General features: G+C 58.4%; 51 protein-coding genes and 1 pseudogene (1 of these 52 running past the window's edge). 20 read left to right on the forward strand and 32 right to left on the reverse strand.

Annotated elements, in window-relative coordinates:
- The 7 genes from FPT12_RS14950 to FPT12_RS14980 all read right to left on the reverse strand — a co-directional run.
- A protein-coding gene (locus FPT12_RS14950) for a transporter substrate-binding domain-containing protein (RefSeq protein WP_145017051.1) crosses the window boundary here: on the reverse strand, nt 1–1,172 show its beginning. It extends 2,458 nt beyond the left edge of the window; only the first 1,172 of its 3,630 coding nucleotides appear in the window; its start codon is at nt 1,170–1,172; its stop codon lies beyond the left edge, outside the window.
- An 8-nt stretch (nt 1,173–1,180) separates the two neighbouring features.
- Complete coding sequence (locus FPT12_RS14955) at nt 1,181–1,807, reverse strand: response regulator transcription factor (RefSeq protein ID WP_145017053.1); 627 nt, start codon at nt 1,805–1,807, stop codon at nt 1,181–1,183.
- 306 nt (nt 1,808–2,113) lie between these two features.
- Nucleotides 2,114–2,506, reverse strand: coding sequence for a response regulator (locus tag FPT12_RS14960; protein ID WP_145017055.1), 393 nt, complete (start codon nt 2,504–2,506; stop codon nt 2,114–2,116).
- A 270-nt stretch (nt 2,507–2,776) separates the two neighbouring features.
- On the reverse strand, nt 2,777–4,108 hold the full coding sequence (locus FPT12_RS14965) for a deoxyguanosinetriphosphate triphosphohydrolase (RefSeq protein WP_145017057.1): 1,332 nt from the start codon (nt 4,106–4,108) through the stop codon (nt 2,777–2,779).
- A 40-nt stretch (nt 4,109–4,148) separates the two neighbouring features.
- Nucleotides 4,149–4,493, reverse strand: coding sequence for a hypothetical protein (locus tag FPT12_RS14970; RefSeq protein WP_145017059.1), 345 nt, complete (start codon nt 4,491–4,493; stop codon nt 4,149–4,151).
- Nucleotides 4,490–4,879 carry a phage holin family protein gene (locus tag FPT12_RS14975; protein WP_145017061.1) on the reverse strand — a complete coding sequence of 130 codons (390 nt, stop codon included), beginning with the start codon at nt 4,877–4,879 and terminating at the stop codon, nt 4,490–4,492. The genes FPT12_RS14970 and FPT12_RS14975 overlap by 4 nt, the downstream gene beginning before the upstream one ends.
- Before the next feature lies 1 nt (nt 4,880).
- Nucleotides 4,881–5,195 carry a YqjD family protein gene (locus FPT12_RS14980; RefSeq protein ID WP_145017063.1) on the reverse strand — a complete coding sequence of 105 codons (315 nt, stop codon included), beginning with the start codon at nt 5,193–5,195 and terminating at the stop codon, nt 4,881–4,883.
- A gap of 386 nt (nt 5,196–5,581) precedes the next feature.
- Here FPT12_RS14980 and FPT12_RS14985 point away from each other — a divergent pair, with 386 nt between their 5' ends.
- Nucleotides 5,582–6,790 carry an ammonium transporter gene (locus FPT12_RS14985; protein WP_145017065.1) on the forward strand — a complete coding sequence of 403 codons (1,209 nt, stop codon included), beginning with the start codon at nt 5,582–5,584 and terminating at the stop codon, nt 6,788–6,790.
- A gap of 73 nt (nt 6,791–6,863) precedes the next feature.
- Here the strand turns inward: FPT12_RS14985 and FPT12_RS14990 are convergent, their stop codons facing one another.
- Nucleotides 6,864–8,819 carry a monovalent cation:proton antiporter family protein gene (locus FPT12_RS14990; RefSeq protein ID WP_145017067.1) on the reverse strand — a complete coding sequence of 652 codons (1,956 nt, stop codon included), beginning with the start codon at nt 8,817–8,819 and terminating at the stop codon, nt 6,864–6,866.
- A 204-nt stretch (nt 8,820–9,023) separates the two neighbouring features.
- Here FPT12_RS14990 and FPT12_RS14995 point away from each other — a divergent pair, with 204 nt between their 5' ends.
- The 3 genes from FPT12_RS14995 to FPT12_RS15005 all read left to right on the forward strand — a co-directional run bounded on the left by FPT12_RS14995 (nt 9,024) and on the right by FPT12_RS15005 (nt 10,664).
- Nucleotides 9,024–9,260: a glutaredoxin family protein gene (locus FPT12_RS14995; protein ID WP_145017069.1), complete on the forward strand. Its 237-nt coding sequence runs from the start codon at nt 9,024–9,026 to the stop codon at nt 9,258–9,260.
- A 122-nt stretch (nt 9,261–9,382) separates the two neighbouring features.
- A complete protein-coding gene (locus tag FPT12_RS15000; protein WP_145017071.1) occupies nt 9,383–9,703 on the forward strand; it encodes a transcriptional regulator in 321 nt (106 codons plus the stop codon).
- Between the two features lie 70 nt (nt 9,704–9,773).
- Nucleotides 9,774–10,664 carry a pseudouridine synthase gene (locus tag FPT12_RS15005; RefSeq protein WP_145017073.1) on the forward strand — a complete coding sequence of 297 codons (891 nt, stop codon included), beginning with the start codon at nt 9,774–9,776 and terminating at the stop codon, nt 10,662–10,664.
- A 138-nt stretch (nt 10,665–10,802) separates the two neighbouring features.
- Here the strand turns inward: FPT12_RS15005 and FPT12_RS15010 are convergent, their stop codons facing one another.
- Together FPT12_RS15010 and mobA are read right to left on the reverse strand one after the other, a co-directional pair.
- A complete protein-coding gene (locus FPT12_RS15010; RefSeq protein WP_145017075.1) occupies nt 10,803–11,024 on the reverse strand; it encodes a YgdI/YgdR family lipoprotein in 222 nt (73 codons plus the stop codon).
- 77 nt (nt 11,025–11,101) lie between these two features.
- Nucleotides 11,102–11,704 carry a molybdenum cofactor guanylyltransferase MobA gene (gene mobA / locus FPT12_RS15015; RefSeq protein ID WP_145017077.1) on the reverse strand — a complete coding sequence of 201 codons (603 nt, stop codon included), beginning with the start codon at nt 11,702–11,704 and terminating at the stop codon, nt 11,102–11,104.
- 81 nt (nt 11,705–11,785) lie between these two features.
- Between mobA and moaB the strand changes: the two genes are divergently transcribed.
- On the forward strand, nt 11,786–12,325 hold the full coding sequence (moaB, locus tag FPT12_RS15020) for a molybdenum cofactor biosynthesis protein B (RefSeq protein ID WP_054596381.1): 540 nt from the start codon (nt 11,786–11,788) through the stop codon (nt 12,323–12,325).
- Nucleotides 12,326–12,347: 22 nt separating this feature from the next.
- The gene (glp, locus tag FPT12_RS15025) at nt 12,348–13,535 is read left to right on the forward strand and encodes a gephyrin-like molybdotransferase Glp (protein WP_178098777.1); all 1,188 of its coding nucleotides are present in this window, start codon (nt 12,348–12,350) and stop codon (nt 13,533–13,535) included.
- A gap of 75 nt (nt 13,536–13,610) precedes the next feature.
- Here glp and FPT12_RS28000 read toward each other — a convergent pair whose 3' ends face one another.
- The 4 genes from FPT12_RS28000 to FPT12_RS15045 form a co-directional block, all read right to left on the reverse strand.
- Nucleotides 13,611–13,919, reverse strand: a complete 309-nt coding sequence (locus FPT12_RS28000; protein ID WP_256676770.1) for a hypothetical protein — start codon at nt 13,917–13,919, stop codon at nt 13,611–13,613.
- A gap of 214 nt (nt 13,920–14,133) precedes the next feature.
- Nucleotides 14,134–14,793, reverse strand: a complete 660-nt coding sequence (locus tag FPT12_RS15035; protein WP_145017083.1) for a response regulator transcription factor — start codon at nt 14,791–14,793, stop codon at nt 14,134–14,136.
- Nucleotides 14,790–15,683: a sensor histidine kinase gene (locus FPT12_RS15040; protein ID WP_145017160.1), complete on the reverse strand. Its 894-nt coding sequence runs from the start codon at nt 15,681–15,683 to the stop codon at nt 14,790–14,792. The genes FPT12_RS15035 and FPT12_RS15040 overlap by 4 nt, the downstream gene beginning before the upstream one ends.
- Before the next feature lie 520 nt (nt 15,684–16,203).
- Nucleotides 16,204–16,674, reverse strand: coding sequence for a hypothetical protein (locus FPT12_RS15045; protein WP_145017085.1), 471 nt, complete (start codon nt 16,672–16,674; stop codon nt 16,204–16,206).
- A 566-nt stretch (nt 16,675–17,240) separates the two neighbouring features.
- Between FPT12_RS15045 and FPT12_RS15050 the strand changes: the two genes are divergently transcribed.
- Nucleotides 17,241–18,176 (forward strand): chemotaxis protein CheV, encoded by a 936-nt coding sequence (locus tag FPT12_RS15050; RefSeq protein WP_071554432.1) that lies wholly within the window; start codon nt 17,241–17,243, stop codon nt 18,174–18,176.
- 101 nt (nt 18,177–18,277) lie between these two features.
- Nucleotides 18,278–19,084: an MOSC domain-containing protein gene (locus tag FPT12_RS15055; RefSeq protein WP_145017087.1), complete on the forward strand. Its 807-nt coding sequence runs from the start codon at nt 18,278–18,280 to the stop codon at nt 19,082–19,084.
- Between the two features lie 69 nt (nt 19,085–19,153).
- On the opposite strand, the gene FPT12_RS15060 is transcribed toward FPT12_RS15055, so the two are convergent.
- The 8 genes and pseudogenes from FPT12_RS15060 to FPT12_RS15090 form a co-directional block, all read right to left on the reverse strand.
- A complete protein-coding gene (locus FPT12_RS15060; protein WP_007940055.1) occupies nt 19,154–19,438 on the reverse strand; it encodes a pyrimidine/purine nucleoside phosphorylase in 285 nt (94 codons plus the stop codon).
- An 80-nt stretch (nt 19,439–19,518) separates the two neighbouring features.
- Nucleotides 19,519–20,061, reverse strand: a complete 543-nt coding sequence (locus FPT12_RS15065) for an exonuclease domain-containing protein (protein ID WP_145017089.1) — start codon at nt 20,059–20,061, stop codon at nt 19,519–19,521.
- Nucleotides 20,062–20,131: 70 nt separating this feature from the next.
- A complete protein-coding gene (locus FPT12_RS15070) occupies nt 20,132–22,093 on the reverse strand; it encodes an acetyl/propionyl/methylcrotonyl-CoA carboxylase subunit alpha (protein WP_145017091.1) in 1,962 nt (653 codons plus the stop codon).
- A gap of 138 nt (nt 22,094–22,231) precedes the next feature.
- A complete protein-coding gene (locus tag FPT12_RS15075; protein WP_145017093.1) occupies nt 22,232–23,029 on the reverse strand; it encodes an enoyl-CoA hydratase/isomerase family protein in 798 nt (265 codons plus the stop codon).
- Nucleotides 23,026–24,183, reverse strand: a complete 1,158-nt coding sequence (gene atuD / locus FPT12_RS15080) for a citronellyl-CoA dehydrogenase (RefSeq protein WP_145017095.1) — start codon at nt 24,181–24,183, stop codon at nt 23,026–23,028. Before atuD ends, FPT12_RS15075 begins: the two co-directional genes overlap by 4 nt.
- Before the next feature lie 130 nt (nt 24,184–24,313).
- A complete protein-coding gene (atuC, locus tag FPT12_RS15085) occupies nt 24,314–25,930 on the reverse strand; it encodes a geranyl-CoA carboxylase subunit beta (RefSeq protein ID WP_145017097.1) in 1,617 nt (538 codons plus the stop codon).
- Between the two features lie 3 nt (nt 25,931–25,933).
- Nucleotides 25,934–26,029 (reverse strand): annotated as a pseudogene (locus FPT12_RS28365) (2,4-dienoyl-CoA reductase); the annotation flags it as partial.
- An 81-nt stretch (nt 26,030–26,110) separates the two neighbouring features.
- On the reverse strand, nt 26,111–27,901 hold the full coding sequence (locus tag FPT12_RS15090; protein ID WP_145017099.1) for an acyclic terpene utilization AtuA family protein: 1,791 nt from the start codon (nt 27,899–27,901) through the stop codon (nt 26,111–26,113).
- Nucleotides 27,902–28,081: 180 nt separating this feature from the next.
- On the opposite strand from FPT12_RS15090, the gene FPT12_RS15095 reads away from it, so the two are divergent.
- Both FPT12_RS15095 and FPT12_RS15100 read left to right on the forward strand, forming a co-directional pair.
- On the forward strand, nt 28,082–28,705 hold the full coding sequence (locus FPT12_RS15095) for a TetR/AcrR family transcriptional regulator (RefSeq protein WP_145017101.1): 624 nt from the start codon (nt 28,082–28,084) through the stop codon (nt 28,703–28,705).
- A 105-nt stretch (nt 28,706–28,810) separates the two neighbouring features.
- Nucleotides 28,811–29,605, forward strand: coding sequence for an ABC transporter substrate-binding protein (locus tag FPT12_RS15100; protein ID WP_178098759.1), 795 nt, complete (start codon nt 28,811–28,813; stop codon nt 29,603–29,605).
- Nucleotides 29,606–29,714: 109 nt separating this feature from the next.
- Here the strand turns inward: FPT12_RS15100 and FPT12_RS15105 are convergent, their stop codons facing one another.
- Complete coding sequence (locus FPT12_RS15105; protein WP_145017105.1) at nt 29,715–30,263, reverse strand: RNA polymerase factor sigma-70; 549 nt, start codon at nt 30,261–30,263, stop codon at nt 29,715–29,717.
- 286 nt (nt 30,264–30,549) lie between these two features.
- Here FPT12_RS15105 and FPT12_RS15110 point away from each other — a divergent pair, with 286 nt between their 5' ends.
- Entirely contained in the window at nt 30,550–31,374 is an 825-nt protein-coding gene (locus tag FPT12_RS15110; protein WP_145017107.1) for an alpha/beta fold hydrolase, read from the forward strand.
- 43 nt (nt 31,375–31,417) lie between these two features.
- Here FPT12_RS15110 and dsbG read toward each other — a convergent pair whose 3' ends face one another.
- From dsbG to dsbD, 3 genes are read right to left on the reverse strand one after another with little or no spacing between them, the layout of a single operon-like run.
- Entirely contained in the window at nt 31,418–32,185 is a 768-nt protein-coding gene (gene dsbG / locus FPT12_RS15115) for a thiol:disulfide interchange protein DsbG (RefSeq protein WP_145017109.1), read from the reverse strand.
- On the reverse strand, nt 32,161–33,027 hold the full coding sequence (locus FPT12_RS15120; RefSeq protein ID WP_145017111.1) for a TlpA disulfide reductase family protein: 867 nt from the start codon (nt 33,025–33,027) through the stop codon (nt 32,161–32,163). The genes dsbG and FPT12_RS15120 overlap by 25 nt, the downstream gene beginning before the upstream one ends.
- Nucleotides 33,027–34,763 (reverse strand): protein-disulfide reductase DsbD, encoded by a 1,737-nt coding sequence (dsbD, locus tag FPT12_RS15125; RefSeq protein WP_145017113.1) that lies wholly within the window; start codon nt 34,761–34,763, stop codon nt 33,027–33,029. The genes FPT12_RS15120 and dsbD overlap by 1 nt, the downstream gene beginning before the upstream one ends.
- A gap of 153 nt (nt 34,764–34,916) precedes the next feature.
- On the opposite strand from dsbD, the gene FPT12_RS15130 reads away from it, so the two are divergent.
- The 3 genes from FPT12_RS15130 (at nt 34,917) to FPT12_RS15140 (ending at nt 37,571) form a co-directional block, all read left to right on the forward strand.
- Nucleotides 34,917–35,597, forward strand: a complete 681-nt coding sequence (locus tag FPT12_RS15130; protein ID WP_145017115.1) for a response regulator — start codon at nt 34,917–34,919, stop codon at nt 35,595–35,597.
- Nucleotides 35,594–36,919, forward strand: coding sequence for an ATP-binding protein (locus FPT12_RS15135; RefSeq protein WP_178098761.1), 1,326 nt, complete (start codon nt 35,594–35,596; stop codon nt 36,917–36,919). Before FPT12_RS15130 ends, FPT12_RS15135 begins: the two co-directional genes overlap by 4 nt.
- Before the next feature lie 166 nt (nt 36,920–37,085).
- Nucleotides 37,086–37,571: a GNAT family N-acetyltransferase gene (locus tag FPT12_RS15140; RefSeq protein WP_145017118.1), complete on the forward strand. Its 486-nt coding sequence runs from the start codon at nt 37,086–37,088 to the stop codon at nt 37,569–37,571.
- Nucleotides 37,572–37,731: 160 nt separating this feature from the next.
- On the opposite strand, the gene FPT12_RS15145 is transcribed toward FPT12_RS15140, so the two are convergent.
- Nucleotides 37,732–38,190 (reverse strand): VOC family protein, encoded by a 459-nt coding sequence (locus FPT12_RS15145; RefSeq protein ID WP_145017121.1) that lies wholly within the window; start codon nt 38,188–38,190, stop codon nt 37,732–37,734.
- 286 nt (nt 38,191–38,476) lie between these two features.
- On the opposite strand from FPT12_RS15145, the gene FPT12_RS15150 reads away from it, so the two are divergent.
- The 4 genes from FPT12_RS15150 (at nt 38,477) to FPT12_RS15165 (ending at nt 42,691) form a co-directional block, all read left to right on the forward strand.
- Nucleotides 38,477–38,746: a hypothetical protein gene (locus FPT12_RS15150; RefSeq protein ID WP_145017123.1), complete on the forward strand. Its 270-nt coding sequence runs from the start codon at nt 38,477–38,479 to the stop codon at nt 38,744–38,746.
- Nucleotides 38,747–38,844: 98 nt separating this feature from the next.
- Nucleotides 38,845–39,459 carry a LysE family translocator gene (locus FPT12_RS15155; protein ID WP_145017125.1) on the forward strand — a complete coding sequence of 205 codons (615 nt, stop codon included), beginning with the start codon at nt 38,845–38,847 and terminating at the stop codon, nt 39,457–39,459.
- 195 nt (nt 39,460–39,654) lie between these two features.
- Nucleotides 39,655–40,824, forward strand: a complete 1,170-nt coding sequence (locus FPT12_RS15160; RefSeq protein ID WP_145017127.1) for a cysteine desulfurase family protein — start codon at nt 39,655–39,657, stop codon at nt 40,822–40,824.
- A 58-nt stretch (nt 40,825–40,882) separates the two neighbouring features.
- Nucleotides 40,883–42,691: an aminopeptidase P family protein gene (locus FPT12_RS15165; RefSeq protein ID WP_145017128.1), complete on the forward strand. Its 1,809-nt coding sequence runs from the start codon at nt 40,883–40,885 to the stop codon at nt 42,689–42,691.
- A gap of 15 nt (nt 42,692–42,706) precedes the next feature.
- Here FPT12_RS15165 and FPT12_RS15170 read toward each other — a convergent pair whose 3' ends face one another.
- Nucleotides 42,707–43,621 carry a LysR family transcriptional regulator gene (locus FPT12_RS15170; protein WP_145017131.1) on the reverse strand — a complete coding sequence of 305 codons (915 nt, stop codon included), beginning with the start codon at nt 43,619–43,621 and terminating at the stop codon, nt 42,707–42,709.
- A gap of 114 nt (nt 43,622–43,735) precedes the next feature.
- Between FPT12_RS15170 and FPT12_RS15175 the strand changes: the two genes are divergently transcribed.
- Nucleotides 43,736–44,734, forward strand: a complete 999-nt coding sequence (locus tag FPT12_RS15175; RefSeq protein ID WP_145017133.1) for a zinc-dependent alcohol dehydrogenase family protein — start codon at nt 43,736–43,738, stop codon at nt 44,732–44,734.
- On the opposite strand, the gene FPT12_RS15180 is transcribed toward FPT12_RS15175, so the two are convergent.
- A complete protein-coding gene (locus FPT12_RS15180; protein WP_145017135.1) occupies nt 44,731–45,321 on the reverse strand; it encodes a 2-hydroxychromene-2-carboxylate isomerase in 591 nt (196 codons plus the stop codon). The two genes, FPT12_RS15175 and FPT12_RS15180, sit on opposite strands and share 4 nt — an antisense overlap.
- A gap of 36 nt (nt 45,322–45,357) precedes the next feature.
- Nucleotides 45,358–46,098, reverse strand: coding sequence for an SDR family oxidoreductase (locus FPT12_RS15185; protein WP_145017137.1), 741 nt, complete (start codon nt 46,096–46,098; stop codon nt 45,358–45,360).
- Nucleotides 46,099–46,189: 91 nt separating this feature from the next.
- Between FPT12_RS15185 and FPT12_RS15190 the strand changes: the two genes are divergently transcribed.
- Nucleotides 46,190–46,759: a TetR/AcrR family transcriptional regulator gene (locus tag FPT12_RS15190; RefSeq protein ID WP_145017139.1), complete on the forward strand. Its 570-nt coding sequence runs from the start codon at nt 46,190–46,192 to the stop codon at nt 46,757–46,759.
- A gap of 12 nt (nt 46,760–46,771) precedes the next feature.
- Here FPT12_RS15190 and FPT12_RS15195 read toward each other — a convergent pair whose 3' ends face one another.
- Together FPT12_RS15195 and rhtA are read right to left on the reverse strand one after the other, a co-directional pair.
- Nucleotides 46,772–47,053, reverse strand: a complete 282-nt coding sequence (locus tag FPT12_RS15195; RefSeq protein ID WP_123584120.1) for a hypothetical protein — start codon at nt 47,051–47,053, stop codon at nt 46,772–46,774.
- Between the two features lie 167 nt (nt 47,054–47,220).
- Complete coding sequence (rhtA, locus tag FPT12_RS15200; protein ID WP_145017141.1) at nt 47,221–48,108, reverse strand: threonine/homoserine exporter RhtA; 888 nt, start codon at nt 48,106–48,108, stop codon at nt 47,221–47,223.
- Nucleotides 48,109–48,306 lie beyond the last annotated feature (198 nt).

Raw genomic sequence — 48,306 nt, forward strand, 5'->3', positions numbered from 1 at the left:
GAATTTTCCAGGTAGGGACGAGTGAAGCTCAGTTGCGCCTCGCGTTCGGCGCTGGGAATCATCGCGGCAATCAGGTCGGCCTGGTTCCCCCTGACCTGGCTGATCATCTCGCTGTCACTTTGGCTGCGGTGAATCTCGAAGCGTAAACCGGTTCGAAGCCTGATCAGTTCGAGCAAGTCGGCGGTGATCCCCCGAAAGCTCTCGTCGGCGTCAAAGAACGTCAGCGGGGCAAAGGCATCGTTGACGACCACGCGAACAACGGGGTGCTGCGCAAGCCAGCGTTCCTCACGATTGGTCAATTGCAGTTTGTGGTCAGTCAGAAGGATGTCGCTGCCCGCGCTCCAGCGTTTGGCAATGTTTTCCCGCTCGCCCGCGGGCACTTCCTTGAGTACCGCGTTGATGATTGCCAGCAGGTTCGGATTGTCTTTGCTGACCGCGAAGCTGAAGCCATAGGCCTCATGTTTGCCGAAGTTGGCCATCCGTACATTTTTCAGATAGCCCTTGTTGATCATGAAGTGGGTGGAAATGGTATCGCCAAGGAATACGTCTGCCTGGTCGAAGGCGACGGCATTGATTGCATTCTGATAGGACGGGTAAGCGGTGATGATGGCCTTGGGGTATTGCGCCTTTACCTCTTCCAGCGGCAGATAGTGATAGACCATGCTCAATCGCATGTCGGCAAGACCTTCGGTCAATGATCGGTTTTCGGCGTTTCGGGTGACCAGAACCGGTTGATCTATGGCATAGGGGGCGGACAGTACGATGCTGGAACGTCTTCCTTCAAAGCTGTTGGCCGTTCCGAGCAGGTCGACGTCGCCGTTTTCGAGTGCTTCGATGGCGGCCTCTCGGGAGAGGTAGCGACGGACCTTGATCGGCAGGCCCAGTGACTGTGCAAGAACTCCTGCGTAATCAGCCGTGAAACCCTCATAGTCGTGGCCGCTGATCGTTAAATCGAAAGGAGGGTAGTCAGGCGCGGAGGTCCCCAGGATCAATTCGCGTTTGTTCTGCATCCACAACCGTTGTGATTTATCCAGTTGAACGTCAATGTAACCTGCCGTTGAGCGACTGAGCAGCGTGTAATTTCCGACTCCGCTGTCTGCTCCCGACACAGAGGTGCTCAGACATAAACCTGCACTCAAATACAATAGATAGTCCTTTAAACACCTGGGCATCCTGTCTCTCACACTAGCGCGTTACGTTTTGCCATCTCGATAAGTTCTACCAGGGATTTGGCCTTGAGTTTTTGCATGAGTCTTTTTTTGTAGGTGCTGACGGTCTTGTTGCTGAGGAACATGCCTTTGGCGATTTCCTTGTTGGTACGGCCCTGGGCGAACAGTTGCAGGACCATCAGTTCGCGATCGTTGACGGACTTGAACAAGTCCAGTTCAGCGCAGAGCCCGTCATCCCCGCGAACCGGGTTCAAGGCCTGGCTGGGGAAGTAGTTGTAACCGGACAGCACGGCTTTGATGGCACTGAGCAATTCGCTGAGATCTTCCTGCTTGCAGACATAACCGGAGGCCCCGGACTGCATGCAGCGGATGGCGAACAGCGTTGGGCTCTGGGCTGTCAACACCAGTGTTTTCAGCGGGGTACTCATGGCATTGAAACGGGAGAGAACTTCCAGTCCATCGAGTTTAGGGATGCTGATGTCAAGAATGATCAGGTCGGGCATGCATTCGCGAACCATCTGCATCGCATCGACGCCGTTGTCGGCCTCACCGACTACTTTGTAACCTTCATGTTCCAGCAACATACGAACCGCAAGGCGAATGACGGGGTGATCGTCAACAATAAAAACCGAGTTCATATTCATGTCCCATACGTGCGCAAATAAAGCGAGCACCTTAGCTCAGATAAGTGCGTTGACGCATGAACTGACAGGGCTGTAGGTGCAATATAGGACGTGTCCTACATTAAAAGAGGCATCGGACTACGCATGAACTAGGTTTGTGAGGAAGAACGAGAATATTAGCGGGGTATGTGGGCGCCCTTATTCAGGGGCGATATGTGCTTTTACAATACGCGCCAAATCACTATTTTCTGTTGCGTGGTGGTGCCAAGGGTTTTCTGTTTGTCGTGAGGTGTCCGAGGAGGTTTCATTAATTGTGTTCGTTTATAGGTCGGGAAGGGTCAATAAGTTTATAAAATCAGATTGTTTCAGCGGTTTTGCCAAGTAACCAAGTAATGGCAGTCGTTGTTCTTGTGCATTTTTTTTCAAGGTGTCCAGTTCGGTAGAGTCAAGGCTGCTCAGGATGATTGCCTGCTGTATCAGGCCCTGGTGGCTGGCAATACCAATCAAGGCGAGGCCGCAGAGGTCTGGCAGGCATTGATCGCATAGCAGTATTTCGTAGGGACGCTGCACGTGTATCATCGTCTGCAATGCATTTTCGGCGTTATTGACGGCGGTGATCTGAGTAAAGCCGTAACTTTCAAGCAGGTATTGGGTTGCTTTCAGCTGAAAAGGATGGTCCTCCACCAGCATGATGCGCAGATCGTAGCTGAACATATAGCTTTCCATGAATAGGGTCGAACTGCGATGGGAGTCAGAAACAACCTTGTCGGCTTAATCAGTAGTGTCTTGTTTGTCGTTGCTGGAGTTCTATTAGCTGTAAGGCCCTCGATCCTATTGTTCAGGATAGAGTGATTATTTCGTGTGTATATAGAGCAAACGATCAGTTTACTCTGCACAAGATGTAGGGGGATTCTCTCGGTACTACAAAGTGCAGGGGGATGATCAGCCGTCACGGAATATTCCGGGGCGACTGATCGATTGGTTTTAGTGGTGGCTGGAGCGTCCGGTCATCTCCAGTGCCATTTCGCTGGCATAGCTGTCAGTCATGCCGGCGATGAAGTCGATCATGCGTAAGAACGAGTTATGCAAAGGGCCGTGCGGGTCGGGCGCATTATTACCCAGCAGATCGAGTATGCGACGGTTCTTGAATGAAGCTGTACGACCGCCGTGCTGCTCCAGTGCCGCCCCACAAAAGCCATTCAACAGAATTTCCAGCGTGGTGTAAGCGCCGATTTCGTGCAGGGTTTTACGCTTGTCCTGGAAGATTTTTTTACGCGCCATGTCTTTGGCATTCAGCACGCAACGCTTGGCGGGTCCGTGCATATGCTCCACCAGATCGCCGTGAAGGGTGCCGGCCAATAGCGCGTCCTGCTGCTCGACGAATGCCCGTGCCGCAGCGTTGGTCAGGTGCTCGATGGCTTTGCCGCGTAGAATTGCCAGTTTGCGGCGACGCGAGTCATCGGGGCCGAGTTGACGGTAGGTTTCCGGAAGATCATCACCGACCAGGCCAAGCAACAGGGACTCCACCTCGGCATATTCCAGAAGCTCCATCTCCAGGCCGTCTTCAAGGTCGATCAAGGCGTAGCAGATGTCGTCGGCGGCTTCCATCAGGTAGACCAGAGGATGTCGGGCCCAGCGCTGTTCCTCGAGTTGAGGCAGGCCCAGTTTCTGCGCAATCTGCTCCAGCAGGGGCAGTTCGCTCTGATAGCAACCGAACTTGTGTTTCTTGTAACCCAGCGAGTCGGCATGGCGCGCGGTCCACGGGTATTTCAGGTAAGTGCCCAGCGTTGCATAAGTCAGCCGTGTACCACCGTCAAACTGGTGGTATTCCAGTTGGGTCAGAACCCGGAAGCCTTGGGCGTTGCCTTCGAAGTTGAGGAAATCGTTGCGTTCGACTTCGCTCATGGCGTCCAGCCAGCCTTTGCCCGCGGCTTGCTGGAACCAGTAGCGGATGGCGTCTTCACCCGAGTGTCCGAAGGGTGGGTTGCCAATGTCGTGGGCCAGGCACGCTGACTGCACCACCATGCCCAGATCGCTAGGCTCGCACCAGTCGGGCAGGGCGCTGCGGATGGTTTCACCGACGCGCATGCCCAATGAGCGCCCCACGCAACTGACTTCCAGTGAGTGGGTCAGGCGCGTGTGGATATGGTCATTGCTGGACACCGGGTGGACCTGGGTCTTGCGCCCAAGACGGCGGAAGGCGCCGGAGAAAATGACCCGGTCGTGGTCTTTATGGAAGGGGCTGCGACCGAGCTCTTCCGGGCTGTGCAGCGGTTTTCCGAGGCGTTCACGATTAAGCAGGGTATGCCAATCCAAGGCAGGTTCTCCGTCAGGTGACTGATTGGGGTCTGTTGGTCTATGGGTCTTTGCGCGAAGTGCCTTGCAGCACCAGCTTGATCAGCGGCAACAGGCTGGTGCCGAGCTGAACTAACCGAGTGATGCTGCTGATGCCTCCGCCCTTGGCGCCCTTGGCGGTGAGGAAGCCCAGCAAGGTTACGGCAGCGATGCCCCAGAGTGGCGCGTGCTTGATGCCCAGACCCTCCTGGAAACTTTGCGTCATCCCACGTACGCGTTGCAAGGGCTCCAACAACTGCCGGGACTCGTGGCGAATTTCCTGGCGATGCATTTCCATGCGCAAGCGTATCAACGCTTTGCGCATCTCTTGCCGGGAACTGTTTTTGGGGATTTCAGGCAGGTTCATGGCAGCAGGCGCTCCCTGTCGTTCGCCAGCTCTTGAAGGGTGGCGTTGAAAGGTGATGTTTCATCGAAGATCGCTGCTTTCAAGCGCATGCCACAAAAGAGTGCCGCGAGCAGATAGAAGACGCACAAACCAATGATCCCCGCCAGGCGATAAGTGTCCCACAGCAGAATCAACACCAGCGCCGAGAGCCCGATCAACAGCAGTAAAGCGAAAACCAGTGCCAGGCCTGCGAACAACAACAGGCTTACCGTGCGGGCTTTTTGCTCCTGCAATTCGATGCCGAACAACTCGACATGGCTGTGCAGCAACCCGAGAAAAGCGGCACCCATGCGTCGCGATGAAGACCCAGTACCTGTTTCGGACGAGCCGGATTCACCAATAGCCATATCAGCGCCGTGTCGTCAGCAGGCCAATCAAAAAGCCTACGCCGGCCGCGATGCCAACCGCTTGCCAAGGGTTGGTCTGAACATAGTCTTCCGTGGCGATGACAGCTGCCTGGCCCCGTTGGCGCAAGGAGTCTTCGGTCAGTTTCAGGGTTTCGCGAGCCCGCTGCAGGCTTTCGTGAATCTGGCTACGTAACTCATCGGCTTGATCACCGGCCAGTGTCGCAGTGTGTTCCAGCAACCGTTCGGTGTCGCTGACCAACGTCTGAAAATCTTCCATCAGGATTTCTTGAGCAGTCTTTTCCGTTTTTCTGGCCATGATGATCTCCATTATTGGTGTGTGAAATGTTCGAGTATGAGCCTTGTTCGAAGGTTCAGTGCTAGGGAGGGGCGTTCTCAATTAGTTTCCCCACCGCGGTGGGGAAACTAATTGAGAACGCCCCCTAATGCCTGGTACAGCTTTTGCTGTGTCGTGGTGCGTCAGACAGTGCTGCTGTGCTGAAACTGGGCGTGCTTCGCGAAAACCTTAACCTAAATAATAGAAACTCGCGCAAACACCCGAGCAACGATCGACCTCAATGAGTTTTTTGCGCCAAAACGGTTCGCCGGAAAAAGGATGAATGCCAAGTCTGGTGTCAACTTGGTGCGTAAATTGGCTCGGCGAACCGCTTTGGTGCTTTTGCGACTTTAAGGTCTGCCAACTCCATGGAAAATTTGCAAAGTGCTGTGGACAGCCTGGTCCATAGCTCCAATACGCTGTTCATTCTGATCGGCGCTGTCATGGTTTTGGCCATGCACGCCGGTTTCGCTTTTCTGGAAGTCGGCACGGTTCGGCAAAAAAATCAGGTCAACGCGCTATCGAAGATCCTCAGTGACTTTGCCATTTCAACGCTGGCCTACTTCTTTATAGGCTACTGGATTTCCTACGGTGTCACTTTCATGCAACCGGCCGCGGTGATCAGTGCTGATCATGGCTATGGGCTGGTGAAGTTTTTCTTTCTGCTGACCTTTGCTGCCGCCATTCCGGCAATCATTTCCGGGGGGATTGCCGAGCGCGCCCGATTCGCTCCGCAGCTGTGCGCAACGGCGTTGATCGTGGCGTTCATTTATCCGTTTTTTGAAGGCATGATCTGGAACGGAAACTTTGGTCTGCAGGGCTGGTTGTTGGCACGCTTCGGTGCCGGTTTCCATGATTTCGCAGGTTCTGTGGTGGTGCACGCCATGGGCGGTTGGCTGGCGTTGGCGGCGGTATTGCTGCTCGGTCCGCGCAATGGCCGGTATCGCGACGGGCGTCTGGTGGCGTTTGCGCCGTCGAGTATTCCGTTTCTGGCATTGGGTTCGTGGATTCTCATCGTCGGATGGTTCGGCTTTAACGTGATGAGCGCGCAAACCCTGCAAGGCGTCAGTGGTCTGGTGGCCGTCAACTCGTTGATGGCGATGGTCGGCGGCACGGTAGCAGCGTTGATTGTCGGCCGTAACGACCCGGGGTTCCTGCACAATGGTCCACTGGCCGGGCTGGTGGCAATCTGCGCTGGCTCCGACCTGATGCATCCGGTTGGCGCACTGGTGACCGGAGCCATTGCCGGGGCCTTGTTTGTCTGGTGTTTCATTGCGGCGCAAAGCCAGTGGAAGATCGACGATGTGCTCGGCGTTTGGCCGTTGCATGGTCTTTGCGGCGTTTGGGGCGGGATTGCCTGCGGGATTTTTGGTCAGAGCGCCTTGGGCGGGCTCGGTGGCGTCAGCCTGATCAGCCAGTTGATTGGCACTGCACTCGGGGTGGCCGTGGCACTGATCGGAGGCTTTGCGGTGTATGGCACGATCAAGCTGTTGCACGAGCTGCGCCTGAGCCAGGAAGAGGAGTATTACGGGGCGGATCTGTCGATCCACAAGATAGGTGCAGTCAGCCAGGATTGATTGTCTTCAGCTAATTGGCCGGGCTCGCGCAGGATATTTTCCGGCTCTGCGCGAGCAACGCAAACACGCCTCATTACCCCGCCAGCAGCCGTGCTTCACAGGCCTCGATGGCAGACAAGGTGCCTGACATCAATACCCGATCGCCCGCCAGCAATCGGGTGGCGGCCTCAACTGCCAAATCAGCGCCATTGCGCTGAATGGCTTGAAGGTCCACCCCCAATGCTTCAAGTGCCAGCTCATTCAAGGGGCGGCCGCATGCATGGGCATCCATTGTCAGGTTGACGGCATACATCAATATTTTCGGCTGCCCACGACTGTCCAGCAGGTTGCTTTGCGCTCCGTGATAGAAACCGTGTAGCAGGCGATAGCGGCCATGTCGCACTTCGTCGATACGCTCCTGGACCTGCGGATGGGGCAAGCCCAGCATGAGTAACGCGTGGGAAGCGAGCATCAGACTCGATTCCAGCAGTTCCGGGACAACCTCGTTGGCTCCGGCCGCCTTCAGTTCGGCCAACTGGCTGTCGTCACGGGTTCGAACCAGTATCGGGACCTGCGCGTTTACCCGTCGTGCTGCCTTGAGCACGGTCATGGCTATATCGGTCTTGTCCACAGCGATCACCAACAGTCGTGCGCGTTCAAGTCCTACGGCACCCAGCAGTTCCACACGACGAGAATCGCCATAGTGCACGCAGCTTTCACCCGCCGCGGCTTGATGAACACGAACCGGGTCATCGTCCAGCGCAACGAAGGGCTGACCTTCGCGACGCAGAAAACGCCCTATCGACTGACCCACTCGACCGTAGCCGCAAATCACTACATGCCCGTGCAGCTCGGCGTTCAATGCAGCGACCTGATCGAGTTGCGCTTCCTCATCGGGTTTGCGGTGCAAGCGTGCGGCAATACCTGGTGCTGCACGCAGCAGCAGTGGTGTCAGCAACATCGAGCAGAACGTTGCAGCCAGTAACAGACCGCTCAGCTCGGCCGGCATCAGTTTGTTCTGCTGCATCTGAGCCATCAGCGCAAAGCAGAATTCACCGCCTTGTGCCAATGCCAGGCCGCTGCGCCAGGCGGTTTCGCTGTTGCTGCCGCGCCATTTGACCAGGGCCGCGACCACGCTGCCCTTGATCAGCAGCAACCCCAATGTCAGGCCGAGAATCAACAGACCATGGCTGGCGAATAGCTGCAGATTGATCAGCATGCCGATACTGACGAAAAACAGCCCGAGCAGAATGTCGCGGAACGGCCGGATATCGGCTTCGATCTGATGCCGGTAATGGCTCTCGCCCAGCAACATGCCGGCAAGGAAGGCACCGAGGGCAGGGGAGAGTCCGAGCAGATGAGTCAGCCACGCAGTCAGCAATACGATGACCAGGGCCAGCAGGACGAACAACTCGGCGGAGCGCGAGGCGGCGACTTCGTGGAACAGTCGTGGCAGTAACCAGCGACTGGTCAATAACAGACCAACAAATAACAGCAGGGTTTTGCCCAGCGTGATCGGTAGTGCCCAGTACCAGGTTTGATCGCTGCTGCCGGCGAACACCGGGACCAGCGTCAGCAACAGCACCGCAACTACATCCTGAAACAACAGCACGCCTATCGCATTCTGGCCGTGACGGCTGAAGATCTCGCCGAGGCTGCTCAACTCTTTGCTGACAATCGCCGTGGACGATAGCGCCAGACCGGCGCCGAGCAACATGGCCGGGGTAGGGGGCATGCCGAGTAACATCAGCAAGCCGCCCAGCAGCACACCCGAGCACAGCACTTGCAAGCTGCCGAGACCAAATACCACGCGTCGCAGCGCAAGCAATTTCGACAGGGAAAACTCCAGCCCCAGGGAGAACAGCAGAAAGACCACGCCTAACTCGGCAAGGTCCGGTAGATCCTGGTTGTCATTCACCCAGCCGAATGCGCCGGGCCCAACCAGCAGTCCAACGCACAGGTAGCCCAGCACGGGAGGCAGCTGAAGCCGCCGAAACAGTGCAATCACCACTAATGACGAGGCGAGGATGATCAACAAATTGGCAAACACAACACTCTCCGTTTCGGTGCCGGGACGTACCCAGCGTAGAGGTAAAAAAGCCGCGAGCATCGCGCAGTTGGAGCCGAGGCCGAATGATTTGCATCAGGGTTTTGCCAGGCAGCTAAAATTGGCTGTCGTCACGGGGGGCCGTTGCTCGACGACTTTTCATCCCGGGCCTAGAATAGTCACCCAATCCTCGCTGGTCTGTTTGTCATGACTCCTGAATGCCAGTTGTTCAGCACCCTTGGTTGCCATCTCTGTGAACTCGCAGAAGCAGAGCTGATGCCGCTGGTCGAGCATGGGTTGCTGGTGGAACTGGTCGACATTGCCGACAGTGAAGCGTTGTTTGAAGCCTACGGTTTACGCATTCCGGTGCTGCGCCGTGTTGATACAGGGTCCGAGTTGGGTTGGCCCTTCGACGCCGAACAGGTCGTGGCATTCTTGCGCTAAACCCCTTCCCGTTTTCAGCGACAGTCGTTCCGCCTGTCGCGATCCCCAGGTAATGCGTTGGCGTAACCTCGATTATTCGTTTACTGTATGTGTATACAGTTATTCGCGTTAGAGGGAAGTGCATGGTCAATGTCGAACAATTGAAAGCCAGCGTGAATCGCATGTCGGCTGATGTGGTCCATGAGGCGGTGCTGGAGCTGCGCCTGGATGGCCTGGTTACGGAAGGGAAAACGCCATTCAACAAATTGCACTTCAACACGTGCTTCGCTGAAATCGAAGCCTTGTTTCAGCGTGCGGGCTACCACCGTCAACTGGATGTCGTGGGTTATCAAGGGTTGTTGTATGCGCTTTATGATCCTGGCCGTTGGGAGGCTGTCGATGTATTGCGCTGGCTGAAGGAGTTTACCGAAGCGGCGGCGCAGCGAGAGTCGTTGACCGCGTGATAATCATGAGGGCGACATCGCCCGAGTCCTTGTTGGATAATGCCCCTGCATTAAGGGCCAGAGCTTTCGTATGTCCATCTCATCTTTTTCCGCCGCACAGAACCAGGCCAGCACGCTGTACCTGCCGCCTGGCGCCTGGTTGACCGTTCTCGATTGTCTGTGCGAGCACTTCAGCGCCATAGGTCGCGAACAATGGCTGGACAGGATTGCCCGTGGCCGTGTCCTGGATGGCCAGGGTCATGCGATTACCGTTCATCTTCCTTACAAGGAAGGGCTGCGGATTCACTATTTTCGGGAAGTCCCCGACGAAAAAACAATCCCGGTGCTCGAGACGATTCTGTATGCCGACGAGCATCTGGTGGTCGCGGACAAACCACACTTTCTGCCGGTTACTCCAGCAGGCGAGTACGTCGAGCAGACACTGTTGCGGCGTTTGATCCGTCGCCTGGATAACCCGCACCTGGTGCCGTTGCACCGCATAGACCGACACACGGCAGGGCTTGTACTGTTTTCGGCCAACCCCCAGAGTCGTTCGGCTTATCAGTCGCTGTTTCCGACTCGGCAGATCGAAAAACGCTACGAGGCAATTGCTCGCGCCTTGCCTGAGTTGTCGTTTCCGATGGTGCACAAAAGCCGCTTGGTTGATGGCGAACCCTTCTTTCGTATGCAAGAAGGACCGGGTGCGAGCAATACCGAGACAGCAATTGAAATCGTAGAAAAAAATGCCAATCTCTGGCGTTATGCGTTATATCCGGTGACTGGCAAAAAGCACCAGTTAAGGGTTCACATGACAGCGTTGGGGGCGAGTATCTGCAATGACCCGTTTTATCCCGACGCCTTGAAAGATGTTGAAGATGATTACGCCAATCCGTTGAAGTTGCTGGCCAAAGGGTTGCGCTTTGTCGATCCGGTGACCGGGCTGGAACGAAGTTTTGAAAGCGAGATCACCCTGCAGTGGTGAGTGCCCTACGGTGGTGATTGCGCAGCTCAAGCGCAGTGCTCAGCGAGTGGCTTGGGCTAAACAAGGTCAGCTTTTGCCAGAAACGACAAAGCCCGCACACTGGCGGGCTTTTTATGTACCTGGCTTTCGCCGTGAGGCCTACAGGTCTTTAACGGTACGAATCTGATCTTTGTTGATGCGGGTATGTTTGCCATCCAGTTGCTCGAATTCGTAAAAGCCCGACTTGGAATCGAATTGGGGTGTGTCGACCGACTGGATCTCGCGACCGTCATTCAAAGTGATCACCGCGGGCGATGAACAACCGGCGAGGGTAGCGAGGCCCAGTGCGAGCATAAGGGTGGCGAGGGTCCGATGAGTCATGTGATTTCTCCGAATATGAATTCTTTTGATTGCTGAACTTCAGACGTAGGCCTGGTGTGCAAGTTCCTTGGTTGGCCTCATTCTGGCACGCTACCGTGCAGGCTTAACAGCTCCGGTGTATTCAGGTTGGCCAGGCGTTGATCGTTTTCGGGGCATTGCAGTGCGATGGCCCCCAGGTTGCGCATGATGCGTCCGGGGCTGCGTTCACCCTCGTCCCAGGCGCTTTCAAACTCGCCTGCCAGCGCTACAGGGATAATGCACAGCAACGGTTCCCAATGCTCGCCCTGGCGTAGCATCAAGGGTTTGTCCGGCTGTTGGCAGGCGGCTTCTCGCATGGCCGTGAGCAGTTCGGCGTCAATGCGCGGCACGTCGCAGGGCAGTACCATCAGATGGGGATGTCGCGCGACCACCAACCCGGCGCGAATACCAGCCAAAGGGCCCGGGAAGTCGCGGTTATCGTCATGCACCAACTGGTCGGCATACAGCGCGTATTTCTCCAGATTGCGGTTGCAGGAAATGATCAGGTCATCGCTCAAACCTCGAGTCAGGTGATGCAGATGAGCAATCAGAGGCAGGCCATGCCACACCAGCAGCCCCTTGTCCTGACCGCCCATGCGCTGGCCACGTCCTCCCGCCAGAAGCAGGATGGAGCAGGGCGGCAACTGGAAGTTCGAGGTCATGAAGCATCTCCATCGATGCGCTGAAAAAATGAGGCGCTGTGATATAACACCGGGCTGTTTCTCCTACAACTGGACGAGCCTATGAAAGCCAAGGCTGATGTACCTTTCGCCCCGCTGAACATTGCGGTGCTGACTGTCAGTGATACCCGCACGCTGGAAACCGATACCTCGGGACAGGTCTTCGTTGACCGCCTCAGTGCCGCCGGGCATAACCTGGCCGCACGTATTCTGCTTAAAGATGACCTCTACAAAATTCGTGCGCAAGTCGCGACCTGGATCGCTGACGATGTCGTGCAAGTGGTGCTGATTACTGGCGGTACGGGTTTTACCGGTCGTGACAGCACACCGGAAGCGGTCAGTTGCCTGCTGGATAAGCAGGTCGACGGATTTGGTGAGCTGTTTCGGCAGATCTCGGTTGCGGACATTGGCACCTCGACGGTGCAATCCCGGGCGTTGGCAGGGTTGGCCAATGGCACGCTGGTCTGCTGTCTGCCGGGTTCTACCAATGCGGTGCGAACCGGTTGGGACGGGATTCTCGCGGAGCAACTGGATTCGCGGCATCGTCCGTGCAACTTCGTCGCTCACTTGAAACAGGCGGCACCCTGTGAATCCCGTGGGTAAGCCGGGCAAGACGGGCAGCTTGATGCCCGTCGAAGTGGCGCTCGCACGCTTGCTGGAAATGGCTGAGGCGTCGCCAATCCTCGAGCGTGAGCGATTGCCGTTGGCTGCGACCCAGGGCCGTGTTCTTGCCGAGGACCTGGTATCGACCCTTGATCTGCCGCCATGGCCCAATAGCGCCATGGATGGTTATGCCTTGCGCCTGGCCGATTGGACTGGCGAACCGCTGGTGGTCAGCCAGAAGATCTTTGCCGGGCAAGCCCCGGAGCCATTGGAACCGGGTACATGTGCACGGATCTTCACTGGTGCCCCGGTGCCAGCGGGTGCTGACTGCGTCGAAATGCAGGAAAACACGGAAGTTCAGCCAGACCAACGGGTACGTTTTACCGAGACTATGCGCGCAGGGCAGAATATCCGCCCGCAAGGTCAGGAAACCACGGTGGGTGAACAGGTGTTGATCGCCGGTACGCGCTTGGGTCCTATCGAACAGGGTTTGGCAGCCTCATTGGGGTGTGCAGAACTTGAAGTCGTGCGCAAGGTACGGGTTGCGGTGCTGTCCACCGGAGACGAATTGGTCGAGCCTGGGCAGGCTCTTGGCCCAGGACAGATCTACAACAGCAATCGGGTATTGCTGTGCAGCTGGTTGCAGCGTTTAGGCTGCGAAGTGATCGATGCGGGGATTCTGCCAGACGATTTGCAGGCCACTCGCAATCGGCTCGCCGAATTGGGTGATGTCGACCTGATCCTTTCTACGGGCGGTGTATCGGTCGGCGAGGCGGATTTTCTGGGCATTGCGCTGCGTGAAGAGGGTGAACTCTCGTTGTGGAAGCTGGCCATCAAGCCGGGGAAACCACTGACGTTTGGGCACTTTCGAGGTGTGCCAGTGATTGGGTTGCCTGGTAATCCAGCATCGACGCTGGTGACCTTCGCCTTGTTGGCACGTCCCTATCTGTTGCGCCGTCAAGGCGTGAGAGAGGTTCGGCCTTTGCAGTTTCAGGTTCCGGCAGGATTCGTCTGGTCCAAGGCCGGCAATCGCCGGGAATACCTGCGCGGTCGTCTGGAGAATGGGCGGGCAATTATCTACAAGAATCAGAGTTCGGGTGTTTTGCGCAGTGCAGCCTGGGCCGAAGGGCTGGTTGAAGTGCTGGAAGAGCGCACTTTGGTTGAAGGTGATTGGGTGAACTTTATCCCGCTGAGTGAAGTGCTGGGCTAACTCTTTGCACACAACAGCCCCGCCAGCGCCAGGCCCGGAATGGATCACGCCGGGCCTGGCGTTTCGTGGTGCAGGCTACGCGTTAAGCAGCATCACGAGTTGATCGAAGCGACTATTGGCGATCCAGCCGAGCAGGCCGATGATCACCGCCGCAGCGCCTGCCGAGTAGGCAAGCCTGTGCTTGATGGATTTGGCGTCGTTTCGGGCCTCTTCCATATCTCTGCGGATGTACTTGAGGTGGGTCTCCAGCTCTACAACGCGCGGTTCCATGTCGTTCCCTCCAGGTGTGTTGACGGTGCAATTGCATTCAGTCGGGTGAGCGGGGTGGCTGGTGTTTGGTGGCGCACCCCGGTTCGCTGGAAATCGGAAGTCATGGCTTTGCATTACGTGCATGGCTCCCTGCCCGATAGACTCTGGTCATAATACGTGCACATCCGTGTGTGTTTTTTGCTGTTGCCTGATAACTGCAGTCACAAGGTGTACCAATACCAAATGACCGTCAATTGGGCTTATTCATCACGACTTGTAAGAAAAAAGTCGGCATGTAGGATTCTTCTGAATGCCTGAGGGATAGGCACTACAGGGCGTTGCATCTGGCCTAATCGTCGAGACTGATGATTTGCTCGCGTACGGCAAACAGCACCAGGCCCGCGACATCGAAGATCTGCAAGCGTTTCATGATCTGAGAGCGGTGGGTTTCCACCGTTTTGATGCTCAGGCCCAAACCACTGGCAATCTCGCGAGTGGATTTACCACGCACGATCAAGCGCAGAATCTCGAGCTGACGGGCTGTCAGATTGTGCGTTTCGACGGATTCTGGCTGGCTTTTCTGGGCACGTACCAGCGCCTGATTGATCACGGTGTGAGCGATGGCCGGGCTCAGGTAGCGTTCGTTGTTGCGCAAGGCTTCAAGCGCGTGTTCCAGTTCCGTGGCGGTGGTGTCCTTGAGCAGGTAGCCATGAGCGCCTGACTCCAGGGCTTGCATGATCAGCGTCGGGTCGGTGTGCATCGACAGGATCAGCACTTTGCTTTGTGGACGTACTGCCTTGAGTCTTTGCAGAGCCTCAAGCCCGCCGGTTAGCTTCATGGATATATCCAGCAGGATGATGTCGGGGCTTAGCTTCTCGACCATTTCGAGCAGTTGTGCACCATCATTGGCTTCACCAATGACGGCGTAACCGGGAATATCCAGAACCAGCGCACGCACGCCGGCTCTGATCAGCGAGTGGTCATCCACCAGAAGCAAGTTACAAGTCAATGTTGAACCTTATTCGTACTGGCTCGTTCGAGTGCGCGGGGCGCCCAGGGGAAAAGTGCTTCGATCTGCGTACCCTTGCCGGGCTCGCTGATGACGCTCAGGGTGCCGCCCAGTTGTTCGACCCGCTCCGACATGCCGGCCATTCCGCGTTGCCCTTCACGGCCAGGATGGGTGGCTGGAGAAAAGCCCAGTCCGTCATCGCTGATAAACAGCCCCAGCCCCTGGGGCAGACGTTGCAGGCGAATCAGCAGGTTTTTGGCTTGGGCATGGCGCAGCATATTGGTGACGGCTTCCTGAGAAATCCGAAACGCTGCCACCGCCATTTCTTCTGGAATACCGGTCAGGCGCTGCTGGCATTCAAGGCTCCAGTTCACGGCGGTATTGGCCAGCGTTTTGAGCAGATGTGCGCGCAAACTGGCTTCAAGGCCAAGGCTGGTGAGTTGTCTTGGATTGAGAATGGCCGACACATCGCGAACTTTGGTCAGGGTTTCTTCCAGCGTGTCGCAGAGCAGGGTGCAATGGCTTTGCAGTTCTTCGGGCTGACGTCGCATGAGCCATTCACTTTGCAGCTTTGCCGCCGTCAGTAATTGGCCAATATCGTCGTGGAGTTCACGGCTGAGCCGATGGCGTTCGTTTTCCTGTACTTCCAGCAAACGGTCGGCCAGTTCCTGAGGTTGGAACCTGATCGATTTTCGCGAACTGCAATACTGCACCCAGACGCTGGTGGCTGCCGCGAGATTCAATATCAGCAGTGCGACTGGAAATTGGCTGGACAGGTAGTAAACCAGCAGGCTGCCCACCGCCGAGCACAGGCACAGCAGCAGTGTGAACCGGCGAACGCTTTTTCGGGAGGGTGACCAAGAGGCGACTGACTTGAGGCTGGCGTACATAGCGGATGGAGCCAATGAATGTTCGCTGCGGGCAGACCGGTCACGATGGCTGACGGGTCTCTGTGTGGAAAGCGCTGGTAATTGAATAGTGGGCTTCAAGTTAGCGCAGTCTGATTGTCAAAATCGAGTGTTGCACTGTACAAAGGGATAGGCTCCGCCTGAAGTCAGAGTGCCATAGCGCAGAACCAACTAATTGGGCCGCATAATACCACTTAACATACCGTTGGTCGCGTTCGCTATATATGTCCAAAAGGTCAGGAATTTTGCCGTTGCTGGACATCTGCTCCGCGTTGGCGGTCATGGGCTGGTGACTGAGCGTCCAGCATGACTCAATACGTCACTAATCAGTTTGCAGCGCTCTGGACGGGTAGCTCAGGAGGTCGGAAGTCGGCAACTAATGCTTGGGTTATTAACTTGATTCTGACGTTAAAAGATATGAAGTATTCAATTGCGACGCGAAAGCGTTGTTGCTGGAAGTGTTAAAAATTATCAAACGATGCCATGCATTATCTGATGCAACTCAGGCATGTCTTGCCGAAAGCGGAACGCATGCGAATGGCTTGGGGGGTAATGCCAGGCGCGTCGGGGCACGGCCAATTTCCATCGCGAAGGCTTCGACCAACGATATCTGTTCGGCGTCATCGAGGCTGAGTTGGCCGGTAGTCAGGTCGACCAGTTCAAGTTGCCAGGCCATCAATGTGAGGCACTCTTTCAAGGCACACAGTGCCTGGTCGTTCAGGTCGATTTGATTGCGTGCACCGTTGAGCAAGGCGTGAATGCACATCGAGAACTCGGATACCGCCCGCAGTGCCAATGCATCCGCCCGGTTGGCCAGGGTGAACAGTGTGTTCAGCATGCAATCGATGGCGTCCTGATCATTGTTGATCAGTTGCAGGTGGCTCAGGCATTCCTCGGATTTGGCCAGCAGGGTTTCAGCCTCGATCAAGAATTCGGGCAGTCGCTGATTCCAGTTTTTACGATCGTTCAGCATGCTTTTCTCCACGACATCAAGTCAGGTGATGCAATCAGCCGTATGGCGAACGGGCGTAAGGTACTGCCGGACCACGACCGGAATCTGTAGGGCAGTTCTGATTTTTTGCTGTTGACGATGAACGGTCTGCTTGCGTTCGACGCGAATGCCCCGATGGAGCGAGCCTGATTGACAGCGTAACGAGGTGCCGAACTCATTCGCCGTGAGGCATGAGGTGCGTAACCCGGCGGGCTGAAAAAAGAGCTCGGCAAGGGTACTTCGATCACAGACAAAAGCCTGACTCCATTCATGCAGTGAGAATGGCGTCACATTAATGGCTATTGGATATCGCGAATATCAGGCTGATCCCGATTGCGGCTAGGGGATTCCCTGATATCACGGAACTTGACACGCAAAGACGAGTCGCGCGCAGGGTTGTGCAGTGGATGAAATAGCCGCTTCAGTAGAGCATGATGTTAATGTGACATCAATTCCTTTGCGTGGCATTTTGTTTGCGGGTCAAGATTGCGTGAGATCCGCCGATAACTTTCTTTAGTGAATTCATCAGAAAAGCCCAGGAGTCATCAATGGCCGGCATTCTCGACACAGTAGATCAACGCACACAGCTGGTGGGTGAGAATCGCCTGGAAATTCTCATGTTCCGCCTGGCCGGTCGGCAGTTGTTTGCGATCAACGTCTTCAAGGTGCAGGAAGTCCTGCAATTGCCAAAACTGACCTTGATGCCGCAGCGTCACCCATTTGTCTGTGGTGTAGTCAATCTGCGTGGCCAGACGTTGCCGGTGATCGACCTGTCCCAGGCCATCGGCATGCGGCCGCTGGTGCCGGGGCCCAACAGCACCATCATCGTGACCGAGTACAACCGCTCGGTGCAGGCCTTCCTGGTCGGTGGCGTCGATCGCATCGTCAACATGAACTGGGAAGCCATTCTGCCGCCGCCAACCAGTGCCGGGCGCCAGCATTACCTGACGGCCATCAGCAAGGTCGATGACCAGTTGGTGGAGATCATCGACGTCGAAAAAGTACTCGCCGAGATCGTGCCTTACAACGCCAAGGTTTCGCGTGACAAGCTGGAAGACCCGGTGCTGGAACGGGCCCGCGGTCGTGAAGTGCTGCTGGTGGACGACTCCAAGGTGGCCCTCTCCCAGTTGCGCGACACCCTGGGTCAGCTGGGGGTGAAAATGCACGTCGCCAGCGACGGCCTGAAGGCACTGAATATGCTCAAGGCCTGGGCCGATACCGGCGTGGTCATGACCGACAAACTGCTGATGATTTTCACCGACGCGGAAATGCCCGAGATGGACGGCTATCGCCTGACCACCGAGATTCGCAACGATCCACGCCTGCGCGGCCTGTACGTCGTCCTGCATACCTCGCTGTCCGGCAGCTTCAACGACTCGATGGTGAAGAAGGTCGGTTGTGACAACTTCCTCTCGAAATTCCAGCCAGACAAACTGGTCGATGTGGTGCGCCAGCGCCTGATGCTCGACGCCGTCCCGGCCTGACGGAGCATCACGGGCAGGCAGGGTGGCTGCCCGTGATGTGCTTCTTTGATTCATCAGCCGGCTCGTATATCGTGGCGCTTTTGCCCACCAGGGAGCTGGCCATGTTGCGTCTGAGCGCGCTTTACCGTTTTCCACTCAAGTCTGGCAAGGGCGAAATCCTGCAACAGGCCAGCCTGGACAAGCTGGGGCTGGAGGGGGATCGACGCTGGATGCTGGTGGACGAGGCCAGCGGACGTTTCCTGACGCAACGCGCGGAATCGCGTATGAGCCAGTTGTCGGCGTTGTGGAGTGCTTCCGGGGGCCTGACGCTCAGCGCGCCCGGTCACTCGTCGATCGATATTGCCCTGCCGGCCATCGACGCTGAACAGCGTGGCGTGACCATCTGGCGCGATACCTTGCGGGTTCCCGATGCGGGGGATGCAGCCGGTGCCTGGGTCAGTGAGTTCATCGGCAAGCCTACCCGATTGGTGCAGGTGCCCGAGGCGCTGGCCCGTACCACTCAGGCCGGCTATGGCAAGGATGACGATAAAGTCGCTTTCGCCGACGGTTTTCCGCTGTTGTTGATTGGTCAGGCTTCGCTTGAGGACTTGTCGCAACGGGTCGGGCGTCCACTGGAGATGCTGCGTTTTCGACCGAATCTGGTGATCGAGGGCAGCGAGGCATTTGCCGAAGACGGCTGGAAGCGCATTCGCATTGGCGATGTCGAGTTTCGTGTGGTCAAGCCGTGTTCACGCTGCATTCTCACCACCATCGACCCGCAGACCGGTAAGCGCAGCGACGACCGCGAACCCCTGGCGACGCTGCAAAAATACCGTGCGCAAGAGGATGGCGCGATGTTTGGCCAGAACCTGGTCAATGACGGCAATGGCCGGCTTGAAGTCGGCATGCCAGTAGAGATTCTCGAATGACGCTGTAACGCCGGAATGAAAAATGCCCGTGTCTTTCGACACGGGCATTTTCTTATCGCGGTGAAACGCTTAGCCGCGGTATTCGCACAGGTAAGCGGTGTCGACGGCGACTTTCAGCTGGAACTTGCTGTTGGCCGGTACGTTGAACTGGCTGCCGGCGGCGAAGGTTTCCCAGTCGCTGCTGTCAGGTAGTTTGACGGTCAGGGCGCCGGAAACCACGTGCATGATTTCACGCTGGCTGGTGCCGAATTCGTATTCGCCCGGTGCCATGACGCCGATGGTGGCCGGACCTTCAGCAGTGCCGAAGGCAATCGACTTGACGGTGCCGTCGAAGTACTCGTTGACTTTAAACATGGGCGATTCCTCGAAATGGGCTAAAAAGGCCGGCCAGTATGCACAAGGCCTTTTCGCCCGTCACCTGTTGCCCTCAAGGATCAGACCGGAAGAACCAGCGGCAACAGGCGTGCGGTATTACGTGCATCTTCCAGTGCCCGGTGCTGTTGACCGGTAAATTGCAGCCCCGCCAGTTGCAGGGCACCATTGAGTCCCAGTGGCCGCTCCAGTCGGCGGGCCTTGGCGAAGCGCTGCTTCAGATTCATGTGTGGGACCCGGCTCAGGGCACTGTCGAGATGCAGGCGTTGCCATTCCTGAAGCAGTTGTTTGCGGTCGTAATCGCCCCAACTGGCCCAGCCTTCGAGGCGCGTGTGATGTTGGCCGAGCCAGCGCTCGAACAGCGGCCAGACCTCGGTCAATGGCTGGGCAGCGTCGATATTGGCTTGGGTGATGTGGGTCAGCTCGCGACAGAAAGGGGTCAGCAGTGGCCGTCGCAGGGGGCGAACGAAGCGCTGAAAGTAGTCCAGTTCGCGGCCTTCGCGATTGACCAGGGTGGCGCCGATTTCGATGATTTCCATCTCGGTTACCGGCCAGCCACCGTCATCAGTGGTCGCTTCGAGATCAATTACCAGCCAATGAGGCATCGCAGGTTTCCTGGTGTCCGCGTCCTGATGAGGCTGAGCGTAGCCAAATGCGATGGATCCGCCTAGCGGCTTATTCAACCTCCAACAAAATCTGACGATTTTTTACCTGATCGCCGGGACTGACCTGCAACCGTTTGACTACACCGTCTATGCCGGCCTTGAGCGGGTGTTCCATTTTCATTGCCTCCAGCACCAGCAACAGCTGCCCCTTGCTCACCGATGCGCCTTCACTGACCAGTACGTCGACAATCGCACCATCCATCGGGGCTTGCAGTGTGCCGGTACCGGTGCCGACCTGGCCGCTGACGGGCGCCAGCGTCTGGTCTTGCAGCAGCAGACTGCCGGGGCTGGTGAACAACCACAGTTGTCCGGCGGCCAGGTGATAGGCGTAGCGGCGGCGAATGCCGTTGATTTCCAGACTGGCCGAGCGGGTGTTGATATCGAGTAGTTTCAGTTGCAGCGTTTCCCCGGCCACATGAATGATCAGTTGCCCGTCGGGCAGGGCCGTTACTTCGGCTGACCAGCGATCGCCATTGAGGCCGATCTGTTGCAACAGCGGCGCGTTGGCGTTGTTGCGCCAACCGGCGAGTCCTGGCGGATGAGCGCTGGCGGACTGCTGATAGAACAGCGCCATAGCGATAGCCAGCTCTTCGGCCGTGGGCGCATGCGGGTGAAGGCTTGGGTGATCGGCGAAGTGTTGCGCGATGAACCCGGTATTGAAGCTCCCGGCGATGAACTGCGTATGCTCCAGCAAACCGGCGAGCAGACGCTGATTGGTCTGCAAGCCCAGCAAGGCACTGTCCTGGACTGCCCGCAGTAACTTGCGTCGAGCCTCCTCGCGGGTGGCACCGTAGGCGATGATTTTGCCGAGCAGCGGGTCGTAAAACGGGCTGACCTGCTGACCTTCAAGCAAGCCGTGGTCAATGCGCACCCCGTCCACGAGGGCCGGTTCCCAGCGCATAATGCGCCCGGTCTGGGGCAAGAAACCCTGCGCTGGATCTTCGGCGTAAAGACGCACTTCCATCGCGTGGCCCTTGAGTTCGACCTGTTCCTGGCGCAACGGCAGCGGTAACCCGGCGGCGACATCCAGTTGCCAGGCCACCAGGTCCAGGCCGGTAATCATCTCGGTCACCGGGTGCTCGACCTGCAAGCGGGTGTTCATCTCCAGAAAGTAAAACTGGCCCCGCGCATCGAGCAAGAACTCCACGGTGCCGGCGCCGACGTAATTCACTGCGCGCCCGGCCTTCAGCGCAGCCTCGCCCATGGCCTGGCGCAGTTCAGCAGTCATCACCGGGCATGGCGCTTCTTCGATGACTTTTTGATGGCGACGCTGGATCGAACAGTCACGCTCGCCGAGGTAGATCAGGTTGCCGTGCCGGTCGCCGAATAGCTGGATCTCGACATGGCGCGGTTCGATCAGCGCTTGTTCGAGAATCAACTCGTCGCTGCCGAACGCGTGCAGGGCTTCGGAGCGTGCGGTGCGGATCTGCGCAAGCAATTCATCCGCACTGTGCACCAGGCGCATGCCGCGCCCACCGCCGCCGGTGCTGGCCTTGATCATCAGCGGATAGCCGATGCGTTCGGCTTCGCGGCTGAGGGTGGCATCATCCTGCTCCGCCCCTTGGTAACCGTTGATGCACGGCACGCCAGCGGCGAGCATGGCGATTTTCGACAGGCGTTTACTGCCCATCAGTTCGATGGCGGCAGGACTTGGGCCGATAAAGCTGATGTCGGCGCGGGCGCAGGCGGTGGCGAATTCGGCGTTTTCCGAAAGGAAGCCGTAGCCGGGATGGATCGCGTCCGCGCCGCTGCGCAATGCCGCGTCGATGATCGCCGGGCTGTTCAGGTAGGACTGCGCAACGGCAGCGGGGCCGATGTTGACCGCTTCATCGGCCATGCGCACATGCAGGGCATCGGCGTCGGCATCGCTGAACACCGCCACCGTGCGATAGCCCAGTGCCTGGGCGGTGCGCTGGATGCGACAGGCGATTTCACCGCGGTTGGCGATGAGGATTTTGCGCAGGGTGGGCATGTGTTGATCCTTTTAGTGATGCGGTGTTCGTGAGGGCCCCATCGCGAGCAGGCTCGCTCCCACATTGGATTTTTGGTAGGTATTGGATTTTGCAAACACCCTGGAACCCCTGTGGGAGCGAGCCTGCTCGCGATGCTCTTAAGGGGCCCAACCCGGTTTGCGTTTCTGCATAAAGGCCATCGTCCCTTCGACACCTTCCGCCCCGGTCACGGCTTCACTGAACCACTCGGCCGCTTGGTCGAGCAACGGCCCCAGCGGCTGTTCGGAGCTGGCCAGCAACAAGGCCTTGGTCGCGGCATTGGCGCCAGGCGCGCAGCACAGCACATGCGCGAGCACCGCATCCAGACGTTCGGCCAGGGCTTGCGCATCGTGTTCGACAAAATGCACCAGCCCCAGACGCCGCGCTTCATGCCCGTCAAAACGCGCGGCGGTCAGCGCCAGGCGTCGTGCCTGTGTGAGGCCGATACGCTGGACCACAAACGGTGCGATTTGCGCCGGCAGCAGGCCGAGGCTGGTTTCCGGCAAGCCGAACTGGGCGTTGTGATCGGTCAGCGCAATGTCGCTGACACAAACCAGACCGAAGCCGCCGCCGAGCACAGCTCCCTGCAACACCGTGATCAGCACTTGCGGCGTGTGCTGGGCTTCTTCGAGCAGGGCGCCAAACGCGCGGTTCAACTCACGGTAGGCCTCCCGACCTTGAGTGCGGGCGTTGGCCATGTCTTTCAAATCGCCGCCAGCAGAAAAATGCCCGCCGGCACCGCCGAGCACCAACGCGCGGATGTCCCGGTCATCTCGCACCGCAGCGAGCACTGCACGCAACTCGGCGACCATCTGCAGGCTCATGGCGTTGCGGCAGTCTGGCCGGTTCAAGGTGATGTGCAGAACGCCGTTGTGCAGTTCGAGCAGCAGGGTCTGGCAAACGGGCAAGGTGGTCATTTTTTCTTCCCGGGCAGGATGCCCATCAATTTGCAGATGATCCCCAGCATGATTTCGTCGGAGCCGCCGCCGATCGACACCAACCGCACATCGCGGTAGGCGCGGGCCACCGGGTTGTCCCACATATAGCCCATCCCGCCCCAGTATTGCAGGCAACTGTCGCTGACTTCCCGGCCCAGCCGCCCGGCCTTGAGTTTGGCCATGGACGCCAGGCGCGTGACGTCCTGGCCTTTGACGTATTGCTCGGTGGCCTGGTAGACCAGCGCGCGCAGGCATTCGACTTCGGTTGCAAGCTCGGCGAGGCGGAAGTGAATTACCTGGTTGTCGATCAGCGCAGTGCCAAAGGTCTTGCGCTCCTTGCAATACTCGATGGTGCTGTCGATGCAGTACTCCAGGCCCTTGATCATGTTCGCCGCACCGAACAGGCGTTCTTCCTGAAACTGCAGCATTTGCATCATGAAGCCTGCACCTTCGTGGCCGATGCGGTTGCGTTGCGGCACGCGCACGTTGTCGAAAAACACCTGGGCGGTTTCCGAGCTGCGCATGCCGAGTTTGTCCAGCGGCGAACTGAGGCTGATGCCGGGGCTGTTCATCGGCACCATGATCAACGACTTGTTGATGTGCGCCTTGTCGTCCGAGGTGTTGGCCAGCAGGCAGATGAAGTCGGCGCTTGGGGAATTGGTGATCCACATTTTGCTGCCGTTGATCACGTAGTCGCCGCCGTCCTTACGCGCGGTGGTTTTCAGCCCGGCGACATCAGAGCCGGCACCGACTTCCGAGACGCCGATGCAGCCGACCTGTTCACCGGTGATTGCCGGGCGAAGGAATTCTTCACGCAGCTCATCGGAGCCAAAACGGGCGAGGGCCGGGGTGCACATGTCGGTCTGCACGCCAATCGACATCGGAATCCCGCCGCAATGAATGGTCCCGAACTCTTCAGCGGCGACAATCGAATAGCTGTAGTCCAGACCCATGCCACCGAATTTTTCCGGTTTGGAAATCCCCAGCAGACCGAGCGCACCGGCCTTGCGGAAAATCTCGTGGATCGGAAAACGTCCGGCCTTTTCCCATTCATCGACGTACGGGTTGATTTCGCGGTCGACAAAATGACGGACAGTACGGCGCAGTTCTTCGTGTTCCTGGGTGAAGATCATTTTTATTGTTCTCCCTGCTAACCCCGATCGTTCCCACGCTCAGCGTGGTAACGCCTCTTTGGACGCTCTGCGTCCGCTTTTGGGACGCGGAGCGTCCCGGGCTGCATTCCCACGCGGAGCGTGGGAACGATCAAAATCTGGCTACCCCAAAACTGTTCGGTTGCAGCTGACGAGCCTCGGCCTCATGGCAGATATCCAGCAGATAACCGAGCACGGTGCGTGTATCTCGTGGATCAATCAGCCCGTCGTCCCACAGGTTGGCGCTGCCATAGAGTGCGGTGGACTGGCTGTCGAGTTTTTGCGCGGTGACCTGTTCGAGCGTGTCGAGCATCTTCGGGTCTGGGACCAAACCATCCTTGGCCTGCCTGGCCTCGGTGACAATGCGCAGCACCTTGCCGGCCTGGGCGCCACCCATCACGGCGGTGCGGCTGCTGGGCCAGGCGAAGATGAAACGCGGGTCGAGCCCACGGCCGCACATTGCATAGTTGCCGGCGCCGTAAGAGCCGCCGACCACCATGGTCAGCTTAGGCACCCGGGCGTTGGCCACGGCCTGAATCATCTTCGCGCCGTGTTTGATCACCCCTTGCTGTTCCGACTCGGTGCCGACCATGAAACCGGTGGTGTTATGGAAAAACAGCAGCGGTGTCTGGCTCTGGTCGCAGAGCTGGATGAACTGCGCGGCCTTGCTGGCACCTTGCGGGGTGATCGGACCGTTGTTGCCGATGAAACCGCAGGGCCGCCCCTGGATCTTCAAATGGCCGCACACCGTTTGTTGATCGAACTCGCCCTTGAACTCGAGAAAGCGCGAGCCATCGGCGATGCGCGCAATGATCTCGCGCACGTCGTAGGGCTTTTTCGGATCGTCGGGAATCAGCCCCAGCAGTTCGTCGATGGGGTAGAGCGGCTCGTCCCAGTGTTCGGCGCTGCGCTGTGGTGACTGCGTATTCCACGGCAACAGGCTGACGATTTCGCGTACCAGGCGCACACCGTCGGTATCGTTTTCGGCCAGGTACTCGGCGGTGCCGGCGATTTGCGCGTGCATCTCGGCGCCGCCGAGTGCTTCATCGGTGGCGACTTCGCCAGTAGCGGCCTTGAGCAGCGGGGGGCCGGCGAGAAACAGCTTGGCCTTGCCGCGCACCACCACCACGTAATCCGAGAGTCCTGGCTGATAAGCGCCGCCAGCGGTGGCCGAACCGTGCACCACAGTGATTTGCGGCAAGCCCATGGCCGACATCCGCGCCTGATTGGCAAAACTGCGCGCGCCCTCGATGAAAATCTCCGCGGCGTAATTGAGGTTAGCGCCGCCGCTCTCGGCGAGGGTGATCACCGGCAGTTTGTTTTCCATGGCGATCTGTTGCAGGCGCAGGGACTTCTTCAGGCCACTGGGGGAAATGGTTCCGCCCTTGATCGCGCTGTTGTTGGCGACCACCAGCACCCGCACGCCGGACACATAACCAATCCCGGCGATCAACCCGCCGCCAGCCTGGCTGCCGTCCTTGTCGTCGTGCAGTTTGTAGCCGGCCAGGCTCGCCAGTTCGAGAAACGGCGCACCGGGATCGAGCAGCAGGTTCAGCCGTTCGCGAGGCAGGAGTTGCCCGCGTTTGTCGAATTTCGGCTTGGCGTCGGCAGCTTTTCTCAGCAGGTTGCGTTCCAACTGGCGGAACTGCTCGATGCTGCTCAACATCGCCTCGCGGTTCTGCGCAAACTGCCGGCTGTGGATGTCGAGTTGCGACTCAATCTGTGGCATGGATCAGTCCTCGCCCTTGAGCACGTCGGGTAAGCCCGCGCGGTGAAAGCCATTGAAGGATTCACTGTGCTGCGCCTTGTGCAGTGGCCAGATGCGACTGTCGCCACCGGTGACAATAATCGTCTGGCCGGCAAACAGCTCGGGTTTGAAGATCGAATCAAAGGCCACGGCAACCGTCCTCTACTTGACTTGGTCAGCGATGCCTTGCGGCACCGGGATCTGGATTTCCAATAGTTGCTGGGCGAATGCCTTGCCTTGTGGGTCGATTCGCAGGCTGGCCACGCCACCGCCGCCGAGGGCGTTTTCCAGGAGAAAATTCAGGCTGTGGGTGCCGGGCAGATACCAGCGCTCGACACGCCCGTGGATCGGGTCAAGTACGTGACTCATCCAGTCGACGACCACTGCCGGCGTCAGTGCTTCGGCGATCCATGGCAGGTATTCGGGGGCGCGGGCCATGACGCCGATATTGCTGTGATTGCCCTTGTCACCGGAGCGCGCCACCGCAAGTTTCACCAGCGCCACACTGGCGTCGGCTCGCCCATGGGGTTTGGGTGGATCAAAGGGCACCGGCAGGTCGGCAACGTCGAGGTGATCGAGGGCGGGCAGGGCGCAGGGATGACGCTGGCCTTGCAGGTCGACTTCCAGCACACAGGTATTTTTGTCGATCAGGAACGAGAACAGACGGATCAATGGGTACACGGTTGGCCGGCCTCCGACGATTCCGGTCAACCCCGGTGCCATACCGGTGGCGGCTTGAGCGATCTCGCGGGAAAACAGGATCAGCGCTTGTTTGTCCGGGTGCCGCACCGCCAGTTTGATCACCACTTCGCGGCTGTCCTGACGCTGGCTGTGCGGACCATAAGTCGCTTCGCTGCCGAGCAGCTCAATGTTCACTTCGCTGTAGGGTGCCCAGCCGCGTTGGCTGAACATTTCCGAGGTCTTGGCGATGATCGCCTGGCTCACCCGACGTGCCTTGGCCACCGCGTCGATCCCGGCGATCAGGCAACTGGCGGTGCAGCGAAAACCGTCCGGCCAGGTCGCGCTGACCTTGTATTGACGGGGTGGCGGCAAGCCTTTGGCACCGTGAACGTGCACGGTGTTGTTGCCGTGTTGCTGGAGTTTGACCTGGCTGAAATCGCAGACCACATCGGGCAGCAGATAGGCACGAGGGTTGCCGATTTCGTACAGCAATTGCTCGCCGACGCTCAGCGGGGTGACCAAACCGCCGGTACCTTCAGGTTTACTGGCGATGAACTGGCCGTCGGCGCTGACTTCGACGATGGGGAAACCGATGTGTTCGTAGTCGGGCACCTCTTGCCAATCGGTGAAATTGCCGCCGGTGCACTGCGCGCCGCATTCGATGAGGTGCCCGGCCAGCGCAGCCTGAGCCAGTTTGTCGTAGTCCTGCCACGACCAGCCGAACTCATGCACCAATGCCGCGCTGACCACCGCGCTGTCGACCACCCGGCCGGTGATAACGATGTCCGCGCCCAGGCGTAGCGCCTCGACGATGCCGGGTGCGCCGAGGTAGGCGTTGGTCGATACGCACATTGGCGGCAGTGGGACGCCGCTGAACATTTCCTTTACGCCGCTGGTAGCCAATTGCTTGAACTGCGGTTGCAGGTCATCGCCGAGCAACACGGCGATCTTCAGTGGCACACCGGCTTTATCGCACGCCGCTTGCAGCGCTGCTGCGCAGGCCAGTGGGTTGACCCCGCCGGCGTTGCTGATCACGCGGATGTTCTGTTCGCAAAGTTGCTTGAGGAGCGGGCTGAGGACTTCGACGAAGTCGGTCGCGTAACCGGCCTGGGGATCTTTCATTCGCGCGCCGGCCAGCAGCGACATAGTGATTTCTGCCAGATAGTCGAACACCAGATAGTCCAGCTGGGCACCGTCAACCAATTGTGCGGCGGCGGTCGAGGTATCGCCCCAGAAGGCACTGGCGCAGCCGATACGAACGGTTTTGTTCATTGCAAGCCTCCGACAGAAGTGGCTCGAGACTACCAAGCAAGCGCTTGGTTTGTAAACGCTGGTTACATCTTCTTCCCAAGCGCTTGCTTGGTCGCCCCGGTCAGCTTAAATTGCCCGCACAAACCCATTGCATTCGTGGTGTGATCGCACAATTGATTGAGCGACTGTAGGAGAGAACGGGTGGACGAGCAAAAAGCCCTGCTGGTAATGCGCGAACTGGTCGACAACGGGCAGCTGACCGATCCCGACAGCGCTCGCGGCAAACTGCTGCAAATGGCTGCTCACCTGTTTCGCAACAAGGGCTACGAGCGCACCACGGTACGTGACCTCGCCAGTGCGGTCGGGATTCAGTCAGGAAGCATTTTTCATCACTTCAAAAGCAAGGATGAAATCCTGCGGGCAGTGATGGAGGAAACCATCCGCTACAACACCGCATTGATGCGCGCCTCCCTGGCGCAAGCGACCAGCGTACGCGAGCGAGTGCTGGCGCTGATCCGCTGTGAGTTGCAGTCGATCATGGGCGGAAGCGGCGAAGCGATGGCGGTGCTGGTCTACGAATGGCGTTCGCTGTCCGAAGAAGGTCAGGCCCAGGTGTTGGCGCTGCGGGATATCTATGAGCAGATCTGGTTGCAAGTGCTGGGTGAGGCGAAAGACGCCGGTTTCATTCGCGGCGACGTGTTTATCACCCGACGTTTTCTAACCGGCGCGCTGTCCTGGACCACCACCTGGTTTCGCGCGGACGGCAGCATGAGCCTCGATCAATTGGCCGACGAAGCCTTGATTCTGGTGTTGGAAGAAAAGTGACCGTTTCGCTAAAACTTATTAAATAGCCATCACCAAGTTGTCTAAGTGGATAAAACCGCCTAGCTTGGTTGTAGTCGATATATTTTAAAAGGTGGGTTTGTTTTGATGTCTTCGCCAGTTCGGAAGGCTTTACGGATTTCGCTGATGGCGCTGGGTGCGCTGTTCGTACTGCCGGCTTCGGCCGCACAAGTGGTGCAGGTGGGCGCTGCGCATTTTCCGCCGTATACCGTTCGACCGGAGAATGGCGACGATACCGGGTTGCTGCCGCAGTTGGTCGAGGCGCTGAACAAGATGCAAACCGACTATGAGTTCAAACTCGTACCGACCTCATTGCAGCGTCGATTCGGTGATTTCCAGGATGGCCGGACTGACATGGCGATCTTCGAAAACCCGGAGTGGGGCTGGAAGGATATCCCGCACAGCACTGTCGACATGGGGCTTGAAGATGCTGAAATCTTTGTCGCACAGAGCAAGCCGGATCGTCAGCAGGGTTACTTCGCCGATTTGAAAGGCAAGCGTCTGGCGCTGTACAGCGGTTATCACTATGAATTCGCCAATTTCAATAACGATCCGCAATTTCTCAAGGACACTTACAAAGCGACGCTCACGACTTCCCACGACAGCAATATTTTAATGATCCTTCGCGACCGTGCCGACATTGCACTGGTCACACGTTCGTACCTTTACGATTATTTGCTGCGCAATGAAAAGGTCAGGGCGCAATTGCTGGTATCCCAACGCATCGATCAGGTTTATCACCATTACGCGCTATTGCGTCCACAAGCGCCGATCAGCGCAGAAACCTTCGGCAAGTTGCTGCAGGGGTTGCGGGATAACGGGCAGATGCTGAAAATTTTCGATCCGTACAAGATTGCCATCGTGCCGGTGCCTAAAAGCTGAAGTCAGGCCAACCCTTTGACCCGAAACTTGCGCTTGCTCGGTGAGGTTCAAGGCGGTTTCCCCAGAATGGTCCAAAAAAACTGAACCACAACACACAGGCTGCGATCTTTTAGCGGTGGGCGAACGTATCGCTGCGCTTGCCCGAAACCTTGCGGCAATGCACCAGGGCATCACGGATCATGAAGTTCACCAGGGTCGGCGACACACCGAGTTCCTTGGCGATATCCTTTTGCGGCACGCCGTGCAGGCGATACATCTCGAAGGCGTAGCGGGTGCGACTCGGTAACTGGTCGAGGGCGTCGGCGATGTTTTCCAGAGTCGAGAAGTTGATGTGCGAGGTTTCTGGCGAGGCATCGTGAATGGCCACGTTCAAGCCTTCTTCTTCGGTGCCCGAATACTTTTGTTCCAGCGCCTGTCTGCGGTAGTGGTCAATCGCCAGGTTACGTACGATCTGAAACAGGTAGCTGAGCTGAGCCTTGAACGAGGAGGTGATCTTCGGTGCTGATTGCAGCCTGAAAAACGCATCCTGAACGACATCTTCTGCGCGGGATCGGCAGCCGGTAATGCGGGCTGCGATTTTGACCAGAATCAACCGGTTATCAACGAACGCCTGGAGTAAGGGTGAGTCGCACCTGCTTGTGGTTACTGGTTCCATCATGGAAATCACCTTGCAGCAAAAAGTAAGCAGGACGACCAGGGGTTCGGAGCCGTCCTACGCATCGAGTGACAAGCTAGGCTTAATGATAATTATTGTCAAATGATAGCTATTGTTATATTGCAGCCTCTTTGGCCGATGCCTAACGCAGACAGTCCTTGAAACGCGTTTGCTGCTGAGCGGCGCAGACTTGCTACAACCTCTATTGAAGTTCGGATTGACTGTCCCCCGTCACCGGGACAGGCTGCCGGAGTTTTTTGGTTGACCCCATTCAGAAAGGAGACCGTGGATGCCCTTCGCTACGATTGATGGACAAGCGCTTCACTACGTTGATCAGGGCTGTGGTCCAGTGGTGCTGTTGGCCGGCAGTTACTTGTGGGACCAGGCCATGTGGGCACCACAGATTGCGGCGTTGTCGCAACACTATCGGGTGATTGCCCTGGACCTGTGGGGGCACGGGGAGTCCGGGCCGTTACCTGCGGGCATGACTTCGCTGGATGATCAGGCGCGGCAGGTACTGGCGCTGCTTGATCATCTGGATATTGACCGCGTCAGTCTGGTTGGCCTTTCGGTCGGCGGCATGTGGGGGGTGCGTCTGGCGCTGTCGGCCCCGCAGCGTCTCAATGGCCTGGTGTTGATGGACACCTATGTCGGTGTCGAGCCCGAGCCGACTCGCCAGTACTATTTCTCGTTGTTCAAGCAGATTGAAGACAGCGGTGTCATCTCACCGCAGTTACTCGATATCGTAGTGCCGATTTTCTTCCGCCCAGGCATCGATTCTCAGTCAGCGCTCTATCAGCATTTCCGTGCCAAGCTGGCCGCGCTGCTGCCTGAGCGTTTGCGTGAAAGCATTGTGCCGATGGGGCGCATTACGTTTGGTCGTGATGATCTGTTACCGCGTCTGGGCGAGCTGAATCCTGAAACCACGCTGCTGATGTGCGGTGATCAGGACAAACCGCGCCCGCCATCGGAAACCAGGGAAATGGCCGAGTTGATCGGTTGTCCTTATCTGTTGGTGCCGGAGGCAGGGCATATTTCGAACCTGGAGAATCCTGAGTTCGTTACCGAGGCGCTGCTGAAGTTTCTGCGCGAGAAAACTCGCAAGACCGCGTAACAGATCGTTCCCACGCAGAGTGGAACGATTGTTCATCTTTAAATCACTTTGGCCCGAGAATCTTCACCAGCTTATCCGGCGACGGCGCGCCTTGCTGTTGTTGCAACTCGCCCTTGTCATCCAGATAGAAGATGGCCGGGGTGGCGGACAGTTCGAGTTCTTCCATCAACTTCATGTTGGCATCGAGTTTGGCCTGGATCGCGGCGGGAATGCTTGTCAGCGCTTTCAGCGAGCTTTGCTTGCCGGCCTTTTCGTGTTCCTCCAGGGACTTGCCTGGGTCCTTGCTGGCCAACAGCGCAGCGGATTTGCCGGGGCTGTCTTCGCGGATAATGCCGACCATGATGTGCCGCAGCTGCACTTTGCCGGCCTTCACCCACGGCCGGGCCTGCTCCCAGAACATGTTGCAGTAAGGGCAATTCGGGTCGCTGAACAGGTAGACGGTGCGCGGTGCATCCTTGCTGCCGTCGGCGATCCAGTTGCTGGCGTCCATCTTCGCCCAGACTTCCTTGGCCATTGGCGCGTAGACCAGTTTTTGCAGCGGCTCGGCACTCAGGTCCTTGCCATCGGCGTCGTACAGGTTGCCAAGCAGCACATGCTGGCCGTCGGGCGTCAGGTACAAGGCCATGCCGCGGTTCTGATACTGCGCCGCATAACCACGCAGGCCGTCAGGCGCATCGAAACTGCCGATGATTTTCGCGCCTTTTTCTTCGATCTTACGGATCGCCGCAGGCAGTTCTTCGGCCTGCAGCATCGGGATTTGCAGCAGCGCTGCGCCCAGGGATAGCGTCAGCAGGTGGCGGAGGCGGGGCATGGCAATTTCCTTGAGGGTGTGGCCTGTATGGCTGAAGTTGGGGAGTCGAAGTTTTCCAGGGCGCGGGCCAGGCTGGCTTCTGATAATTCACCCAGGTGGCTACCGAGCATTCGGCCTTCGGCGCTGTAGAACAGCGTAGTCGGTAGCGCCATGGAGCCGACGGCCTGACTCAGTCGGCCGCCGCCATCGAACAGCACATTGGAAAGGCTCAGGCCTTGGGTCGCGAGGAAGGTGCTGACACTTTGCATGCTTTCGGCCTGATTGACGAACAGAAAGGTCAGGTCGGGCCGATGTTGCTGGGCGTTCTCCAGCACCGGCATTTCACGCCGGCAGGGCGGGCACCAGGTGGCCCACAAGTTGATCACCAAGGGGCCGCCCTGATAATCGGCCAGTTGCACGGTTTCGCCAGCGGCGTTGCGCAAGACGATGTCCGGCAGGCGCGTGCCTTGTTCGTAAAGGCTCAGGGACACACTCGCCAGCAACCAGAACAACAGGCCGCTGCCGACACCAAAGCCCAACGGTTTGCGCAGCGCCGGTCGGCGCCAGCCCCGCAGCAGTGTTGCCAGCAGCAAGGCAATCACCCCGGGCCAGGCGAGGAAGCCACCATCGCGCAGGTCGATGATCTGCCACGGGTCATCGCGGTAGTGGGCCCAGTAGGCGAGCACAAAGCCGATCCGGGCAGCGAGCAAACCCAGCAGGAACAGACTGAACAGCACAGACTCGGGGTTCTCGCCACCGCGCTTGGCCACCCGCCAGCCGACCAGGGTGGCCAATGCCAGGGCACTGATCAGCAGCAGGTGGTTGAGCGCAATGGCAAAGGTGCCGAGGGTAAAGGTCAGCATCAACGAGCGTCCCGAGTCATGTTCCAGCGTTGGAGGAAACCGGCGGCATCCACCTCTCCGGTGATGCGCTGGCTGCGGCGCTCGATGCCGTCGGTGCCGATCCACAACAGGCTTGGCGGCCCCGGCACTTTATAACGGCCGAGCAGTTCACGGCTGGCGGCATTGTCGGCGGTGACGTCCAGACGCAGCAAGCGGACATCTTTCAGCGCGTCTACTACCTGAGGTTTGCCGAACACCTGTTTCTCCATGATCTTGCACGACACACACCAGTCAGCGTAGTAGTCCAGCAGCACCCACTGGCCCTGGGCGCGGGCAGTGTCGAGTTCGTGTTGCAGCGCTGCAGGATCCTTGACGGTGATGAAGGCGTCCTCGGCCGTGGGGCCGGCGACGCGGGTCGACGCCTGTGCACTGTAAACCTGCAACGGATTGAACAGGTCATCACTGCCGCCTGCGGCACCGATCAACAGCAGGCTGCCCCACAACCCGGAAAGCAGCGCCATGCCACCGAACACATGGGCGGCGCGGCCGAATCCGCCGGTCTGGCGCCAGGCACTGTAGGCGATGATCAACAACAGCGCGCCCCACAGGCCAATCCATAGCGACTCATCAAGCACTGGCCGCACCATCACCAGCGCGGTGCCGAGGAACAGGAAACCGAAGATGCCTTTGAGCAGGTTCATCCAGGTGCCGGGTTTGGGCAGGAAGCGATTGCCGACGGTCACTAGCAACAACAGCGGCAAACCGATGCCGATGCCCATGGCGAACAGGATCAGCCCGCCGTGCAGTGCGTTGCCGCTCTGGGCGATGTACAACAAAGCCCCGGCCAGCGGCGCGGTCATGCACGGGCCGACCAGCAAGCCGGACAAGGCGCCGAGCACCCCGGCACCGATCAGGCTGCCGCCGCCTTGCTTGCGACTGGCGTTTTCCAGACGGTCACGCAGCGCGACCGGCAGTTGCAGTTCGAAGAAACCGAACATCGGCAACGACAACAACACAAACACCACGGCGAAACTGCCGAGTAACCAGACGTTCTGCAGCAAGGCCTGCAAGTTCGCACCGAGCAATGCGGCCAGCACGCCCAGCGCAGAGTACACCAGCGCCATGCTGACCACGTAACTGCCGGCCAGGGCGAAACCGCGCTTGGGGCTGGCACCACTGCCGACGATCAAACCGGCGAGAATCGGCAGCATCGGCAACGAGCAAGGCGCGAAAGCCAGCAATAGTCCCAGACCAAAGAACACCAACAAGCTCCAGCCTAACGCACGCTGTTGCAGACCGCTTGCCAAGGCTTGATCCGGTGCTTCACTTGCGCTGACCGCCGCTGCGCCGCCACCCAGATCAATCACCTGAGTTTGCGGCGGATAACACAAGCCGGCATCGGCACAGCCCTGAAACCCCACGTTGATCTGGCCACTGGCGCCGGCCGGGATCTTCAGCTCCAGGCCTTGGCGATAAATCTGCTGATCACCAAAAAACTCGTCGCTGTGGGCTTCACCTACAGGCAGTGGCGGTTTATGCGCGTCGGGCAAGCCGTCGAACTTCATCCGTTGCTGATACAGATAGTAGCCGTCGGCAATTTGCCAGAAGAGTTGAGTTTCGCCTGAATCAAGGCGTTCGGAGGTAAAAACAAAGGCTTTGCCGACCGGCAGGAAGTCCGGTTTGGTGTCGAACGGATTCGACGCTGCCTGTGCCAGCCCTGCGATGAAAAGAAAAAAGAGTAGAAACAGACGACGCATGGGGAAGCCTTATCGCGGTGCAAGTAGGGTGCACGATGATGGGTGGCGATTAACCGATGATTAACCGCGCTATCCTTGTGGCAATGAGGCGTCGGGCATAATGTCCGCTTAATCCGGCGTCTTCTTAATCAATGCTTTTCTACAGGCCTCACCATGCACGTACTTGTCTGTGAAGATGATGAGCTGATCGCCAGCGGCATCGTTGCCGGTCTCACGGCCCAGGGCCTGACCGTGGAGCACGTCGCCACGGCCTCGGCTGCCCGAGCGATGCTCAAAGTTGCCGAGTTCGATGTGATGGTGCTCGACCTGGGACTGCCGGACGAGGACGGACTGAGGCTGCTTCAGCAGTTGCGTCATCACGGGCTGGAGATTCCGGTGCTGATTCTGACTGCGCGCGATTCGGTGACCGACCGCGTCGATGGCTTGCAAGCGGGCGCCGATGATTACCTGCTCAAGCCTTTCGACCTGCGTGAACTGGCCGCGCGTCTGCACACCTTGTTGCGACGGGTGGCGGGGCGCAGCGTCAATCTGATCGAACATGGCGCCCTGACTTACGACCCGAGCAGCCGGGAAACCCTGCTGGCCGGTCAACCGGTGGACTTGTCGCGTCGCGAGCAATCGCTGTTGCAAGCCTTGTTGCACAATCGTGGCCGGGTGCTGTCGACGGAACAGCTCAAGGACAGCGTCTACGGTTTCAACGATGAACTGGAAAGCAACGCCCTCAACGTTCATATCCATCACCTGCGACGTAAACTCGGCAACGGCATCGTTGAAACCGTGCGTGGGCTGGGTTACCGCCTTGGGCCGGCAGATGGCGGAGAACACTCGAAGTGATGAGTTTGCGTTTGCGCCTGAGTCTGACCCTCGGCGCGGCTTTCGCGCTGATCTGGGCCCTGGCTGCGGCCTGGATGCTCAGCGACCTGCGCAATCAGATGATGTTTTCCCTCGACCAGCGGCTGGTGGCCTCGGCGCGCATGGTCGCCGGGTTGCTCGAACAATTGCCAACCCTGCCGAGCAAGGGCGATGGCACGCATTTCAGTGCTGAGCAATTGAATATTCCGGGGGGCATGGCTTGCCAGGTCAGCTCCCTGCGCGGCGAGATACTTGCCCGCAGTCACAGCACTCCCGAGCAAACCCTGGAAGCCGAAAAGATGGGCTTCCATGACCAGATGATCAACGGTGTGCGCTGGCGCAGTTTCACCTTGGCTCGCGGTGATGTGCGCATCACCACGGCCGACCGACAAGTCGAGCGCGAGGCGCTGAACATGTCGGTGCTGCTGGCCGCATCGGTGCCGGTGGGTGTAGCGTTGCTCGGTTGCCTGTGGCTGCTCTGGCTGGGGATCGGCCAAGGCCTGGCGCCGCTGAATCGCATGCGCGACGCCTTGATGCGTCGCAGTGCCGATTCTCTTGAACCGTTGCAGATCCAGCCGTTGCCGAGCGAACTGCAACCGTTGCTGGAAACCCAGAATCAGCTGTTCCAGCGAATCGGCAAGGCCATCGAGCGCGAGCGACGGCTGACGGGCGACGCTGCTCATGAGCTGCGCAGTCCGCTGACAGCGATCAAGACACATCTGCAAGTGGCGCGCATGACCGAAGGCGCCGCCCGCGATCAGTCCCTGACTCACGCCGAGGAGGGCGCCGATCGCTTGCATCGCACGCTTGAGCAACTGCTGTTGCTGGCGCGGGTTGAAGGCAGTCTGTCGTTCGACGACGGCGTGCAGTGCAGTGCCGAAGAGGTGGCCCGTTTGGCGATTCAGGACGCGGCCAGCGGTGATCGTCTGCGGATCAAACTGCACTTGCCGGCGAATTACTCACAGGCACCGGTGCAAATGCCCGCCGTGCTGTCGATTGCCGCCTTGCGCAACCTGTTGGACAACGCCTTGCGCCACACCCCGGCGGAGGCGACGGTGGAACTGAGCCTTGAAACCACGGGTAACCGCGTGCGTTTTCAAGTGCGCGACCATGGCCCGGGCATTGCCGCCGATGATCTGCAACACCTGACCCAGCGATTCTGGCGCAACGGCTCAAGCACCGGCTGCGGACTTGGGCTGGCGATTGTCCAGGCGATTGTCCAGCGCTGCGGCTGCGTGTTGCATTTCGACAGCCGTACCGACGGCTTGCGGGTTGAACTGACGATGCCGTTGCAGTCGGCCTGAGTGTGCCCACATGCGCTCATACGTCCGGCATTCGTAGCAGCAGGCTACGCCAGCTGCTACGGATTGGTTTACCACATCAAATGTAACTTCTCTCCATTAGCCACCTGGCCCTTGCGGCGCTATCGTCCTTCGCAGCTTTGACTCAATGGATTGAGGTGATAGCGCTATGGATGCTTCCGTACACATTTGCAAGGCCGGGCCCGCGGATGCGGGGATTATCAGCCGGATCGTCGAGCGCTCGATCAAGGTCGGGTGCGCTGGGGATCACCGCAATGACCCGAAAGTCGTCGCGGCCTGGACCCACAACAAAACCGTTGAACATGTACGGCCCTGGCTGGCCGACCCTCGCCTGTACCTTAATCTCGCGCTGTTGGACGAAAAACCGATTGGCGTGGCCATGGCTGCTGTCAGCGGCAAGGTCGGGTTTTGTTACGTCCTGCCGGAATGGTTTCGTCGGGGTGCCGGGCAGGCGTTGATCCAGGGTCTCGAAACCTGGTTGATCGAGCATGGTTTCAGTCAGGCACGACTCAACAGCACCGGCACCAGCGAAGAGTTTTTTCAGCACCTTGGGTACCGACGCTGCGCAGAAACCTTCAGTGTTGCCGGGCTCACGGCGGTCCCCATGAACAAGTTGCTGACAGCACTCCCATAGAAAGCCGCCCGAGGGTGTAAATCCTTGCGGTTCTGATGCGTTTCCAGAACAGGAAAACCCGCACGTGCGCGCCCGAACCGGAGTGCGCACCTGCCGGGTGTGTAGTTTTGGTCACTATCATCAGATCGCAGCCTTCGGCAGCTCAGGCAGAGACGAGGAGTTATTGCTGCTTGAACATGTCTTTTGCGCGCTCTTCGATTTGCGCCTGAGTCAGGTTCTCCTTGCGCGACGACAGGAACCACACATGGCCGAAGGGGTCCTTCAAGGTGCCCGAGCGGTCGCCGTAGAACTGATCTTTCACTTCCGAAACCACCGTGCCACCCGCCTTGATTGCCTGGGCGTAGCTTTTGTCCACATCCTCGACATACAGATGCAAGCCCACGGACGGTGATTTGTCGGGGTTGCTCAGCGGGCCTTGATCGCACGGCGTGCCGAGCATGATGGCGCAGTCGCCAATACGCAGTTCGGCATGGCCGACGCCACCGTCGGGCATCGTCAAACGCATGACTTCCGTGGCGCCAAAGGCTTTCTTGTAAAAGTCGATCGCCTCGGCGGCTTTCTGGATTCCCAAGTAGGGCGTGACGCTGTGATAACCCTCGGGAATGGGTTTAACGCTCATGACCGTTCTCCATACTTTTGGGGGGGATGTTGCAATTCCTTCGCCGATTTCCGGTCGGTTCACTATAGGTCAGCCCCATCAAGGCTACCGAGTGGCCGACGGGTTGCAGCATCGCCACTGTTGCGACATCAACGATGAACCGGCGGTTCGTTTCGATGCCCGTTCAAAACGGCCAACAAGCCACGCATCGATCAATAGCGACTATCGAGAGCGATGATTTTTGTCGCTCAAGGGGCGGGAGTAGCCTGTGTCCATTGCTCAAGACCAGCTCGCAGGAAGCCTCCCCGTGAACCATTTGCTCGCCACCTCATTGTTATTGGTTGCCTCGGTGCTCGCCGGTTGCGCCAGTCATCCTGCCCCCGAATTGCGCCCGTACACCGCCGAAGAAACCCAAGAGCTGGCGCTGGAAGCCTTGAATCGTCGCGGTTTGTCGTTTGATGAATACCAGGCCAAAAAAGCCGAATTGCTCGGCCAGTCGAAGAAAACTTTCGGTTTTGACCAGCATGGCGAGATGAACGCCGAGCGCGCGGTGCCTCTTCACGGCCACGCCAGCTAAGCGACTGTACTGCTCGAACTTTCACGTAACTGTCCGTGGGTTTCGCGCAGGGGCTGCGATAGGGTCAACATCTGACTGACCCTGACGGACTCGCCTCCATGACGCTCTCGCTGGATTTACTGCTGGGTTTTGCCTTGTTCGCCCTGGTGACCTCGATCACCCCTGGCCCCAACAACACGATGTTGCTGGCCTCGGGCGTCAATTTCGGCTTCAACCGCTCCATCCCGCACATGTTCGGCATCACCTGCGGCTTCTTCGTCCTTGTGCTCGCCGTCGGTTTTGGCCTGGGCGCGGTGTTTCAAACCTATCCTGTGCTGTACAGCGTGCTGCGCTATGTCGGCGCGGCCTATCTGCTGTACCTGGCGTGGAAAATCGCTCATTCAGGTCCAGTCTCCGAAGCCGAACAAGGTCACGCCAAACCCATCAGCTACTGGGGGGCGGCAGCGTTTCAATGGGTCAACCCGAAATCCTGGATCATGGCGATTGGCGCCATCAGCACCTACACACCGCTGCAGGGCTACTTCACCAATGTGATCGTCATCGCTGCGGTATTCGCCATCATCAACCTGCCGAGCGTCAGTGTCTGGGTGGCTTGCGGCAGCCTGTTGCGCAATGTCCTGCGTGATCGGCGCTGGTTGCGGGTGTTCAACTGGGGCATGGCCCTGCTGCTGGTCGCTTCGCTGTATCCGATGCTGCATGAGAGCTTTAGCTGACTTGCGCTTCAACCCGGTGTCCGATGCCTGTTAAGCTCGACTTCAGGAGCGTTCCTACGCACTTTGAAATGAAGTCGTACTTCTTTAATGGCATCCGATCAGGTATTGCTGATTTCCCGCAGTTTTTACACCACCTCCAGTGCGGCGCATTCAGCGAATACACCTGATCCCGGAACAAGCTCTGCGAGTCCTTTTATGAATAAGCGTCCTTTGTATTTTGATTACGCCGCCACCACACCGGTGGATGAGCGGGTCATTCAGGTGATGGTCGACTGCCTGGGGTTCAGCGGTAACTTCGGCAATCCGGCTTCCAGTTCCCACGCCTATGGCCAGCAGGCCAGGCGTTCGGTCGAACAGGCACGCCAGCAAGTCGCCGACCTGGTGGGCGCGCAAGCGCCGCAGATCGTCTGGACGTCCGGTGCCACCGAATCCAACAACCTCGCCCTCAAAGGCGTGGCCCAGGCCCGCGGCCAGTCCGGCGGGCACATCATCACCAGCCAGATCGAGCACAAGGCGATCCTCGATACCGCCAGGCAATTGCAGGATGCCGGGGTCGCCGTGACTTATCTGCTGCCGGATGCCGAAGGCCTGATTACTGCGCAAGCAGTCAGCGAGGCGTTGCGCGAAGACACCTTTCTGGTGTCGCTGATGCTGGTCAACAACGAACTCGGTACCGTCAACGACATCCCGGCCATCGGTCAGCGGGTGCGTGAGCACGGCGCGTTGTTTCACGTTGACGCCGCACAGGGCGCGGGCAAGGTAGCGATTGATCTGGCCCAATGGCCGGTGGACCTGATGTCGTTTTCCGCACACAAGATCTACGGCCCCAAGGGGATTGGTGCGCTCTACGTCGGCCCGCGTGCCCAGCAACGCTTGCAGGCGCAGATCCATGGCGGCGGGCACGAAGGCGGTTTACGCTCCGGGACCCTGGCCACGCATCAGATCGCAGCAATGGGCGCAGCCTTTGCGCTGGCGGCGGAACATTTTGCCGATGAGGTGGCGACTATCGCCTGGCTGCGCGAGCGCTTGCTTGAGCAACTCAGCGGCATTACCGGTCTACGCTTGAACGGCAGCCCGACCCAACGCATTCCTCATACCCTGAGCCTGACCTTCAGTGAAGGCGAGTTCAATTCCCAGGCCTTGAGTGCTTCGATCGCCTTTTCGGCGACGTCGGCCTGCAACTCCGCGAGTAATGCGCCGTCCCATGTCCTGCTGGCCTTGGGGCATGACGCGCGGACAGCGGGGCGGACCATTCGCTTGAGTCTCGGGCGTTTCACCACCGAGCAGGACATCGATCAGGCCGCACAATTGATTAAAGCAGCAACCGCCAGTGCACCGGCGTTCTGGGCTACCGCCCAATCCTGATGCGCAGAGCAAAAGTCAGCGCCCTATAACAAAATTAAAGTGGTTACCAGGAGACATGATGAGTACGCAGCCTTTGATCCATGGAACGGTTCCCCAGCGCCTGGCGCATACCCGCGAGCTGATGAGTCGGGAGGGCATTCACGCCCTGCTGGTGCCGTCGGCCGACCCGCATTTGTCGGAATACCTGCCGGGTTACTGGCAGGGGCGTCAGTGGTTGTCGGGTTTTCATGGCTCAGTCGGCACGCTGATTGTCACCCAGGACTTCGCTGGCGTTTGGGCCGACAGTCGCTACTGGGAACAGGCGACCAAGGAGCTCAAGGGCAGCGGCATCGAGTTGGTAAAGCTTCAGCCTGGCCAACCCGGTCCGCTGGACTGGTTGGCCGAGCAAACTCCGGAAGGGGGTGTGGTCGCGGTCGACGGTGCGGTGATGGCCGTGGCGTCGGCACGGTCACTGAGCAGCAAGCTTGAGGAGCGTGGCGCACGGCTGCGCACCGATATCGATCTGTTGAACGAGGTCTGGAGCGACCGCCCGAGCCTGCCGAATCAACCGATCTATCAGCACTTGCCGCCGCAGGCCACCGTCAGCCGTGGCGAAAAACTCGCCAAGCTGCGTGAAAGCCTGAACGCGCGCGGTGCCGATTGGCACTTTATCGCCACCCTCGACGACATCGCCTGGCTGTTCAACCTGCGCGGCGGCGACGTGTCGTTCAACCCGGTATTCGTATCCTTCGCCTTGATCGGTCAGCAGCAGGCAACCCTGTTTGTCGCGCTGAGCAAGGTCGATGCGTCATTACGCGCGATCCTCGAGCAGGACGGCGTCACCCTGCGCGACTACAGCGAAGTGACCTCGGCGCTGGCTGCCGTGCCAAATGGCGCCAGCCTGCAAATCGATCCAGCGCGGGTGACTAGCGGTTTGCTGAATAACCTCGGCAGTGGCGTGAAGCTGATTGAAGGGCTGAACCCGACGACCCTCGCCAAGTCGCAGAAAAGTCTCGCCGATGCCGAGCATATCCGTCAGGCCATGGAGCAGGACGGCGCGGCACTGTGCGAGTTTTTCACCTGGCTCGACAGCGCCCTGGGTCGTGAACGCATCACCGAACTGACCATCGACGAGCACCTGACCGCTGCCCGTACCCGTCGTCCGGGGTATGTGTCGCTGAGTTTCAACACCATTGCAGCCTTCAACGCCAACGGTGCGATGCCGCACTACCATGCGACCGAAGAAGAACACGCGGTGATCGAAGGCGACGGCCTGTTGCTGATCGACTCCGGCGGCCAGTACCTGGGCGGTACCACCGACATTACGCGGATGGTGCCGGTGGGCACGCCGACCGCCGAGCAGAAACGCGACTGTACGCGCGTACTCAAGGGCGTGATTGCCTTGTCCCGTGCGCAGTTCCCGCGTGGCATTCTTTCGCCGCTGCTCGACGCCATCGCACGTGCGCCGATCTGGGCGGAGGGCGTCGATTATGGTCACGGAACCGGGCATGGTGTCGGCTACTTCCTGAACGTTCACGAAGGCCCGCAAGTGATTGCCTACCAAGCCGCACCGGCACCGCAAACCGCGATGCAGCCGGGGATGATCACCTCGATCGAGCCGGGTACTTATCGTCCAGGTCGCTGGGGTGTGCGGATCGAGAACCTGGCGTTGAACCGCGAGGCGGGCAGCAGCGAGTTTGGCGAGTTCCTCAAGTTCGAAACCCTGACCTTGTGCCCGATCGACACCCGTTGTCTGGAGTCTTCGTTGCTGACTCAGGACGAGCGCGAGTGGCTTAACGCTTACCACGCGCAAGTTCGTGAACGTTTGAGCCCATTGCTTGACGGTGCTGCGCTCGTGTGGCTGAACACCCGGACCGCCGCGATCTGAGTCGCTGTTGCGCCGTCAGTCTTCGGACGGCGGCGCAAGCTCGGGTGTGTGGGCGAGTGCTTCGCTCATATAGTCGACAAACGCCTTGACCCTGGCCGATTGGCGACGATTGGCCGGGGACACCGCATGAATCGGCAACGGTTGTGCGCGGTAGTCCTGCAAGATCGCGATCACCCGACCGGCCTTCAAATCCTCGCTGAACAACCACACCGGCGACAGCGCAATACCCAGCCCGCCCAACACCATCTCGCGTATGGCCTCCGAACTGTTGCTCTGGGCGTTGCCTTTGATTCGCACATTGTGGTGCTGAGCGTTTTTTTCGTAGATCCACTGATTCTGGCTGCTCAGCAGGTTGAACAGCAGGCAGTTATGCCGGCTCAGTTCTTCCAGTGTGTGTGGTCGGCCGCGGCGATCCAGATAGTCGGGACTGGCGACGGTGACTCGATGGGTCGTGCCGATCTGCCGGGCGATCAAACCGCTATCGCTCAACTCGCCAATGCGTAACGTGACGTCCAGGCCTTCGCTGACCAAATCCTGATTCTGATCGCTGAGCTGTAAATCGATTTCTACGTGTGGATAGCGTTCAAGGAAGTCCGGCAGTCGCGCAGCAATCTGCAATCGTCCGAAACTGACGGAGGATCCCACTCGCAAAGGCCCGGCGACCACTTCCCGTCCGGACTGAAAGCTGTGTTCGGCCGCGTCGACCGCCGCAAGAATCTGCCGGCATTCGTTGTAGTAACGCTGGCCTTCGTCGGTCAGCGAAAGCTGGCGAGTACTGCGGGCAATCAGCTTGCCTCCAAGCTCTGTTTCCAGTGCCCGGAGGATTTTGCTGATGGTCGGTTGGCTGGTCTGCAGTTCCCGAGCGACAGCAGAGAAACTGCCGCGCTCGACTACTCTTACGAAAACCGCCATTGCATTGAGTTTGTCCAAGGGCTTTCTCATTGATTCCAAATAGGCATGGTCACTATAGCTATATAGCGTCTTATCGGCATGAGTGGGTGGGCGGATGATCAACGCAACTCTCCACTGACATGAGATTGCGAAATGACTGACTCAATTGAAATGCTCGCCCTGATCGTCGACTCGGCCAATGCACCGCTTCGTTTGGCGTCTATCCCTAAGCCCATGCCTGAAGCGGGGCAGGTGTTGGTCAGAATCATCGCCAGTGGGCTGAATCCATTGGATGGGAAAATCCGCGCCGGGGAGGCTGCTCACGCCCGTCAGCCATTACCGGCAGTGTTGGGGATGGATCTGGCGGGGATTGTCGAAGCACTCGGTGCCGGGGTCAGCGATTGGCAGGTCGGCGATCAGGTGTATGGCATGGCGACCGGGATTGGCGGTCAGCAGGGCTCACTGGCGCAATTCGCCGCCGTTGATACACGACTACTGGCGCGCAAACCGATCAATCTGAGCATGACTGAGGCGGCAGCGCTGCCGTTGGTGTTGATCACCGCGTGGGAAGGCTTGCTGGATCGCGCCCGGGTTCAGACAGACCACAAGGTATTGATTCAGGGTGGCGCTGGTGGCGTCGGGCATGTGGCGGTGCAGTTGGCTCGGGCATTCGGTGCCGAGGTATTTGCCACGGGGTCGGCGAGGCATCAGGCGATTATCGAAAGTCTCGGTGCAACCTTTATCGACTACCGCCAGCAGTCGGTTGAACAGTATGTAGAGCAACATACGGCGGGGGAGGGTTTCGATATCGTTTATGACACAGTTGGAGGCGAGACGCTGGATGCGTCGTTCAAGGCTGTGCGCACTTATCAGGGGCATGTGTTGAGCTGTCTCGGCTGGGGGCAACACAGTCTGGCGCCATTGTCGTTTCGGGCGGCGAGTTACTCGGGAGTCTTCACGTTGCTGCCTTTGCTGACCGGCAGAGGTCGCGAGCGTCACGGGCAGATTCTCGGTGAGGCTGCGAAGTTGATTGAAGCAGGCTTGTTGAAGCCTTTGCTCGATCCCCGGCGGTTCACGCTGCAAACCGCCGAGGCAGCCTATGACCTGCAAGCCTCGGGAGAAGCGCAGGGCCGACTGGTTATCGAGATCTAGCCCAAGGCCTCGCGGACAAAGTCCAAGCGATCTTGACCGAAGAACAATTCGTTATCGACAAATATGCTCGGTGCACCGAACACACCGCGCTTGATCGCCTGCTCGGTTTTTTCCTTGAGTGCGGCTTTGACTTCCTCATCGGCGGTCAAGGCCAGCGCTTCATCGGGGTCAAAGCCATGTTCGGCCAACACCGCGGCGACGGTCGCCAGGTCGTTGAGGTTGCGGCCATCAACCCAGAGCGCACGGAACAGGCAATCGATAAAATCGAGGAAGCGTTCGGGGTGTCGTAGCTGGATGCCGGTGACGGCGCGCATCAACAAAAGGGTATTGATGGGGAAGTATGGATTGAGCTGGAATGGCACGTCGTAGCGCTTGGCGTAACGATTCAGATCCAGGAACATGTAATGCCCCTTGGCCGGAATCGTTGCCGGTGAGGCATTGCCGGTAGCTTTGAATACGCCGCCTAGCAGCATCGGTTGATAGATCAGTTGGCTACCGGTTTGCTCACAGATTTTCGGTAGTTGGGTATAAGCCAGGTAAGTGGCAGGGCTGCCGAGGTCGAAGAAGAACTCTACGCGTTTGCTCATGTTCGATGCGCTCTGATTGTTGTTAGAGAGGATGGCTTACCAGCGTTCGCTCCAGGGTCGCAGATCCAGTTCGAAGGTCCACGCATCGCGAGGCTGGCTGTGCAGGTACCAGTAGTTCTCGGCGATGTGTTCGGGGTTGAGAATCCCGTCCTGATCCTTGAGGGCATACTTTTCCGGGAAGCTGTCGCGAATGAAGTCGGTATCGATCGCGCCATCGACCACGACATGGGCGACATGAATGTTCATCGGGCCCAGTTCCCGCGCCATGCTTTGGGCCAGTGCGCGGATGCCATGCTTGGCGCCGGCGAACGCCGCAAAGCCAGCAGCACCGCGCATGCCGGCGGTGGCTCCGGTGAATAGAATAGTGCCGCGTTGTCGGGTGGCCATACGCTTTGCCACTTCACGGCCGTTCAAGAATCCGGAGAAACAGGCCATTTCCCAGATCTTGAAATACTTGCGGGCGGTCTCTTCAAGAATGCTGCACGGCACATTGGCACCGATGTTGAAGACGAACGCCTCGATCGGGCCGATCTGGCTTTCGATTTGTTCAACCAGCGCGACTACTTCCTCTTCCTTGCGTGCATCACACGCAAAACCGTGGGCTTCACCGCCACTGGCCTGAATGGCATCGACCAATGGCTGCAACTTGTCTGCGCTGCGACGAGTGACGCAGGCAACAAACCCTTCCTGTGCGAAACGCTTGGCAATAGCTCCGCCGGTGGCATCGCCAGCACCGACAACCAGTACGACTTTCTTGTTATTGATAGCTGTGGTCATAGTCATCCCTCTTTGGTAAACGATCGTTAACCAAACGAACGTTATGCTACGATCTTGAAGACGTCAAGGCGATGGATTTTCGGGGGAAGCGATGCGTTACTCAGCCAGTCACAAGCTGGAAACCAGGCAGAAACTGCTTGAAAGCAGCTCGGTGTCAGCCAAGAAAGAAGGTTTTTGCACGGTGGGGGTCGATGGCTTGATGAAGGCCATCGGGCTCAGTGGCGGTGCGTTCTACAGCCACTTTTCATCAAAAGATGAACTCTTCAGTTCGATCGTCGAGCGTGAGCTGTGTCAGAGCCTTGAGCGATTGAGCGGTAATGGCGAGCCGAGTCGAGCCATGCTGGAGCGCTGTCTCAAGCATTACCTAAGCATGGCGCATGCCGAGCATCCCGAGTCCGGCTGTGCGCTGCCGACATTGGGCGCCGAAATTGCTCGCTCGGATATCGCCGTACGCCAGCAAGCTGAGCAGTGGATCTGTCGGTTGCAGGAAAGTTGGGCGCGGATTCTGGAGAGTGACAGCCTGGCCTGGGCCATTCTGTCGCAGTGCGTTGGCGCGCTGGTGGTTGCGCGAATGCTGGTGAGTGCGGATGTCCAGCGCAGCGTTTTGCAATCCAGCTACGAAGAAATCGGACGCCAGATTGCCGGTCAACGCGCTGAATAAGGGCGGACCTTGTTACTTGCAGATGACGATCATGCTACGGCTGGTATAGCCGGCAGGGTTGAGGCCAAACGGATAGTCACCTGGATCTTCCACGGCGTCTCCGGATTTGGCGAGCACCTTGTAACCATTGGGCCCGCATGAGTTGGCCGCACTGGTGTAGCACTTGTCCCAGGAAGAAGAGAGGCCTGAGCAGTTAATGTGCAGGCCTTTTTTCCCGCGTTTGACCTCAGTCCTGGAGGTCGCAGCGCAACCCGCAATGGCCAGTACAACAAGCAATACCAAAAATCGTTTCATTCCAATCCCTATTACGGTCCCGGGTCTGGTGCCCGAGTCTGCCAGCATGCGCTTTCGTTTATATCGTTAGTGATATCCCTATCCGAAAAAGTCCATGTCTGACATTGAGTTGTGGCTAAAAATGGCTCAATTGAGCGGTAAATACCAGACCTTCGTAAAAGTGTGTATCAATCTACTGCTACCAAAGGCTTGGACTCACTGCGCATGGTCATGGTCGCGCCTACGGACGCCAGAATGATGCAAGTGATGGCCATCCACTGTGCCAGGGACAAGTACTCGTGCAGAAACAGCAGTCCGGACAATGCGCCGAATGCGGGCTCGATGCTCATCAGTGTGCCGAAGGTTCGCGCCGGCATTCGGGTGAGGGCGATCATCTCTAGGGTGTACGGAAGGGCAGTGGACAGAATGGCTACGCCAATAGCGATGGGGATCAGTGATGGTGTGAGCAACGCAGCTCCGGCATGGACAATGCCAATAGGCGCAACGAAGAGTGCTGCAATCATGACACCCAGCGCGGCGGTCTGGACGCCGTTATCTGCCCCGGCTTTCTGGCCGAATAGAATGTACAGCGCCCAGCACACCCCTGCGGCCAGTGCATAACCGGCGCCTATGAAGTCAATGCTCGTGTTTGCTGCGTCTGTAGGTATAAGCAGCAACAAACCGACAATGGCCAGACCGATCCACAGAAAGTCGATCACCTTGCGCGAAGCATAGATTGCTACTGCCAGCGGGCCCGTGAACTCCAGAGCAACGGCAATTCCGAGTGGGACAGTCCTGAGCGACATATAGAAGAGGAAGTTCATACCGCCCAGTGCCATGCCGTAGACGATGACGGTGCGCAACGACTTGGCGGTGAGTCTGGCCTTCCAGGGACGCAGTAGCAGCAACATGATCACGCTGGCGAACATCAGTCGCAGGGTGGTCGTCCCTTGTGCCCCGACTATCGGGAACATGCTTTTTGCCAGCGAGGCTCCAGACTGGATCGACGCCATGGCTATTAATAGCAGGCCAACCGGGAACAGAGTCGATGCAAGGCTGCGGGGCTGGTCATTCATTACGTGGCGTCGTCCAAAGTGAGAGGCGATAGAGTGTACGGGTGGCATATCATGCTTAGCTACTAGGCGCTGAGCAATATACTGCGCATTCTTTGTTGGTGCTTCTATACATAGGCCGTAATGAATGCCGTTTTCCGGTTTCTGATAGAAAAACTAAATTAAGTGTTGACGGCAGATTCTGGACGTCTATAATTCGCC

This window comes from Pseudomonas sp. H3(2019) (genome assembly GCF_007713465.1).
GTDB lineage: Bacteria > Pseudomonadota > Gammaproteobacteria > Pseudomonadales > Pseudomonadaceae > Aquipseudomonas.

Coding starts and splice junctions, on each gene's coding strand:
- FPT12_RS14955 (WP_145017053.1), bottom strand. CDS start 1,807: ATGAACTCGGTTTTTATTGTTGACGATCACCCCGTCATTCGCCTTGCG.
- FPT12_RS14960 (WP_145017055.1), bottom strand. CDS start 2,506: ATGTTCAGCTACGATCTGCGCATCATGCTGGTGGAGGACCATCCTTTT.
- FPT12_RS14970 (WP_145017059.1), bottom strand. CDS start 4,493: ATGAACCTGCCTGAAATCCCCAAAAACAGTTCCCGGCAAGAGATGCGC.
- FPT12_RS14975 (WP_145017061.1), bottom strand. CDS start 4,879: ATGGCTATTGGTGAATCCGGCTCGTCCGAAACAGGTACTGGGTCTTCA.
- FPT12_RS14980 (WP_145017063.1), bottom strand. CDS start 5,195: ATGGCCAGAAAAACGGAAAAGACTGCTCAAGAAATCCTGATGGAAGAT.
- FPT12_RS14985 (WP_145017065.1), top strand. CDS start 5,582: ATGGAAAATTTGCAAAGTGCTGTGGACAGCCTGGTCCATAGCTCCAAT.
- FPT12_RS14995 (WP_145017069.1), top strand. CDS start 9,024: ATGACTCCTGAATGCCAGTTGTTCAGCACCCTTGGTTGCCATCTCTGT.
- FPT12_RS15000 (WP_145017071.1), top strand. CDS start 9,383: ATGGTCAATGTCGAACAATTGAAAGCCAGCGTGAATCGCATGTCGGCT.
- FPT12_RS15005 (WP_145017073.1), top strand. CDS start 9,774: ATGTCCATCTCATCTTTTTCCGCCGCACAGAACCAGGCCAGCACGCTG.
- FPT12_RS15010 (WP_145017075.1), bottom strand. CDS start 11,024: ATGACTCATCGGACCCTCGCCACCCTTATGCTCGCACTGGGCCTCGCT.
- mobA (WP_145017077.1), bottom strand. CDS start 11,704: ATGACCTCGAACTTCCAGTTGCCGCCCTGCTCCATCCTGCTTCTGGCG.
- moaB (WP_054596381.1), top strand. CDS start 11,786: ATGAAAGCCAAGGCTGATGTACCTTTCGCCCCGCTGAACATTGCGGTG.
- glp (WP_178098777.1), top strand. CDS start 12,348: ATGCCCGTCGAAGTGGCGCTCGCACGCTTGCTGGAAATGGCTGAGGCG.
- FPT12_RS28000 (WP_256676770.1), bottom strand. CDS start 13,919: ATGCAAAGCCATGACTTCCGATTTCCAGCGAACCGGGGTGCGCCACCA.
- FPT12_RS15040 (WP_145017160.1), bottom strand. CDS start 15,683: ATGTACGCCAGCCTCAAGTCAGTCGCCTCTTGGTCACCCTCCCGAAAA.
- FPT12_RS15045 (WP_145017085.1), bottom strand. CDS start 16,674: ATGCTGAACGATCGTAAAAACTGGAATCAGCGACTGCCCGAATTCTTG.
- FPT12_RS15050 (WP_071554432.1), top strand. CDS start 17,241: ATGGCCGGCATTCTCGACACAGTAGATCAACGCACACAGCTGGTGGGT.
- FPT12_RS15055 (WP_145017087.1), top strand. CDS start 18,278: ATGTTGCGTCTGAGCGCGCTTTACCGTTTTCCACTCAAGTCTGGCAAG.
- FPT12_RS15060 (WP_007940055.1), bottom strand. CDS start 19,438: ATGTTTAAAGTCAACGAGTACTTCGACGGCACCGTCAAGTCGATTGCC.
- FPT12_RS15065 (WP_145017089.1), bottom strand. CDS start 20,061: ATGCCTCATTGGCTGGTAATTGATCTCGAAGCGACCACTGATGACGGT.
- FPT12_RS15070 (WP_145017091.1), bottom strand. CDS start 22,093: ATGCCCACCCTGCGCAAAATCCTCATCGCCAACCGCGGTGAAATCGCC.
- FPT12_RS15075 (WP_145017093.1), bottom strand. CDS start 23,029: ATGACCACCTTGCCCGTTTGCCAGACCCTGCTGCTCGAACTGCACAAC.
- atuD (WP_145017095.1), bottom strand. CDS start 24,183: ATGATCTTCACCCAGGAACACGAAGAACTGCGCCGTACTGTCCGTCAT.
- atuC (WP_145017097.1), bottom strand. CDS start 25,930: ATGCCACAGATTGAGTCGCAACTCGACATCCACAGCCGGCAGTTTGCG.
- FPT12_RS15090 (WP_145017099.1), bottom strand. CDS start 27,901: ATGAACAAAACCGTTCGTATCGGCTGCGCCAGTGCCTTCTGGGGCGAT.
- FPT12_RS15100 (WP_178098759.1), top strand. CDS start 28,811: ATGTCTTCGCCAGTTCGGAAGGCTTTACGGATTTCGCTGATGGCGCTG.
- FPT12_RS15105 (WP_145017105.1), bottom strand. CDS start 30,263: ATGATGGAACCAGTAACCACAAGCAGGTGCGACTCACCCTTACTCCAG.
- FPT12_RS15110 (WP_145017107.1), top strand. CDS start 30,550: ATGCCCTTCGCTACGATTGATGGACAAGCGCTTCACTACGTTGATCAG.
- dsbG (WP_145017109.1), bottom strand. CDS start 32,185: ATGCCCCGCCTCCGCCACCTGCTGACGCTATCCCTGGGCGCAGCGCTG.
- FPT12_RS15120 (WP_145017111.1), bottom strand. CDS start 33,027: ATGCTGACCTTTACCCTCGGCACCTTTGCCATTGCGCTCAACCACCTG.
- dsbD (WP_145017113.1), bottom strand. CDS start 34,763: ATGCGTCGTCTGTTTCTACTCTTTTTTCTTTTCATCGCAGGGCTGGCA.
- FPT12_RS15130 (WP_145017115.1), top strand. CDS start 34,917: ATGCACGTACTTGTCTGTGAAGATGATGAGCTGATCGCCAGCGGCATC.
- FPT12_RS15140 (WP_145017118.1), top strand. CDS start 37,086: ATGGATGCTTCCGTACACATTTGCAAGGCCGGGCCCGCGGATGCGGGG.
- FPT12_RS15145 (WP_145017121.1), bottom strand. CDS start 38,190: ATGAGCGTTAAACCCATTCCCGAGGGTTATCACAGCGTCACGCCCTAC.
- FPT12_RS15155 (WP_145017125.1), top strand. CDS start 38,845: ATGACGCTCTCGCTGGATTTACTGCTGGGTTTTGCCTTGTTCGCCCTG.
- FPT12_RS15160 (WP_145017127.1), top strand. CDS start 39,655: ATGAATAAGCGTCCTTTGTATTTTGATTACGCCGCCACCACACCGGTG.
- FPT12_RS15165 (WP_145017128.1), top strand. CDS start 40,883: ATGAGTACGCAGCCTTTGATCCATGGAACGGTTCCCCAGCGCCTGGCG.
- FPT12_RS15175 (WP_145017133.1), top strand. CDS start 43,736: ATGACTGACTCAATTGAAATGCTCGCCCTGATCGTCGACTCGGCCAAT.
- FPT12_RS15180 (WP_145017135.1), bottom strand. CDS start 45,321: ATGAGCAAACGCGTAGAGTTCTTCTTCGACCTCGGCAGCCCTGCCACT.
- FPT12_RS15185 (WP_145017137.1), bottom strand. CDS start 46,098: ATGACCACAGCTATCAATAACAAGAAAGTCGTACTGGTTGTCGGTGCT.
- FPT12_RS15190 (WP_145017139.1), top strand. CDS start 46,190: ATGCGTTACTCAGCCAGTCACAAGCTGGAAACCAGGCAGAAACTGCTT.
- FPT12_RS15195 (WP_123584120.1), bottom strand. CDS start 47,053: ATGAAACGATTTTTGGTATTGCTTGTTGTACTGGCCATTGCGGGTTGC.
- rhtA (WP_145017141.1), bottom strand. CDS start 48,108: ATGAATGACCAGCCCCGCAGCCTTGCATCGACTCTGTTCCCGGTTGGC.